Genomic DNA, 54,289 nt, shown 5'->3' with positions numbered 1-54,289 from the left:
GAATTCAGCGCATTCAGCGCCTTGGGCCGGTTCAGCGTGATGAGCCCGACCTTGCCGCGGGTCTCGGCGATGATGGTTTCATAGGCCATGGCTCGGTCTCCTCATTGCGGTGAGACCCGTCTAGCCTACTCCTGGCAGGAGCGGCAATAGAACGTGGAGCGGCCGCCTTGAACGATCCGTTCGATATGCCCGTTACAGCCCGGTTTGGAGCAAGGCTCCCCCTCGCGGTCATAAACGGCGAAAGAGTGCTGGAAATAGCCCAGCGAGCCGTCAGTCTGCACATAGTCCTTCAGCGACGAGCCTCCGGCAGCGATCGCGTCAGCGATAACCGAACGCACCGCCCCGGCCAGCTTCTCGCTTTGCTCTCGAGCTGTTCTGCCGGGACCGGAAATTGTACCAGCCGCGCGCGTTGGCAAAAGGCCAGCCCGCCACAGTGCTTCCGAGACGTAGATATTGCCGAGGCCCGCAATCAGCCTCTGATCGAGCAGCGCCGCCTTGAGCGGCGTCTTCCGGCCCTCGAAGAGGGAGGCAAGCAGCGGGCCGTCCAGTGCATTGCCGGTTGGTTCGACGCCGAGATCCTTCAGCATGGGATGCTCGCCGGCCGCGCCTTCGCCGAACAGCATGAAGCCAAAGCGACGCGGATCGTTGAAGACGACACACGCCTCGCCTCCGAGCGCCGTCTCGAGATGGAATACGACATGGTCATGGGCCGCGGCTTTCGAACGCTCATGATGAAAGTCGCCCGGCACAGCGGCGCCATTGGCCTGTTCGATACGAAAGGAACCGGACATGCCGAGATGGCAGATCAGCAATGGCCCTTCTTCCATGTGCATGGTCAGATATTTGGCACGTCGACCAAGCGCAGTGATACGTCTGCCCTCGAGTCGTTCAACGAAGCGCTCTGGGAAAGGAAAGCGCAGATCAGGGCGGCGTGCCTCCACGGTGACGATGCGGGCACCTTCCATGACCGGTTGCAGTCCGCGGCGGACGGTTTCGACTTCTGGCAATTCAGGCATGGCCACCAAGCTCAGTGAAGAACGACGTGCCATGGCGCCCAGGCGGCAGGCCGAGATGCTCGGCCACGGTTTCGCCGATGTCGGCGAAAGTTGGCCTGAGTCCGATGTCGCCACCTCTGAGGCCCGGGGCAATGCCGATCACTGGAATTCGCTCGCGCGTATGGTCCGTGCCCCGCCAGGTCGGGTCGTTGCCGTGGTCTGCGGTCAAGATGAAGAGATCGCCAGTCCGCAGTTTTGCCAGGGCTTCGGGGATGCGCTTGTCGAACGCTTCGAGCGCCTCTGCATAGCCGGCAACGTCGCGGCGATGACCGAAATCGGTATCGAAGTCGACAAAATTGGCGAAGACGAAATCACCGTCGCGTGCGTCGTCCATCGCGGTGAGCGCCTTGTCGAACATCGCCATGTTGCCCGGCGCTTTCCGCACCTCCGAAATGCCGCGATGGGCAAAGATGTCACCGATCTTGCCCACGGCGATGACGCGGCTGCCGCGCGCCGTCAGCCGGTCGAGAAGTGTCGGCTCGGGCGGGGGGACAGAAAAGTCGCGGCGGTTGGGTGTGCGGATGAACGTTGCCGCGGTTTCACCGATGAAGGGACGGGCAATGACACGGCCGATGTTCAACGGATCGACAAGTCGCCGCACGATCTTGCAGAAATCATAGAGCCGTTCGAGGCCAAAATGGTCCTCATGCGCGGCGATCTGCAGCACCGAATCCACCGACGTATAACAGATCGGCATGCCCGTGCGGATGTGTTCCTCACCGAATTCTTCGATCACGCCGGTACCCGATGCATGCCGATTGGCGAGGATACCGGGCACGTTGCCTTCACGGATCATCGCTTCGGTGAGCGAGGCGGGAAAGGCCGGGATGGTGTCCGGAAAATAGCCCCAGTCGAAACGAACCGGCAGCGCGGCGATCTCCCAGTGACCGGAGGGTGTGTCCTTGCCGCTGGAAACCTCTTGTGCTGCGCCGTGGAAAGTACCCTGTCTGGCAGGGGCGTCGGGAAACACAAAACCTGTTGCCGTCCTGGCGGCGCGAGCGAGACCGAGTGCCGCCATGTTGGGCACGGCGAGCGGTCCGTTGCGGAGACCTTCACGGTCGGCCTTTCCCGCGACGCACGCTTCGGCGATGTGGCCGAACGTGTCGGAGCCCTCATCGCCGTATTTTCCGGCGTCGGCTGCGCCGCCGATACCGAAGGAATCCAGAACGAAGATGAAAGCGCGCGCCATTCGAGCCTTTCGGTTTGTTTGTCGGCCAAGACATAGGATCGCGCAACGGCGTTGGCAATTCGGAAACCAAACGGCAACGGCTTCCGTTGATAATGGAGGGAAGCGACTTTTCGGCAAAGCCGCGTCCGAATTGTGCAAGGGGATCAATCCTGGGCTGATGCTGAGTCGTTTTCGCCTCCTGCGCTGTTGGAAGGTTCTGGCCGCCGCGGCTTTGCTGGCCACCGCCATTTCGCCTGCGCGAGCCGATTGGCGCGACGACATCGGCACATTCAGGATCGGGATCGTCGCGGAACCAGGCGCTGGCAACACGGTGCCTGGTCTTTCAGCCTTGACGCGGGCCTATTCCATGGCGCTCGGCATGAAGGTCGAGTTCCTGGTCGCGCCGGACTATGCAACGCTGATCGAAGCGCAGGCAGCCGGCCGCGTCGAATATGCAATCTATTCTGCCATGGCCTATGCGGCGGCGTCCGAGCGCTGTGGCTGCGTCGAGCCGCTTGTCGCGCCGACAGATGACGACGGGGCGACCGGTATCCGCTCGATCCTGATAACCCGGGACGGCAAGGTCTCGTCACCACAGGCCATGGCCGCGCATCGTATCGCGGTGGGACCAGCAGAAAGCATTGCGGGCTGGCTGCTGCCTCTGGCGGAACTGGCGCCTGCCCAGATTTCTTTTTCGCAAGAGAGCCCGTTTCTGGAGCATGCGCCCTCGGCCTCTGCTGCCGAGGCGATGCTGGTCGAGAACAAGGCCGATGCCATCTTCGGTTGGGCGCCGTCCGGCTCCGACAATGATGCGGCGACAGGTGGCACGACCGCAAGACTGAAGGAGGCGGGTCTGCCGGCAGGTTCGTTACAGGTGATCTGGCAGTCGGGCCTGCTGCGTTATGGACCGCATGCCGTGTTGAAAAACCTCGATCCGGAGGCCAAGCGGCGTCTTTTGGTCTTCTTGACCAATCTCAAGGGACAGACGCCGGAAACATACCGCCTGCTGGAGCCCAGACATTCCGGAGGCTTCGCTGCAGTCAGTCACCGCGACTACGCAGTCGCTGAAACGATCCTGCGCGAGGTTGTCCAGCCGGAATCCAAACCCGATCGAGCGAGCGACGAACCTGCCCGTTAGCAGTCCGTGCAAGTGAGTTTCGATACCGTGCGTGGCCGCAGCAGATAGCTCTCGCCCATCGTGATGCTCTTGAAGGTATTGAGCAGTCCAAGCTGCTCGCCCCCTGCGGCCCAGACGATCAGCGGTTTGTAGTCGAGGTTGCTGTCCACCTTGACGAGAAATGTGTCCTTGATAGCCAGCGCGGAAGGAATGGCGACTTCTGTTCCTACCGTAAGACCCTGGCTGAAAGTATCAGCGTCCAGTTTGCGTGACCAGGCAACCTTTGCCTTCGGCATCGGATCGGTGGTCAACTGCAGGCCGGTGATCGTAATGGTTGGTTTGGACCGGGCGTAGGGCAGGAGCGTCGTCTTTCCGATATCCATCACACTTTGGATATCGCTCTTGGTGATGGAGCTCCCGGGGTTCTGCGCGATCAGGTCAGCCACCATGCTGCCGAGGCGACTTACTTTCTTGTTGGTTTCAATCGCTTGCGAAGCCTCCAGGGTCAGGAAGTACATCATGAGCAGGACAGGAGCCAGGAAAGCGAATTCGACCGCTGCTACGCCGCGATTGTCCTTGCCGAGCCTTCTAGCGATCGCCTTGAGCCTAGCAACCGTCGGCCATTTCGGCATTTGAAGCTGCATTTCGGTTCCTTCGCGAGGGTACGATACCCCGGTCACTTGCCAAAGGGTTCGTTCGACCAGGTATTGGTTGCAAAATGCAGGGTGGAGCCGTCCCTCAGGTTGGCCATCGATTTTTTCAGCAGGTCGGTGAACACCGGCCATTTGTAGAAGACGCGCAGCATGTTGATCGATTGTTCGCCGCCAGGCTCGGCGACGAATTGTTTGGAATCCACATTGGTCCCGTCCATGAGGACGATGTCGCCATTGACGATCTGATAGGAATGATCCGCTGCATCCTGGTATGAGGAGTAGTTGCGCAGATCGATCTTCAGGCGGTTGGTGCAGTCGTTGACCGTCAGGACGTTGAGCCGGTCGCAAATCTTCGTCTTCAGGGAGTCGACGGTAACGACATTGGCCTTCAGCTGGCCGGTCCGCAGCTGACGAGCGAGGTCGTCGGTGGCATTTGTCAGCACTTCCTGGCCGGCGAAGGAAAGGCAGCTCTCGAGGATCGCGAAGACAAGCAGCGAGAATGGGATGGCGAGAGCTGCGAATTCGATGGCTGTGCTGCCACGACGGTCGCGTGCGAAATGGGCAAGAAAGCCAAGACGCCGCGCTGCGCGCGCCTTATCGCGTTTGTCTTCCTGCCCCATACGCCTGGAACCCTCAAGCCGAACCCGCCGGAAGCCTAGACCAAACCTGTTGAAGGCCCGTTTTGTTGATTCCTAAACTAACGGATGAAGTCTTTACCTGAGCTTAACCAGAGAGAGGACCGGACGCTTTCGAAGCCGCCTATTGGCCGGCGTTCATTTCCGTCTCGGAAACCTTCTCGGCCTCGGTCTTTGTCGCGCTCTCGCAATAAGGCGTGCACGACATGGTCTGGACCTGCGAGCGTCGATAGATGCGGACCGAGCTGACGGCCTGGCGAACGACTGTGACCTGTTCGTCCAGGATGGGGCTGCCCTGATTGTCGAGAGCCACGATGTTGGTGACGCCGAAACCCTTGCCGGTCAGCACGATCGTGGAGGCGTCCTGCACGGCAGCATCGGCGATGGCCGAATTGCCGATGACCACGGTGTCGGCGGCTCGTGGCAATTTCACGATCCTGGCCTGGTTCATGGTAACTTCGATACCGACCTCGGCCTTGGAAGGCGAAGCAATCGCGGCGGCGATGGCCACGGCCACGATCAGCGGTTTCGACAGGGACATCTCGGTCTCCGGCACGGCAAAAGTCGAAAGGGAAGATGAACGAGATTGGTGAACCAAGGGTTAAATGCCCCTGGCTGATGGCCGCGAAATGGTGTGACGGGCCTGGCTGACGGGCAGTATACACGGCTTTTGTGTGGTTCGGCTCATCTATCCTTAACGGAGTTGGATTAGAGTTTTTGCCATCGCTGTTCTTTTTCATGTCAGGCCATGCTTGTAGCGCTGATCTTTGTCGTCTTTCCGTTCTGCATGCTGTTCGCGGCAGTTTCAGACATGCTGTCGATGACGATCGCCAATCGTGTGTCGGTGGTTCTGACCTTGACCTTCATGGCGGTTGCACCATTCACCGGCATGGATTGGGCGGCCTATGGTCTGCATCTGGCGACCGGCATGTTGGTCCTGTGCTTCACGTTCGGCCTGTTCGCCATGGGTGGCATGGGTGGCGGCGATGCCAAGCTTCTGGCTGCGACTTCTATCTGGATGGGCTTCAACATGAACCTTCTCCAGTATCTGGTGTTTGCATCCCTTATCGGTGGCGCATTGACGCTTGCCATTCTCGTCTACCGAAAATCGCCATTGGCATCCCTGACTGGTCACAGCACTTTCCTTCGCCATTTCGCTGACGAAAAGGTGGGCGTGCCTTACGGGATTGCGCTGGGCCTGGGCGGTTTGCTTGCTTTTCCGGAATCGCCGCTGGTGCTGTGGGCCCTGGCGAAGCTCTCGGCCTAGTTGCAGATTTCGTCGGTAACGGAAGTTGTTGGTTGTACTGTCCTTGCAGGTGTCTGCGCGACCGTTGGAAACCTATTCCTCTAGATCGTCGAATTAGAACTCCATTAACCATAATTTGACGATTTTGGACGCACAGTCCGACCTGGCTAAGGTGGTTTGTCAGGGTGGATTGGGGCGATGCCGGCATCCCGGTTGATTATTTTGAGTGTGGCGGTGGCCGCTGCGGGCGGCGCCGGCTATGTCGCCAAGAACATGGCCGTGCCGCCGGCACCTCAGATCGTCGAGGCAGGTCCCCAGCAGCCGACGATCGCGCTGGAGGACGTTCTGGTGCTGAGCGCCGACGTCGCAATGGGAAGCCCGCTGGAATCCAGCATCAAATGGGAATCCTGGCCGGCTGACGGTGTGAATCCCAACTTCATCACCCGTGCCAGCGATCCCGAGGCTGCCGAAAAGCTCAAGAGCTCCGTCGCCCGCGTTGCCATGTACAGTGGTGAACCCGTCCGCCGCTCCAAGCTCATTGGCGAAGGGCAGAGTTTCATGTCCTCCATCCTGCCATCGGGCACCCGGGCCGTTGCGACGGCGATTGCCGCGGACACGTCTGCCGGTGGCTTTATCCTGCCAAATGATTTCGTCGACGTCATCATGACGCGCAAGGCCGATCCTGCGAACAGCGGCGGCGGTTTCACGACGGAAACCATTCTGAAGAACATCCGCGTCCTGGCGATCGACCAGACCATCCAGGAAGACGAGGAAGGCAAGAAGACCCGTGTTGGCCAGACGGCGACGCTGGAGCTCACGCCCCAGCAGGCCGAGATCATCACCGTGGCGCAACAGATGGCCGATCGGCTGACATTGGCGCTGCGCTCGATCAAGGACACCCAGGAGAAGAACGTGGGCGAAGCCGACTACCTCGTTTCGGGCAACGGACGGCGCGGCACGGTGCGCCTGATCAAATCCGGAGAAGTTTCCGAAGTGGGGGCAAGGAAATGAAGGTCATGTCCCGGTTTGCCACCACCCTTGCCGTGGGTCTCCTGTTGTTCGGGACTGGTGTAGTGAGCACCATTGACGCGCAGGCCGCGGGCGGCAAGGCGCGTGTGGGCAATACGGCTGCCGGCCAGCGCATCAAGCTCGGCCTCAACAAATCAATCGTCATCGATCTGCCGAACGACGCCTACGATATCCTCGTCGCCAATCCGACGGTGGCTGACGCCGTGACGCGCACCTCGCGCCGCATCTATCTGTTCGGCAAGGCGGTTGGCGAGACCAACATCTTTGTCTTTGGTCCCAATGGCGAGCAGATCGTCAGCCTTGATCTCGCCGTCGAGCGCGATGTCGCCGGACTTGAGGAATACCTCAAGCGCTTTATTCCGAATTCGGACATCAAGGTCGAACTTCTCAACGACAACGTCGTCCTGACAGGTACGGTCGACACGCCGCTCGACTCCAAGCGTGCCGTTGATCTCGCCACCATCTTCGTGACGGGCGGTGAAGCGACCACCGGCCAATATTCGCAAACGGCTGTGGGCGGCTCTCGCGATGGCGGGGTGGACATCAACAACCCCGACCAGACCCGCCAGAAGAGCCAGATCGTCAACCTGCTCCAGATCATGGGCGACGACCAGGTGACGCTGAAGGTGACGGTGGCGGAGGTAAGCCGGTCCGTCATGAAGCAGCTCGGCGTCAATATGGTGGGTAACGGCGGCTCGAATGGCATTACCTGGAGCTCGCTGGGGCAGAACTATCCGGGCCTAGGCAAGCCGCTGTCGGGCTCGGGGTTCAACATAGAGTCATCGTCTCTCAAGGCATATGTAAACGCTATGGAACAGGCCGGGGTCATGAAAACTCTGGCCGAACCGACGCTCACAGCTGTTTCGGGTGAAAAGGCGACGTTCCGGGTCGGCGGAGAATACAATCTTCTCAATAGTGCCGACAGCGAAAAGCAGGACGACGGCACCATCAAGAGAATCTACGGCTTCAGGTCAGTTGAGTACGGCATCGGGCTCGAATTTCAGCCGGTCGTTCTTTCGGCAGGTCGCATCAGCTTGAAGGTCAGAACTTCCGTGTCCGAGCCGACGACGGAAGCTTCCGTCTCACTCAACGACTCCAACATGATCTCGATCCGCAAGCGGTTGGCAGACACTACCGTTGAACTCCCTTCCGGCGGGTCGATGATGATTGCGGGTCTGGTCCGCGACGACGTCCGCCAGGCCATCAACGGCCTCCCGGGTCTCTCGAAGATCCCTGTACTTGGTGCGTTGTTCCGCAGCCGAGATTTCGTTCGCAACGAAAGTGAACTGGTTGTCATCATCACGCCCTATCTCGCCCGGCCGGTCGCACGCAACGACCTCGCCAAGCCCGACGACAACTTCAACGCTGCCAGCGATGGCGCGGGGATGTTCCTAGGCCGGGTCAATCGTGTCTACGGCACCATGCAGACCGACAAGCCCGCCGGCCGGTATCACGGCGTCGTCGGCTTCATCTACAAGTAAGCGGGGAGTGAACATGTCTTACTCGGCAAGCAACTTGGTCCCGCCGACGATGCGCGAGGGTCGAGCCACAAGAATGGTTGCTCCTGCGGTTCTAATAGCTGTTGCGCTGCTCGGCGGTTGCGCCAATCGCGACAGCGTCACGGTGGGCGCCATCCCGGACGACTACCGCACCAATCACCCGATCATGATTTCGCAGCAGGACCAGACGCTGGATATCCCGGTCGGGGCGAGCGACCGTGGCATGACGAGAGCACAAAGCCAGTCGCTGCTTGGTTTTCTTGAAGGGTATGACCGCGCCGCCGCCTCAGTGTTGACCATTTCAGTGCCTTCGGGCTCGGCCAATGAGATTGCCGCTCAATCCACGGCTCGTGGCCTCGCAAAGGTCGCTTCTGCCAACGGCATTCGCCGCGACCGCATTGCATTCATCTCCTATGATGCCGGCGCGGGGAACATAGCAGCACCGGTGCGTGTCACCTATTCGGCCATGCGCGCCCATACCGATAAGTGCGGTCGCTGGTCGGCGGACATCGGCGATACAACCGAGAACAAGCACTACACCAACTTCGGCTGTTCATATCAGAACAACCTTGCTGCCCAGATCGCCAATCCGAACGATCTGCTGGGACCGCGGCAGCAGACGCCGGTCGATGCGACGCGGCGCGGGGTGGTCATCGACGGGTACCGGAAGGCGCCGTTCTACACGCCGACGCCACGCACCGAAGTCAACTACTGAGGTCGAGGATCGCAAGGGGCAAAACATGACCAATCTCGCCTACGATCCTTCGGCGGAAGACGGCGATGTCTCGCACCAGGACATCGCTGCAATGCAGTCTTTGCGGCCTGTTCCGCGTATTTCCATCCAGGCTTTCTGCGAGACCGAAGGTGTTGCCAACCCGATCGAACGCGCGGGCATGGACCGGCGCATGGCCAAGGCCCATCTGAAAGTTCACATGGGCGGAATTCCGACGGCGGTCGACTTCTATCATTCCGCCCCCACTCCCAATCTGATCGTGCTGGAGACGCGGGCCGAGCCGAAGGAGATGCTCGAGCAGCTCGGCCAGCTTGCCGAGTACTGTGACCCATCGTCTAAGGTGGTGGTGATCGGACACTACAACGATGTCGGTCTCTACCGGGAACTGATCCGCTCCGGCATTTCGGAATATGTGGTCGCCCCCGTTTCGATGGCCGATATCGTCGCCGTCGTCACCTCGATTTTTGTCGATCCGGAAGCGGAACCGATCGGTCGCTCGGTGGCTTTCGTGGGTGCAAAGGGCGGCGTCGGCTCCTCGACGATCGCGCACAATGTCGCCTGGGCCGTATCCTCGTTGTTCAAGTCGGAAGTCGTCGTGGCGGACCTGGATCTTGCCTTCGGTACCGCGAACATCAATTTCGACCAGGACCCCGCGCAAGGGATCGCCGAGGCGGTTTTTTCGCCGGAGCGGATCGACGAGGTCTATCTCGATCGCCTGCTGGCGCAATGTGCCGAACATCTCTCCCTCCTGGCGGCGCCTTCCACGCTTGACCGCGTCTATGACTTCGAACCGGAAGCTTTCAGCCAGATCATCGACACGGCGCAGCGCACCGCACCTCTGCTGGTCCTCGACGTGCCCCATATCTGGAGCGGCTGGAGCAAGAACACGCTGATCAAGGCGGACGAGATCGTCATCACGGCAACGCCGGAACTGGCCAATCTGCGCAACGCCAAGAACCTGGTGGACATGCTGAAGCGGCTGAGGCCGAATGACCCGGCGCCCAAGCTGATCCTGAACCAGGCCGGAGTTCCAAAGCGTCCCGAGATCTCGGCCAACGACTTCGCCGAGCCCCTGGGCATCATGCCCATGGCCGTCATTCCTTTCGAGCCTTTGTTGTTCGGCAATGCCGCCAACAACGGCCGTATGCTGGGCGAAATGGATGCCAAGAACCCGGTCGTGGCCACGATCAAGGAGATCGCCCATGTGCTGACGGGCCGTAGCGAACTCAAGGCGAAGAAAAAAGCCGGGCTCGGCAATATTCTCGGCAAGCTCAGGCGCAACAAGAAGTAACCGCCTCGGGCGGGATGGGTAGCAGATCATGTTTGGCAAGAGAGGCCGTGACGATGGCAGTCGGGCGACGCCGGAATTCCGGCAGCTCGCACCCGCGCCTTTGGAGGTTGCGGTAGCACCTCGTCCATCTGCGCCGATCGCGCCGCAACAAACGTCGCCGGCCGCGGCGCCGGCGCGACGGGCGATCGAGGCCCCAAGCATGGCCGTGGAAGCCAAGCGGGCGCCTCGGGAGCGCGGCGAGGGTTATTACGACACCAAGAGCCAGGTCTTTTCGGCTCTCATCGACACGATCGATCTGTCGCAGCTCGCCAAGCTCGATCCGGAAAGCGCGCGTGAGGAAATCCGCGACATCGTCAACGACATCATCGCGATCAAGAACTTCGCGATGTCGATTGCCGAGCAGGAAGATCTGCTTGAGGACATCTGCAACGACGTCCTGGGCTACGGCCCGCTCGAACCGCTGCTGGCACGCGACGATATTGCCGACATCATGGTGAACGGCTCCCGCAACGTCTACATCGAAGTCAACGGGCGAGTGGAAACGACCGGTATCCGTTTCCGCGACAACCAGCAGCTCCTGAATATCTGCCAGCGCATCGTTTCCCAGGTTGGTCGCCGCGTGGATGAATCCTCGCCGATCTGCGACGCTCGTCTTCCCGACGGATCACGCGTCAACGTCATTGCGCCGCCTCTTGCCATCGACGGCACCGCGCTCACCATCCGAAAATTCAAGAAGGACAAACTCACCCTCGACCAACTCGTTCGTTTCGGTGCGATTTCGCCCGAGGGCGCGGAAGTCCTCAAGATCATCGGTCGCGTTCGTTGCAACGTCGTCATTTCCGGCTCGACCGGTTCCGGCAAGACGACGCTGCTCAATTGCCTGACCAACTATGTCGACCGCGAAGAACGGGTGATCACCTGCGAGGATTCGGCCGAGCTGCAGCTTCAGCAGCCGCATGTGGTGCGCCTGGAAACCCGCCCGCCCAATCTCGAGGGCGAGGGCGAGGTCACCATGCGCGATCTGGTCAAGAACTGCCTGCGCATGCGGCCGGACCGCATCATCGTCGGCGAGGTGCGCGGACCGGAGGTCTTTGATCTCCTTCAGGCTATGAACACCGGTCACGACGGCTCGATGGGAACGATCCACTCCAACAGTCCGCGCGAATGCCTGAACCGCATGGAATCCATGATCGCGATGGGCGGCTACTCGCTGCCGCAGAGGACGGTGCGCGAAATCATCGTCGGTTCCGTCGATGTCATCATCCAGGCCGCGCGCCTGCGCGACGGGTCGCGACGGATCACCCACATCACCGAAGTGATCGGCATGGAAGGCGACGTGATCATCACGCAGGATCTCGTCCTCTACAATATCAAGGGCGAGGATATGAACGGCAGGCTTATCGGCGAGCACGTATCGACCGGCATCGGCCGTCCGCATTTCTGGGAGCGTGCGCGCTACTACGGGGAGGAGCAGCACCTGGCGAGTGCGCTCGAGGCAATGGAGAAGAGGGCCGAGTAAGGATCCCAGAGGCGCGAGGAATCTTGCCGATGTTCGGTATCGACAGCACCATTCTGATCTTCGTCCTTCTCGCCGGCACGAGCGCCGGCGCGATTGCATACGCTTTGATGTTCAACAGCATGAGTGCGGCAAAACAGGCCGGCAAGCGTCTGGAAACCATCAAGGCCGCGGAGAGCGACCGCGCAGTCGTGAAAGCGGCTCGCGAAAAGATGAACGAGGCCGCCAAACGTCGCAAATCGCTGCAGGACACGCTGAAGGATCTCGACGAGAAGCAGAAGACCAGTACGCGCACCATCAAGAACCCGCCACTGCGGATCCAGATCCGTCAGGCCGGTCTCACCATGACAATGGAGCGCTTCTACATCTATTCCGTTGTCAGCGGCATTGCGCTTTGCTTCCTGACCTTCATAGCCGGCGCGCCGCTGTTCGCAGTACCAGCCGCCCTGCTGGTCGGGGCCCTCGGCTTGCCGCGCTGGTTCATCTCCTTTTGCCGCAAGCGCCGTGTCAAAGCCTTCCTCAACGAATTCCCCAATGCGCTGGATGTGATCGTTCGCGCCGTGAAATCAGGCCTGCCGCTCAACGACGGCATTCGGCTGATCGCCAATGAAGCCGCGGAGCCGGTGAAGAGCGAGTTCCGGCGGATCGTCGATGCCCAGCAGGTGGGCATGTCCATTCCGGAAGCGGCATTGCGCATGCCTGAGACAATGCCATGCGCCGAAGCCGGCTTCTTCGGCATCGTTATTCAGATTCAGGCGCAGGCCGGCGGCAACCTTTCGGAGGCGCTCGGCAATCTGTCGCGCGTGCTGCGCGACCGCAAGAAGATGAAGGCCAAGATTCAGGCGCTGTCGATGGAAGCCAAAGCCTCTGCGGCGATCATCGGCGCATTGCCCTTCATCGTCGCGTTTCTCGTCTATCTGACAAGTCCGAACTATCTGATGCCGCTGTTCACGACCAGCACGGGCAACATGATCCTGGGTGTCGCGGGCTTCTGGATGTTGATCGGCATCTTCGTGATGCGGCGGATGATGAATATCGAAGTGTAGGACGATGACCGGTCAGACAATCAGCACCCTTACCGATCCGGCCTTTCTGATCGCCATTCTGGTGGCGATTGCCGTTTTCGCCACGGTTTTCACGCTTTTGCCTGCTTTCGCTCGCGATCCTCTCAAGGTGCGAATGAAGTCGGTGGCACTGGAGCGCGACGAGCTGCGCGCCAAACAGCGCGCAAGGCTTGCCGCGGAAGCCGATCGCCGCCGCAAGGGCCTGCGCGAGGAACAGTCGATCGGCATGCGCAACATTGTCGAGCGGCTGGATCTGAAGCGTGCCCTGGCGGATGAGAAGACGCTGCAGAAACTGAAGATGGCCGGTTTCCGCGGCCAGAATCCGCTCACCAAGTTTCTGTTCTTTCGCCTTGTGCTTCCATTCCTGGGGCTGGCATTGGCGGTCTTCTACGTCTTTGTGCTTGGCTCTCTCGGGGAACAGCCGTTTTTCGTGAAGTTGTTCGTTTGTATCCTTGGGGGCTATGCCGGTTTCTACCTGCCGGTTCTCTATGTTTCCAACCGTGCCACCAAACGCAAGCAATCCATCCAGAAGGCCTGGCCGGATGCGCTCGACCTGATGCTGATCTGCGTGGAATCGGGCATGTCCGTGGAAGCCGCGATGCATAAGGTTGCGGACGAAATCGGCGCGCAATCCGCTGAACTGGCCGAAGAGTTCGTGCTGACCAACGCCGAGCTCTCCTATCTGCAGGAGCGGCGCCAGGCCTATGAGAATCTCGCCGGCCGTACTGGGCTGGATTCCGTGAAGGCGGTCTCCCAGGCACTCATTCAGGCGGAGCGCTATGGTACGCCCGTGGCGCACGCGCTGCGCGTGTTGGCGGCGGAAAGTCGTGACATGCGCATGAACGAGGCGGAGAAGAAAGCGGCTGCTCTTCCTCCGAAGCTGACCGTGCCGATGATCCTGTTCTTTCTGCCGGTCCTCTTCGCCATCATTCTCGGCCCTGCCGGTATCACTGTCAGCGAGCGCGGCATATTCGGCGAGAAAAGCCGGTCGTCTTCACAGCAATAGCACCGCGATCAGGAAATCGCTCCAAACGGAAAAACCGCGCGGCAAGGGCGCGGTTTTCCAATGCATATTGAAGTCTCGTGGCCGATCAGTTGACGGCGGCCGCGGGCTGCTTCTTGCCCTTGTCTTGCGCCTTGAGCTGGCTCCAGGCATTTTGCTGGGACAGCATCTGGCGCAGATAGGCGACATTTGCCTGTGCCTGTTCGGAGGACAATTCCTGGGAGGCGATCTTCTCCGCCTCGTCGAAACGGCCCTGGAGACCAACGGCTAGCGCCAGGTTCTGTCGCACGCGGCTATCGGCATTCGGCTGTGAGCTGGCTGAGCGCAGATAGGTTTCCGCCGTGCGCAGATCGCCTTCCAGCAGATAGGACATGCCGAGGTTGGACAGGATCGACGGTTCGTTCGGCTTCAGGTCCTGAGCTTTGCGGTAGAGCTGCCGGGCTTCGTCGCGTTGGCCGAGTTGGTCGAGGATGGCTCCTTCGGCGGAAACGAGTTTCCAGTCTGGATATTCCGGCGTCTGGGCGCGTCGAACGGCGTCGAGCGCCGGCTCGAACTGGCCGTTTGCCGCGAGCGCCTTGCCATAGGCGGCGAGCACGTCGCGCTCTTTTGGATAGGCGATGGCGAGTTTGCGCATCACCGCCAAGGACTGATCGGCATCGCCGTTCATCTGCAGCACGATGGCGTATTTCAGAGCGATGTTCTTGTCGTTGGGGTTGCGCGCATAGGATGCGCCCAGCCGGCCGGTGGCATCGCGCAGTTCGCTGGAGGACATCAGTTCCACCGGCTTGCCGCTGCCACGCCCGATCGAGCCGGTCGACATGCGGTCGATGGTGCCGCAGCCGGCGACACCCGCCGCAAGCACGGCCAGCAACGCCGCGGTCATCAACCGCTTGCCTGTCCTGCGGGCGGGGAGGGTGATGGGCATGGGGCGGGCTCCATTCTTCCGGGGGCCGTGCACCGGCCGTCTTCCCTAGCCGAGAAATATTCTGTTAACCCTAACGGATGGTTAAGAGCGCCGAGTCGCAGGCGCCCCCGGAGCTTGAAAATGCCTGTCGAACTCGTCGCAAAGAAACCGCGCAAGGCGCTGCCTGTGCACCTCGTTCGCAAGGATGGGCTGGATGCCGCCCTGCTGTCGCCCGAGGCGCTTGCCTGGGCCAGGGCCAACGGCTTCTCGGGCGAAGCGGGACGCACGCTCGTGCTGCCCGGCAAGGACGGCGCAATCGGCGGCGCACTGTTCGGCGCGGGCGAGGGCGCGTTGCAGGCCGGTTCTCTCGCCAGGGTGCTGCCCGCCGGCGACTGGCATTTCGCGGAAATGCCTGCTGATCCGGAACTTTCCGCACTGGCGCTGGTGCTTGGCGGCTACGTCTTCACCCGTTACGGCAAGAAGCCTGGCAAGGCGCTGCGTTTCGCGTTGCCGGCTGACACAGACGCAGATCGTGTCAGCCGCATTGCCGAAGGCGTCTTTCTGACCCGCGACCTTGTCAACACACCGACCAGCGACATGGGGCCGGAAGCGCTTGAGAAGGCGGTGCGCGTCCTGGCGAAAAGCCACAAGGCGGATATCTCCGTCATAGCGGGGGACGACCTCATCAGGAAGAACTTCCCGATGATCCATGCCGTCGGTCGCGCCTCGGCGGAAGCGCCGCGCCTCATCGATTTGACCTGGGGGCCGAAGGGAGCGCCGAAAGTGACGCTGGTCGGCAAAGGCGTCTGCTTCGACACTGGCGGGCTCGACATCAAGCCGTCGGCCTCGATGCTTCTGATGAAGAAGGATATGGGCGGCGCGGCCAATGTGCTCGGCCTCGCTTCGATGATCATGGCCGCGGGTCTGAAGGTCAGGCTGCGTGTCCTGATCCCGGCAGTGGAGAATTCCATCTCCGCCAATGCCTTCCGACCAGGTGACGTGTTGACCAGTCGCAAGGGCATCACGGTCGAGATCGGCAACACCGATGCCGAAGGCCGCCTGGTGCTGGCGGATGCGCTGGCACTGGCGGATGACGAGCAGCCACAGCTGCTGGTGGACATGGCGACGCTGACAGGGGCGGCCCGTGTCGCGCTGGGGCCGGACCTGCCGCCATTCTATACCGACGACGACGCTCTCGCTGCCGAACTCGCGGCTGCCGCGGTTGCGGTGGAGGATCCGCTATGGCGTATGCCGCTTTGGAAACCCTATGACGCCAAGCTGTCATCCAAGATCGCCGACATGAACAACGTCACTGCGGACAGCTTCGCAGGTTCGATCACGGCGGCTCTCTTCCTCAAGCGCTTCGTCGAGAAGAGCCCGAGCTGGGCGCATTTCGACATCTTCGCCTGGAATCCTGCCGAGCGACCCTATGGTCCGGCCGGTGGCGAGGCGCAGGCCATTCGCGCGCTGGAACGGGTTATCTCCGGCCGCTTCGGCTGAGCTTGGGACTGAAACGGACACGAAACGATTTTCCGTCATGCTGGACGGATGTCGATTGCTCTGCGCCCGAGCCAGGCCCTGCGACTGTGGCAGCAAGTCATGCTCTCGCAGGTGCGCGGCGACGCCCCCGATCTCACGGCGCGACAGCTCGCCATCCTGCTCACCATCTATCTGGATCCGCCGCCGCACACGGTTCGGGGCCTCGCCATCCGGCTCGATGTCACCAAGCCTGTCATCACTCGCGCGTTGGACACGATGGGCGCACTCAAGCTGGTGTCGCGTCACCGCGACGAACTCGACAAGCGCAATGTGCTGGTCAAACGCACGGTCGAAGGTGCGCTCTATGTCGAGCGCCTTGGCGATGATATCATTGCCAAGGCACACAATCTGCCGATCTGATTTCCGAACAGCCGAGTTGATGCTTTGACCGCCCACGACGCCCGCCTGCATGCCTTTCGCACCGATCTTGCCGATATCCGCCTGAAAGGTGAGGTGGCAGCTGAACGTTTCGTCAGCGGCCGGCCAGCCCGGATAGCGACGTCAGTCGCTGATCTGCGCCGTGCGCCACGCGTCGATTCAGGCATCGATACGCAGTTTTTGTCCGGTGACGACGTCCTGGTGTTCGATGATGCCGACGGTTGGGCCTGGGTTCAAGGTGAGCGTGACGGATATGTCGGCTATGTTCTGGCCGAGGAGTTGAAACCGCGCGAGGCAGCCGCGACCCATATCGTCTCCGCCCCGCGTACCTTCGTCTACCCGGGACCGGATCTGCGCTTTCCGCGCAGCGGACACTTGTCGATGGGCTCGACCATAGCGGTCGTCGGCACTGCCGAGACGCGTGGCACGCACTACGCAGTGCTGCCGTCCGGTGAGACGATCATCGCCGGCCATCTGCGGCCGATCGGTGACCATGCGGCGGACTATGTCTCGATTGCCGAAACGTTCCTCGGCACACCTTATCTGTGGGGGGGAGCTTCCGGTTTCGGCATCGACTGTTCCGGCCTGGTGCAGCTTTCAATGCGCATGGCTGGCCGCGACGTGCTCCGTGACACCGACATGCAGGTCGCTTCGCTGGGCGAGCTTCTCGATACAGGAGCCGATTATTCGGGGTTGCGGCGCGGCGACCTGGTGTTCTGGAAAGGCCATGTCGCGATCATGACCGACAGCGAGATGATGATCCATGCCAACGGTCACACCATGACCGTGGCGTTGGAGGGATTGAAGGATGCGGTTGCCCGCATCGGTTATCTCTATGGGGGGCCGACGGCTTTTCGCCGGCCCTAGATCAATCCCCGCAAAAGTGGGCGGCAGTGCTGCGTCCAGGACTACGCCAAAAAGCCGAAGCGGCGCGCGCCTCAGGATTCACTGGACCATTTCACAGGCATCCATCGGGATCTGCGGCGGGCAACACGTTCATCGCGCGTTTCTGCATCATATACCGTTGGGATTGGTTCCTTGCGGAACTGCTCGCGTCCGTCCAGTGCGTTGACGATGACGATTGCCCGCTGCCCTACACTGTCCGTGGTTGCTGCCGCGACATAAACACCGCAGTCGCGGCAGACCAGATATTCGGCGGTTCTCAAACCGAAGGCATAACGCGAGAGCAGCGCTTCGCTCTGCACGTGGATGGTCAGCATGCCATTGGGGTCGGCTGCCGCCAGCGAATTGTGCCTGCGGCAGAAAGAGCATTGGCAGGCTCGGATTTCGATGTCCCAGGGGGCGATTGCGGTCTCGAAAGACAGCACGACATTGCCGCAATGGCATCCGCCTCTGTAAACGGCCATAACCACCTCCCTTTCGCGGAAGGATAGCCCCTCGACCTTTGTTTCGGAACGTCGGTTTCGGAGCCTAAACGCCATGACCGGCTTCGAAACGAAGGGAAAGCCTGCGATGCCTCGAATTACTTGCCGCTGCGCCGCAGGTGCTCATCCAGCCTGGGCATGATCTCCACGAAATTGCAGGGCATGTGGCGGTAGTCGAACTGGGCCTTCAGGATACCGTCCCAGGCGTCCTTGCATGCGCCGGGCGATCCCGGCAGCACGAAGACGAAGGTCGCGTTGACGACGCCGCCGGTTGCCCGGCTCTGGATGGTCGAGGTGCCGATCTTGTCGTAGGAGATGCGGTGGAAAACCTCCGAGAAGCCGTCCATGCGCTTCTCGAAGATCGGTTCCAGGGCTTCCGGGGTCACGTCACGGCCGGTGAAGCCGGTGCCGCCGGTAGTGATGATGGCATCGACGCCTTCATCCTTGGACCAGGCCAGGACCCTGTCGCGGATCTTGTCGCTATCGTCCGGGACGATAGCGCGAGCGGCCAGTATATGTCCGGCAGCCTCTATGCGGTCGGCCAGCGTCTGGCCGGATCTGTCATCGGCAAGGCCGCGCGTGTCGGAAACGGTCAGTACCGCGAAACGGACGGGAATGAAGGGACGGCCGGCGTCAGGCATACTGGTCTTCCAACGCCTCGGATGGCAGGGAGCGTGTCGCCGCGACGAACCAGTCTGGATGACGCGAGCGGATCGTTGCAGCCGCGCGTTTGGCGACGTTGCCGGTTTCGAACAAGCCGAAACAGGTGGCTCCCGAACCCGATATGCGGGCAAAGGCGGCGTCCGCCTGCAGCAGTGCAGCCCTGGCCTTGCCGATCAGCGGGGCGATCGTCTCGGCGGCGGCTTCGAGGTCGTTGCGTGTCGCCTCGAGCCAACTGCGCAGGCTGTGGAAGTCAATGGTCTTCGGCAGTGGCGGCAGAGCTTCGTTGTCGCGGTGGACGAGGGCTCTGAAGACATCGGGGGTAGCGACCGCCACGCCCGGATTGACCATGACCAGGCCGAGGGCAGGGAATTTCGAAACGGTCGAAATCGTCTCGCCCGCGTCATAGGCGAGGAGCGGCTGTGCCTTGAGGCACATTGGCAGGTCGGCTCCAAGCGAAAAGCCGATCCGAGCCAGCTGTATCTCGTCGATGTCGAGGTTCCAGCTCGAGACAAGCGCGCGCAGCGCCGCTGCCGCATCGCTTGATCCGCCACCGAGACCGGAGGCTACCGGCAGGTTCTTTTCGAGCGAAATGGCTACCGCAGGAGCATTCTCCGGACCGACATGCCGGCGGAGCGCATCGCGCGCCCTGAGGATCAGATTGGTTTCGTCCGCCGGAACCAGACCGGCGAAACGGCCCGAAACGCTGAAACGGTCCTCATCTGCCCTTTGCGCTTCGATCCGGTCTCCGAAGCGGGTGAACACTGCGAGGCTTTCGATGGTGTGATAGCCGTCGGGGCGCCGACCGGTGACATGGAGCGCAAGATTGACCTTCGCGGGCGCCAGACGGGCGTCCATGGCATGGTCTGCGGATACAAATGCCGTGGTGCTCAATCCTTGGCCAGCCGATATTCGCCGGTCTTGGGGTCTTTCACCAGCGTTCCCATCGTACCGTTGGCTCGCTGTTGTTCGGTACGCCGCACCTTGGCGGTGACCCGTTCAGCTTCCTTGATGAAGGAGCGGTACCCGACATAGGCAACGACGCCGATGACGATGAAGAAGATGATCTGCGGCATATCGAAACTCCTTCCTCAAGGGTCCTCGGTGACGGACGTACGGGTCAGGCAAGCAGTCATCGTAGACCGTTCCCGTGGCTTTTCAAAGGCCGAAACGGCTCCATAGCGCGCGTTCTTCGGCCGCATCGAAAAGTGCGTCGACGCCTGCGGCAGCCAGGGCCGGGGCGGTGAAGCCGCCTGACGAGCCGAACAGTCCGAAACGGCCGAACAGCCCCCTGGGCTGGCTGACGAGTTTCAGTTGTGTTTTCGGGCCGAAGCGCTCCTTTAGGGTGCTCCGCATATCGCCGAGCCCATCGACGAGGCCCAATTCCAGCCCCTTTTTGCCGGTCCAGAACAGGCCGGTGAACAGGTCCGGGTCGTCCTTCAATTTGGCACCGCGGCGTTCCTTGACCAGATCGATGAACGTCTCGTGCAACTCCAGCATCAGTGTTTTCAGCCGCTCGACGTCCTCTTTCTTCTCGGGCTGGAATGGGTCCATCGAGGATTTGTTTTTGCCGGCGGTGTGTACGCGGCGTTCGACGCCGATCTTCTTGATCAGGTCGGTGAAGCCGAAAGTGCCGGAGATGACGCCGATCGAACCGACGATCGAAGACGGGTCGGCGATGATCTCATCGGCTGCGACAGCGATCATGTAGCCGCCGGAAGCAGCCACATCCTCGACGAAGACGAAGACTTTTTTGTTCTTTTCTGCTGCCAGATCGCGGATGCGCTTGTAGATCAGCCGCGACTGCACGGGGGAGCCGCCTGGTGAGTTGATCGAGATCGCAACGGCCGGTCCAGGAAAGGAAAACGCCTTTTCGATCAAGCCGACCGTGGAAGCCAGCGACAGGTTCTGCCGGAACTGGCTGCCGCCGGCCATGATCGTGCCATGCAGCCGGATGACGGGTACGACGACATCGGTGGAACGCCAGGATTTCGGCAGGATACGGTTGAAAAGGCGACGCACGGGATGCGGTTCTCCAGTTTGGCCGATGGCATGTAGGCATTTGCCGCTGGACGGCAATGGTCAGGGAAGATCAATCTCCGAAAAGCGGGGCCGTTCCATTGCTGATGGCATCAGCCAACGGCAAGAGACCTTTGGTCGTGGCATCGTGCAGCACGAGTGGCGGCCTGAGCGCCAGCTTGCCCCGCGCGCCGAGCAAGCCACGGACAACGATGCGGATCGCCGCCTGGTCGGCGTGTGGATGCACCGGCACGATCTCCGCATTGCCGAAACGGCCGGCCAACGCGTCGAGAATGGCCGCCAGGGATTCCGGTCGCGCAATGATCGCAATGCCGCCACGCGGCTTGACCACGGCTGCAGCGCTGCGCACCCAGGCCTCGAAAAGCCCATCCGCCATGACATGCGCCTCGCGCCGCAACGCGTCGGGTGTCGCGCGGTCCTCGCCGGCATTGAAAGGCGGGTTCATGATGACGAAGTCGAAGCTGTTGTCAGTAAGCCCAGCCACGCCCCGTGCCTTTCCGGTCAGCGTGACGTCGGCACGCAGCACGGTCACCCGGTCGCTGAGATGCTGGTTGGCCGGATGCGCCAGCGACGCCTCGGCAAAGGTCGCCATTTCGGGAGAACGCTCCACAAGTGTCGCCCTTGCCTTCTCGCAGCGCGAAACGACGGCGAGCCCTGCAGCACCTGCGCCGGCCCCGAAATCGGCCACCAGTCCGGTAAAATCCGTCGGTACGGCGGCGGCCAGCGTCATTGCGTCCATGCCGGCACGGTGACCGCCAGCGGCCGGCTGTACCAGCCAGAAACGGCCACGATGGAAGGCGTCCACCGTGTGCCTTGGCGCGCCGGCCGGTTCGGCCACGGTCATGTCCGGCGGATTTCGTTGGCGATGCCGGCGTCGGTGAGGATACGGCGGGCTTCGTCGATACGGTCGTCTTCGACGAGGATCCGGCGCGGCAGGATGCCGATCGAGCCGTCCAGCACGCTCATGTTCTGGTCGGCGGTGAGGAAACCTATGTCGGCATCGCGCATCAGCGATTCGACAAAGGAAATGACAACGGCGTCGTTGGTGCGGATGAGCTCGATCATGGCGGCAAACTCGCAGCTTGTTTCAGCGATGTAAACGCTTCGCTCCGGAACCCTCTTGCGCAATCCGCGCCAATTCGCCACTTGCCGTATGCGCTCTGGCCGCTAGAGTCCTATCAAGGCAGCGCGCGGTGGCGTGGCGGACGGGAGTTTTGGCGTGGGTGTTGTTCTCAACCTCGAAGACGGAAAGCGGGAAGCAGCGTCGATCAAGGATCTGATCGACCTGACGGCGTCTGACATGGGGCGCGTCAACGAGCTGATCCTGTCCAAGGCCGGTTCCGACGTGCAGATGATCCCCGAGGTTGCCAATCACCTGATCTCGTCGGGTGGCAAGCGGCTGCGTCCGATGCTGACGCTCGCCGCTGCACAGATGTTCGGATATTCCGGCGACGGCCACGTCAAGCTCGCGACCAGCGTCGAATTCATGCACACCGCCACCCTGCTTCACGATGACGTGGTCGACGAAAGCGGCATGCGGCGTGGCAAGAAGACGGCGCGCATGATCTGGGGCAACCAGGCAAGCGTGCTGGTTGGCGATTTTCTGCTCGGTCAGGCTTTCCGCATGATGGTCGATGTCGGTTCGCTCGATGCGCTCGACATCCTGTCCTCGGCCGCCTCGATCATCGCGGAGGGCGAAGTCATGCAGCTCGCCGCCGCCAAGAACCTCGACACCACGGAAGATGAGCATTTCGCGGTTATCAAGGCCAAGACTGCCGCGTTGTTTTCGGCCGCCGCCGAAGTCGGCCCCGTCATCGCTGATGCCTCGCGCACCGATCGTGCCGCGCTGCGCTCCTATGGCATGAATCTCGGTCTCGCTTTCCAGCTCATCGACGATGCGCTGGACTACGGCGGCTCCTCCAAGGATCTCGGCAAGAATGTCGGCGACGACTTCCGCGAGGGCAAGGTCACGCTGCCGGTGATCCTTGCTTATCGTCGCGGCACCGCCGCCGAGCGCACCTTCTGGAAGCGGGCTATCGAGGAGAACGTGGCAGACGATGCCGGTCTCGAAAAAGCGATCGGCCTGATGACGAAGCATGCCGCCATCTCCGACACGATCGGCCGAGCCCGTCACTTCGGCGAGATCGCCCGTGACGCGCTGGCGCCGCTTGAGGGAACGCCTCAGAAGGCGGCGCTGATCGACGTCATCGATTTCTGCATCAGCCGCGTGAATTGAGGCGAGGTCATCTAAGGCGTTACTTTTGGCAGCAAGTCGCTGGCGCGGCGTTCCTGCCCGGCAGAGCCGCCCACATCGGAAGCCATGCTTTGTTAAGACGATGTCCGCATTGTGACCGCCAGCCGGATTGATGCGCGACCCCAAAAAGGCCATGCTTTGCCGGAATGAAGGATTCTTGGCGATCCCCGCTTGAGCAGGGGAGGAGCCCGCCAGAAAGGGATACGATGCGGCAAAGACGTGCTCGCTGGCTTTCGAGCCTGGCTATTCTCGCTGGCCTTGCGGCCCAGACGCAGTCCGGTTTGGCTGCGCAGCCATCGGCACCTGTCGAAATCAATTCGTTCTCCGGCGCCTATCTGTCGGCGAGGGTCGCTGAAAACGACAACGATCTCGACAACGCAATCAACTATTACAAGCAGGCACTGGCCTTCGCGCCTGAGGATACACAGCTTCAGCAGAGCCTGATGCTTTCGCTGATCGCACAGGGCCGCTTCGAGGAATCACTGCCCTACGCCGACAAATTGAAGGAGGTGCCGGATATCGAGCGCTTCTCGCGTCTGGCGCTGGCCGTAGACAGTTTCAAGAAGAAGGATTTCACCAAGGCACAGTATTGGCTGAAGTTGTCGCTCGGTGCGGATCTCGACAAGCTGATCAGCGGTGTCATGACCGGCTGGGCCATGCAGGGTGCCGGCCAGGGCACTGACGCGATGGACTATGTCGGCAAGCTGGAAGGTCCGGAGTGGTTCGACCTGTTCAAGGCCTATCATCGCGCGCTGATTGCCGATGCTGCCGGAAAGACCGACAAGGCCGACGCGGCCTATGCCGAGGCGATCGGCAACACGTCTGCCGGAGGGGCTGCGCCAGAGACCTGGATGCGTGCAGCGCAGGCCTATGCGATCTTCCTGGCCCGCAAGGGCGACAAGGACAAGGCGCTTTCGGTGCTGAAGCAGGCGGAAGAATTCGGCCCCGGCAAGATCGAGATCGTCGCGCTGCGCGACAGGATAGGCAAGGGCGAGAAGCCGGATCCGCTTGTCGTGAACCCTTCGGAAGGAGCGTCCGAGATACTGCTCAATCTTGCCACCGCGCTCAACCGGGGTGGTGGTGAGCCGTTCGTGCGGCTCTATCTCGAATATGCATTGGCGCTGAAGCCGGACAGCGACGTTGTTCTGGTACAGCTTGCCGCCGTTGCCGAGCAGCTCAAGGATGGTGACCGTGCCATCGATTTCTACCGCCGCATTCCGGCGTCCTCGCCGCTGAAGGAAGTCTCGGAACTGCAGACCGGCCTGAACCTCGCGGATCTCGGCCGCAACGACGAAGCGATCAAGCAGCTTAAGGTCCTTGTCGAGGCGAATCCTCAAGACATGCGCGGTTATCTGGCTCTTGGCGGCGTCTACGCCTCCAAGCAGGATTTCCGCTCCGCAGCCGAACTCTTCGACAAGGCGGTCGCGGTGCTGAAGACGCCGACCAAAGCTGACTGGAACATCTTCTATCAGCGCGGCATTGCCTATGAGCGCATCAAGGAATGGCCGAAGGCCGAGCCGAATTTCCGCAAGGCGCTTGAACTCTACCCGAACCAGCCGCAGGTGCTGAACTATCTCGGTTATTCCTGGGTGGACATGGGCACCAACCTCAAGGAAGCGCTGGATATGATCAAGAAGGCCGCCGAGCTGCGGCCGAGCGACGGCTACATCATCGATTCGCTGGGCTGGGCCTATTACAAGCTTGGCCGCTACGACGACGCCGTGCGCGAAATGGAGCGTGCCGTGCAGCTGAAACCGGAAGATCCGGTGCTGAACGACCATCTGGGCGATGTCTACTGGCGGGTCGGCCGCAAGCTGGAAGCGACTTTCCAATGGCGCCATGCCCGCGACCTGAAGCCTGAGCCGGATGTGCTGGCTTCCGTCGAGCAGAAGCTGCTCAAGGGGCTGCCTCCGCTCGAGAACAAGACCGCCCAGGAAGCGCCCAAACCCAAGCCGACTGCCCCGAAGGGGTGAACTGGTTCGCGTCGTGAATTGGAAGGCCTCACGGCGGCCTTCCGGCGGGGTTTTGCCTTTCAGATTGCCGCATTGCGTTGACTTCTCTCCGCACTGCCAGCCATGATCGTGCTGGTTCAGCCTGGGGGTCGCGCGATGCTGCGGATTTGCCTGTCTGTTGCTGTCTTGCTGCCTTCTCTGGCCATGGCCGACGAGATCAGGATCGATGGCCGCTGGAACACGGGCAACGGTCCAATAACCATCAGCCGGCTCGAGACGGGCGAATACGCGATCGTTTTTGACGATTATGCAGGCAAGACCGTTGGCAAGCTGGCCGACAATGTTCTCAGCGGTGCCTGGCAGGATGTCGCGAAGGTCACGCCTTGCCCGACCGAGCAGAACGGGTCGACCTATTGGGGGACGTTCAGCATCAGTTTTTATGGTCCGCCGGCAATCAAGAAACCCGCATTTCAGGGAATACTCGCCTTTTGCGACAACCAGAACGAGGGCACGAATTTCTCGGGTGAATTGGCGGACTGACAGGTCGCCAACTTTCCTGATCGTCTCATTGCCTTGACGCCCTTGCCCCTCGGCTCTAGGGAGTGGCGCATCCCGCAGCTCCCTATCGAGGCCGCCGTGACCGCCGAACTGCCCGCCAATATGGACCCCAAGCGCTCGTTCCAGGGCCTTATCCTGACGCTGCACAACTACTGGGCTGCGCACGGCTGCGTCATCCTGCAGCCATACGACATGGAAGTGGGTGCCGGTACGTTCCATCCGGCGACGACGCTGCGCGCTCTCGGCCCTCGTCGCTGGAATGCCGCCTATGTGCAGCCATCCCGGCGTCCGAAGGACGGCCGCTACGGCGAGAACCCGAACCGGCTGCAGCACTATTATCAATACCAGGTCATCCTGAAGCCGAATCCGTCGAATCTGCAGGAGCTGTATCTCGGTTCGCTCAAGGCAATTGGCGTCGATCCGCTTCTGCATGACATTCGTTTCGTCGAGGACGACTGGGAAAGCCCGACGCTGGGCGCCTGGGGGCTCGGGTGGGAATGCTGGTGCGACGGCATGGAAGTGTCGCAGTTCACTTATTTCCAGCAGGTCTGCGGCATCGAATGCGCTCCCGTTGCCGGCGAACTGACCTACGGGCTGGAACGGCTCGCCATGTATGTGCAGGGCGTCGACAACGTCTACGACCTGAATTTCAACGGCATGGAGGGGCCGGACCGCGTTTCTTATGGCGAGGTATTCCTGCAGGCAGAGCAGGAGTATTCGCGGCACAATTTCGAGCATGCCAATACGGCCATGCTGCTGCGTCATTTCGAGGATGCGGAAGCCGAATGCAAGGCGCTCCTGGATGCCGGCGCGCCGAGTGCGAACGCCAATGTGGCCATGCACAGAATGGTGTTCCCGGCCTATGACCAGTGCATCAAGGCCAGCCATGTCTTCAATCTGCTCGACGCGCGCGGCGTGATCTCGGTCACCGAACGCCAGAGCTACATCCTGCGTGTGCGCAATCTGGCCAAGGCATGCGGTGAGGCGTTCCTGCTGACAGAGGCTGGCGGACTGGCTGCCTGAGCCCGGAGCGTTTCCGTCTTATCACGGAAGCGCGGAACGCTCCGTCTCGTACGCAATTCCGGACGGAAAGCCGCTACGCACTTTTCCTGGAATTGTTCTACCCCACGTCGGCCAATTCGGCGTCGATGATCGCGGCAAGGAGGGACTGGCGATCGGGTCCAGCGATCGTCCTCAAGGCTTGCCGCACACCCGGCATCCGGAACTCGGCCGGCGCTTCGACCTGATTGACGAAGCAGGCGCTGAGCGCGATGACCTGGAGCAATGTCGATGCCGTTTTCATGGTTTCGGCCAATGATTTCCCGTCTGAGCGTCGTCCGCTTCAGCGCTGTGTTTCAGTGATGTCGTTGTGCCCTTAGGACGGGTGAGGTGGTCGCTTCCCGACACACCTGTCGAAATTTTCATTCGTCCGTTGTCTTGCACGAAGGGTGACAGGGCGCGGACGACTTGCTATTGCCGCCGCAGCTTTCCCGTTTGAGACCGACCATGCCCGATCTGCTTCTTGAACTACGTTCCGAGGAAATCCCTGCTCGCATGCAGAGGAAGGCCGCCGGTGATCTGAAGAAGATGCTGACCGACGGTCTGGTCGAGGCAGGTCTCACCTATGAGGCGGCGCGCGAATATTGGACGCCGCGTCGCCTCACGCTCGACATTCGCGGTCTAACCGCACGCTCCAAGGATGTGCGCGAAGAGATCAAGGGGCCGTCGACCAAGGCACCGGAACAGGCGATCCAGGGCTTCCTGCGCAAGGCGGGCCTCGCCTCGATCGCTGACGCTCACGTCCATGCCGATCCGAAGAAGGGCGATTTCTACGTCGCCCATATCTCCAGGCCCGGCCGCGCCGCCGAAGAGGTCATCGCCGAGCTGGTGCCTGCGATCATCCGCAGCTTTCCATGGCCGAAGTCGATGCGCTGGGGCGCTGCCTCGGCCAAGCCTGGCGCGCTGCGCTGGGTACGCCCGCTGCAGTCCATCGTCTGCACCTTCGGACCGGAAACCGAAGAGCCGGTGGTCGTCGATTTCGAAATCGACGGCATCCGCGCCGGCAACGTCACCTATGGTCACCGCTTCCATGCGCCAGGGGCCATCACGGTCAAGCGCTTCGACGATTATGCCGCCAAGCTTGAGGCCGCCAAGGTCGTCATCGATCCCGAGCGGCGCAAGGAGATCATCCTGGCCGATGCCCGCAATCTGACCTTCGCCAATGGGCTGGACCTGGTCGAGGACGAGGGGCTGCTCGAGGAAGTTTCCGGCCTGGTCGAGTGGCCGGTCGTGCTGATGGGCGAATTCGAAAAGGCTTTCCTGGCAATCCCGCCGGAAGTGATCCGCCTCACCATCCGCGCCAACCAGAAGTGTTTCGTCACGCGCCCGCAAGGCGAGGCGGAAGACCTTTCCAACCGCTTCATCCTCACCGCCAACATCGAGGCCAAGGATGGCGGTGCCGAGATCGCGCATGGAAACGGCAAGGTCGTGCGTGCCCGCCTGTCGGACGCGCTCTATTTCTGGAACACCGACCAGGGCGACCTGCCGGACCTCGGCGCTTTGCAGGGCTCGGCGGCGAAGTTCGATCTCGATCTGGCCAAGCCGCTCGACCAGCGCATGGCACGGCTCGACCATCTCAACGTCACCTTCCATGCCAAGCTGGGCACGCAAGGTGCGCGGGTCGAGCGCATCCGCAGGCTCGCCCGCGAAGTCGCACCGATGGTTGGCGCAGACCCGGTGCTGGCGGAACGCGCGGCTGTTCTGGCCAAGGCCGATCTGCAGACCGAAGTGGTAGGCGAGTTCCCGGAGCTGCAGGGTGCAATAGGGCGCAAATATGCCCTTCTCCAGGGTGAAAACGCTTCCGTTGCGGCGGCGGTCGAGGAACATTACAAGCCGCAGGGCCCGTCCGACCGCGTTCCGACAGACCCGGTTTCGGTCGCCGTGGCGTTGGCCGACAAGCTCGACACGCTGGTCGGGTTCTGGGTTATCGACGAGAAACCGACCGGTTCGAAGGATCCCTACGCCTTGCGTCGCGCGGCACTGGGCGTGATCAGGATCTTGATCGAGAACGGCGTGCGGTTGGGTCTGCGCAAAACCTTTGCCGAAGCCAACCGGGCCAGAACAGCGGTGTCGGATCAGGCCGGTGACTGGGCTGCTGACCTTCTTTCCTTCTTCCACGACCGCCTGAAGGTCTATCTGCGTGATCAGGGTGCGCGGCATGATCTGATCGATGCCGTCATCACGCCGGATGCCGATGATCTGTTGACGGTCGTTCGTCGTGTCGAGGCGCTCGGTACATTGCTCGACACCGAGGATGGCAAAAATCTGCTGGCCGGCACCAAGCGCGCCGCCAACATCCTCGCGGCCGAGGAAAAGAAGGGCACCGCGGTGGCCGCCGCCGCCGACCCGGTTCTGCTCCGCGAAGATGCGGAGAAAAAGCTGTTCGCTGCGATCGCTCAGGCGGAAGACCAGGCAGGCGAAGCCATTGGCCGGGAAGATTTTTCCGGCGCCATGGTAGCGCTCAGCGCGCTGCGCGAGCCAGTCGACATGTTCTTCGACAAGGTTCTCGTGAACGACGATGACACCGCCGTGCGTGCAAACCGCCTGGCACTGCTTTCGCGCATCCGCAGCGCCACCGATCGCGTCGCCGATTTCTCGAAGATCGCCGGCTGACAGCCGGATTTGGAGTGCTTTGCGGCGCTCCTGCGAGCTAATTCAGCGACTTGTGAAATAGCCGGACGAGCCGGCTTACAGTCATATGGCGATGATGTCGGCGTGGGACAAATCGAGTGTTAACTCGAACCCACGGAGGCTTTCATGACATTCGTTACCGAACCCGAAATGATTGAAGACACCCTGGCCTCTGACGAGGCGCTGCTCGAAGCTACCCCTGAATACGAACTCGAAGCTCATGACGACGACGAGGTCGTGCTTTCGGACGATGAGGACGAGCAGGACGACGACGGCGAGGAAGCCGAAGACGCTTCCGACGATGAAGACGAGTCCGAGGATGGCGACGAAGCTGCCGAGGACGAGGATGAGTCGGAAGATGGCGAAGAGGTTGCCGAGGAAGACGGCGAGGAAGACGAGGCCAAGGCCGCAGCCTGATCCAGGTTGTGAACAGCCGGACGGCTTCACGTCGTCAAATGCTGTGATGACCGAACTCGTCGAGCGGGCAGGGTGGCCGTTGCCGTCTTGCCCGCCTGGACGACGCGTCTGGAGCGTTTCCGTTTTTCACGGAAACGCGGAAACGCTCTGACTTTTGTTATTACGCAATTCCGGACGCAAAACCGCCACGCACTTTTCCTGGAATTGCTCCTAGAGCGTTTCCGTTTTTCACGGAAACGCGGAAATGCTCTAACTCTTGTTTTCACGCAATTCCGGACGGAAAACCGCTAAGCACTTTTCCTGGAATCGCTCCTAGCGTGTCACCTTGGGCTTGTGCTCTCCCGCCAGACCGTCCCTGCCGGTTTTTGCGGATACCGCCGTTGCCGGGAGTTTGCCGTTTGCCATTGCCGGCTTGGCGACGTGACGCGGCAATGCAGCTCCCACCACACCATCGCGGATCACCATGGTCGCGCCTGCCGGTCCACTCCGCTCCGGAATGGCTGAAACCTTCTCCTGCGTGACCGGCATCTCGCCTTCACCGGCCTGTACCACTGATCTGCCCACCGTTGGATCGGCGGCGGGGGCAATCACCGAAGGTGTTGCCGCTGGCGCGGCGTCGCTGAAATAGACCAGCGACGATGCCTGCGCGGTGCCTGCGATCCACAGGCCGAAAAATGCGACCGCCATGCCACGCATGAAGATATACCCTTGCCCGAGTTCCCATCCGGCACCCTAGGGCAATCCTGTTGATATCGGCTTACGCTGGTCACGTGCATTTTAGCGATAGGCGCGGGAGGCTTGCCCATAACCACGCCGCGTATTACGCAGCCGCTCAGAAAAGGTTGTGCCGTGGCTGACATCATATCCGCATCCGAAGCTCTGGAACCGGCGCTAGCTCTGCTCGAGGCGGGCGAGGTTGTGGCCATTCCGACCGAGACCGTCTACGGCCTCGCCGGCGACGCAACCAACGGCCAGGCGGTTGCCCGCATCTTCGAAGCCAAGGGCCGGCCGCGTTTCAATCCGCTGATTGCCCATGTTGCGGACATGGCGATGGCCGAGCGTATCGCGATTTTCGATCCGCTGTCGCGCAGACTGGCCGAAGCGTTCTGGCCGGGGCCGCTGACCCTGGTGTTGCCGTTGCGCCAGGAGGCCGGCATCCATCCGCTGGTGAGCGCAGGGCTGGATACGGTTGCGCTGCGTATGCCAAAGGGCTTCGGCGGAGAGCTTATCCGTCGTCTCGGCCGTCCACTCGCGGCGCCATCGGCCAATTCGTCAGGCCGGATCAGCGCCACGACCGCGCGTGCGGTGGCTGACGATCTGGGGCGTCGTATCAGGCTGGTCGTCGATGGCGGCGCGACGCAGGTCGGGCTGGAATCGACCATCGTCAAGCCGGAGCAGGGCGGCTTGCGTCTCCTGCGCCCAGGCGGCATCGCAGCCGCCGACATCGAGGCGGTTGCCGGTTCCGGATTGCTGCGCGGCGCCAGCGGCATCCAGGCTCCGGGCATGCTGGCCTCGCACTACGCGCCGGGCGCGGCAATGCGGCTCGATGCTGAAAAGGTGGAGCAGGGCGAAGCGCTGCTAGCGTTCGGTCCGACGCGCGCTGCCGGCTGGCAGGACGCCGTTGCCATCAAAAACCTGTCGGAGCGCGGCGACCTCACCGAGGCCGCTGCCAATCTGTTCGCTTTCATGCAGGACCTCGATCGCGCTGGCGCGGCGGTGATCGCCGTCGAGCCGGTGCCTCGGGACGGACTCGGCGAGGCGATCAACGACCGGCTCGCCCGGGCTGCCGCGCCGCGTGACAAACCTCTCGCGGCGTCCTAGGTCTTGGGCATGACCGACACCGATCTTTCGTCCAGCCTGCTCCAGCGTTTCGCCGACATCGTCGGCGACAGATATGCGTTACGCGACCAGACGGATATTGCGCCTTATCTCATCGAACGGCGTGGGCTTTGGCACGGGCGGACGCCGCTGGTGCTGCGACCCGGCAGTGTCGAGGAAGTCAGCCGCATCATGCGCCTGGCCACCGAGACGCGCACGCCGGTCGTGCCGCAGAGCGGCAACACCGGGCTGGTGGGCGCGCAGGTGCCGGATGCGTCCGGACATCAGATCGTGCTTTCGCTCTCGCGGCTGAACCGCATCCGCGAGATCGACGTGCAGTCGAATACCGCAACCGTAGAGGCCGGTGTCATCCTGCAGACGTTGCAGGAGGCGGCGGATGCCGCCGGCCGCCTGTTCCCGCTGTCGCTGGCGGCGCAGGGTTCGTGCCAGATCGGCGGCAATCTCTCGTCCAATGCCGGCGGCACGGGCGTTCTCGCTTACGGCAACACACGCGAGCTTTGCCTGGGTGTCGAAGTGGTGCTGCCGACCGGAGAGGTTTTCGACGATCTGCGCAAACTGAAGAAAGACAACACCGGCTACGATCTGAAGAACCTGTTCGTCGGTGCCGAAGGCACGCTGGGTGTCATCACCGCCGCCGTCATGAAGCTGTTTCCCAAGCCGAAGGGGCGCGAGGTCGCATTTGTCGGGCTGTCGTCGCCACAAGCGGCGCTTGGCCTTTTCAATCTGGCTGAAGACCGCGCGGGGCCGGCGCTGACCGCTTTCGAGCTGATTGCCAAAACTCCTTATGACTTCACGCTGCGCCACGGCGCCGGTGTGATCCGTCCCCTGGCCGACGACTGGCCCTGGTATGTGCTGATGCAGGTCTCCTCCGGTCGTTCCGCCGAGGACGCCAGGGCTTTGATCGAGGACATCCTGTCGGAAGGACTGGAAAGTGGCCTTGCGGACGACGCGGTGATTGCCGCGAGCCTCGCCCAGGCCGATGCCTTCTGGAATTTCCGCGAGACGCTGCCGGAAACGCAGAAGGCGGAAGGCGCTTCGATCAAGCACGATATTTCCGTGCCGATCGCGACGGTCCCGACTTTCATCGAGCGCGCCGGCAAGGCGGTCGCCTCGGTCAGTGCCGGTGCCCGTGTCGTCTGCTTCGGCCATATGGGCGACGGCAATCTGCACTACAACATTTCCCGGCCCATCGACGGTGACGATAAGACCTTCCTCGATCTCTACCGGCCGATGAACAAGGCTGTGCACGATGTCGTGCGTTCGTTGAACGGCTCCATCTCGGCCGAACATGGCATCGGCCAGTTGAAGCGCGACGAACTGATCGCCACCGCGCCGCCGATGGCGATCGAGCTGATGCGCCGGGTGAAGGCGGGCTTCGATCCCGCCGGCATCATGAATCCTGGTAAGGTTATCTGATGGTTTCGAATGCTGCTTTTGGTGGGATTCCGATAACCATCTGGAAGATCAGCAAAATTTAACCGACTTTTTTAAGCGGGCCGGTAAGGAGCCGCCGCTAGTCTCTCCCCATAACGAGGCGGGAAAACCCGCACGGAGATGACCGGGATACCCGGCTCTCAGGAGAGACAGGAAGGCATCCATGAACACCGGACTGAAACCAGTCTGGGCTGGGCGTAACATGCGCCTCGACCCGTTTCGCCTGCCGCAGGTGGTGAGCTACGCCGCCCGCGACGACGCCGGCGACATCACACTCACCATCGACCGGCGCGGCGCCGTCATGCGGCGCAAGCTGCAGATGAGCGGCATGCCCGTCGTGATCGCCCTGCCGGCCCGAGCGTTTCGTGGCGTTGCCGCGCGCGCCATGGAAGACGAGGACGGCAATGTCACCGTGACGCTGGAACTGCTGCACACGGATTCGATGCTGTCGGTGCCGCTGCTGGTTGCCGACGATCTCGACGACATCGCCGCCGACTGGCGCGCCTGGGCGGAAGCCTTCGGCCTGCCGATGCTGCTGATCGAAGCGGACGGTGTCGCCCGCACGCTGGAGGAGTCGCTCGGTGCCGCGATCAAGACGCAGCCGCCGCGTGCCCGCCGCAAGGGGCGCATCTCTACCACGCGCCGCCCACGCTTCCTGGCCCGCCGCCGCACCGGCAATCTCGGTCTCAGGCTGGTCATTGGCGGCGAAGAGATCATCGCCCGCGAATAGAGTGGCGTCTGCAGTGCATTCTTGAAGCGAGGGTCAGCGGCTCGAAGTTGCTGACCCTTTTGTATTTGCAGCGGAACACCACCGGATTGCTAGAGCAGCGGCTTTACCGCCACCCAGACAGCTCCGCCGATCAGGCCGGCGAAGATCAGCCAGCCGACCTGGTTGTTCGACCGGAACAGCTTGAGGCACTGCTCCGGATTGTCGATGTCGAGCGTCACGATCTGCCTCGTCATGTGCGCACCGGCGGCGATCAGCCCCGCCAGCGCCACGACCGGTACCTGTGCCGAGGCAAAGGCGACGGCGAAACACATCAGCGCGCCGGCATAGAGCCCGGCCAGCCAGGACTTGGTGTGTTCGCCGAACAGGCGGGCAGTGGAGCGCACGCCGACGATGGCGTCGTCTTCCTTGTCCTGATGGGCATAGATCGTGTCGTAGCCGATCACCCAGAGGATCGAACCGATGTAGAGCAGGAAGGCAGGGGCATCGAGATCGGCGAACTCGCTTGCCCAGCCCATCAGGGCCCCCCATGAGAAGGCAAGGCCGAGCCCGAATTGCGGCCAGTTGGTGAAGCGCTTCAGGAACGGATAGATCGCAACGACCGCCAGCGAACAGACGCCGAGCAGGATGGCGAAACCATTGAACTGGACCAGCACCACCAGCCCGACCAGCGCCTGCAGGATCAGGAAGGTCCAGGCCTGCTTGCGGCTGACCTTGCCGGACGGCAGCGGGCGCGAACGGGTGCGCTCCACCTGATTGTCGATGTCCTGGTCGACAAGGTCGTTGTAGGTGCAGCCGGCGCCGCGCATGGCAATGGCGCCGAGCAGGAACAGGATCAGCGTCGAAGGCAGGGGCAGCAGCGAAAGCAGGCTGTCTTCCGGCCGCGCATAGGCACTGGCCGCAAGTGCGGCCGACCACCAGCAGGGCCACAGCAGCAACTGCCAGCCGATCGGCCGGTCCCAGCGCGCAAGCTGTGCATAGGGCCACAGCCAGCGCGGCAGCACGCGATAGACCCAGTGCCCGCTTGGCGCGTCGGCGACACGTCCCTGGGCCGATTTCGACTGTATGGTTTCCATCGCCGTGGAGTGGCAGGCTGTGGGGCGGGCGTCAAGCAGACATGGTGTCTCGCAGCCTTGTATCGGGCTGCCTGCCTAGAGCGTTTCCGTTTTTCACGGAAACGCGGAAACGCTCTAAGTTTTTGTTTTCGTCGCATTTTTGTAACGCCAAGTGATTCCAGTTGGCTACAAAATGCTCTAGGCCTGTGGCGCGAACGGCAGATACCAGAACAATGCGATCTCGCGGGTGTCGGGATGGAGCCCCCGATAGAAAAACCGGTCGATCCCGCCAAGCTCGAAGCCCTGCCGCTCATAGAAACGGCAGGCGGTGAGGTTGTTGTTCTGGGTTTCGAGTGAGAGCCCGGGCAAGCCCAGCTCCTGTGCCCAGCTCCTGGCGTGCTCGAACAGGCGGTGGCCGATGCCGCCGGTGCGGTGCGGGCGATCGACCCCGAAATTGTCGAGCAGGCCGTAGCCGTTCCAGTTGCGGGTGACAGAAAGCCGTCCGATCGGCGCCCCATCCAGCAGGGCGACGAACAGCACACTGTCGTCATCCCATTCGCCGTCGTCTTCGTCGGCCTTGTTGTAGCTCTTCACATACGGCTCGGTGGCAATCCGCCGCCATTCGGAGACAGGTCTACCAAAGGCAGGTTCGAGATAGGCATCGACCTCGAAGCTGAAGTCAGCCTTGCCCGCGGTGGCAAAAAGGAGGGGATCGGCGCGTTCGATTGAGACGGGCATGACAAATCCTGTTGTCTGTTGCGCGCAGATAGGCAGCCAGCCGCCCGTCGGCAATGCCGTAGCGGTTGATATGGATGATCGCGCCTTGACCTGCCGCGTCATCGCCAATAGCCAGAGCTGGCTACACGGATGGGCGAGGTTGCCGACATGAACGTTCTTCTCCTCGGTTCCGGCGGACGCGAACACGCGCTGGCCTGGAAGCTCGCCGCCTCGCCGCTACTTACCAGGCTTTACGCCGCGCCCGGCAATCCCGGCATCGCCGAACAGGCGGAGCTCGTTGCGCTCGACATTGGCAATCATGCCGCCGTGGCTGCATTCTGCCGCGACATGAAGATCGACCTCGTCGTCGTCGGTCCGGAAGCACCGCTGGTTGCCGGCATCGCCGATGATCTGCGCGCCACTGGCATCCGCGTCTTCGGACCCTCCAAGGCGGCAGCGCGTCTGGAGGGGTCGAAAGGCTTCACCAAGGATCTCTGCGCCCGCTTCAACATCCCGACCGCTGCCTATGGCCGTTTCGACAATCTCGCCGATGCGCGCGCCTATGTCGAAAAAGTCGGGGCGCCGATCGTCGTCAAGGCCGACGGGCTTGCCGCCGGCAAGGGGGTTACAGTCGCCATGACCTTGTCCGAGGCGATGGAGGCGCTGAACGCGTGTTTCGACGGTTCGTTCGGCAGTGCGGGAGCCGAAGTCGTGGTCGAAGAATTCATGACCGGCGAAGAGGCGAGTTTCTTCTGCCTCTGCGACGGCACGACGGCGTTGCCCTTCGGCACGGCGCAGGATCACAAGCGTGTCGGCGACGGTGATGTCGGCCCCAACACCGGTGGCATGGGTGCCTACTCCCCGGCACCGGTGATGACGGCTGACATGATCGAGCGCACCATGCGCGAAATCATCGAGCCAACCATGCGCGGCATGGCGGAACTTGGTTCGCCTTTTGCTGGTGTGCTGTTTGCCGGGTTGATGATCACCGACCAGGGACCGCGGTTGATTGAATACAACACCCGCTTCGGCGATCCCGAATGCCAGGTGCTGATGATGCGGTTGAAGGACGATCTGCTCGTGTTGCTCAACGCCGCCGCTGATGGCCAGCTTGGCCATATGTCGGTACGCTGGAGGGATGAGGCGGCACTTACGGTGGTGATGGCAGCGTCTGGCTATCCCGGCACGCCCGAAAAGGGGTCGGTGATCCGCGGCATCGATGTGGCCCGGGCCGAGGGCGCGGAGGTCTTCCATGCCGGCACCGCGGTCAATGCAGGTGCCTTGGTTGCCAATGGCGGTCGCGTGCTCAATGTCTCGGCCATCGGCCGCAGCGTCGGAGAAGCGCAGAAGCGCGCCTATGCCGCCGTGGACCGCATCGACTGGCCGCAGGGCTTCTGCCGCCGCGACATCGGATGGCGCGCGGTCGAACGCGAAGAGGGGCGATGAGCGTCACCATCTACCACAACCCCGCCTGCGGTACCTCGCGCAACGCGCTGGCCATGATCCGTGCTTCCGGCGAGGAACCCCAGATCATCGAATATCTGAAGACGCCGCCGTCGCGTGCGAGGCTGGTCGAACTGCTGCGCCTGATGGGCATGAAGCCAAAGCAGCTGCTGCGTCAGAAGGATACGCCCTATGCGGAGTTGCGGCTCTATGATCCGCGCTTCAGCGACGAAGAGATCCTCAACTTCATGATGGAATACCCGATCCTCATCAATCGGCCGATCGTCGTGACCGAAAAGGGTGTCGTTCTGGCCCGGCCTTCGGAGCGAGTGCTGGAAGTGCTCGCCAATCCTGACATCGGTGATTTCGTCAAGGAAGATGGCGAGGTCGTGCACACCTCGATCCACCGTTAGCCGGCCTGTTGTTTCGGAAGTTCAGCGATCCGCCGGCGTGGTGGCCGCTTTGGCAGGCTTGATGGATCCTGTCGCGATCGGATCGATGCCAGCCGGCGGCATGCCCTGCGAGACCAGCACAGCCTGCGTCCTTTGCCGCACAGCCGCGACATAGCCGGCTATGCCGCGCATCTGTTTTGCCACCAGCAGGGGCGGGCGGCGGAATGCGTTGCGCAAGGCAATCCAGCGCGCCGTCAGCGCAGCACCCAGTTCGTCCAGCGTCGGCGGTGCCGCCACCGCCGCATAGGCGACGCGTTCACCGCGCATGCCAGCCTCCCGGGATAACGGCACCGGCACGCTTGCGAGGTAGTCGACCGGCACATCGATGAGCGCACCGAACGGCCATTGGTCGCGCAATTCGGCTGCGTCCATCGGTGCGACATTGATGTCGATGTCATTGGGCGTCCCGGCGGCCCGATACGGACATGAGAGCCGGCCGCAATTGGCCTGCGCGGCGAATTGCCAGAGTGCATAGCCGTTCCAGTGGCCTTTCGGGAAACTGGCGCCGACTTCCGGCTTGTAGCGTGCGTACCAGAGCGGCAGCCGCGACAGTAGGCGATAGCGATAGCGGTTGGCGGCAATGTGGCTTGCCGTGACCTCGTTGGTGTAGAGGATCGGGAAGCGGCCGACACGTCTGTGCACCTGCCGCACGAACTCTTCCGCGTCTTCCAGCGACATCCATTTTTCGGGGTCGTTGTCCTCGATGTCGAGGGCAAGCAGGTCGTCAGGACCGGGCTCGGCGAAATCAATGAAATTGTCGGCCTGCTCGACCGGATTGCCCGGACGGGCGAGGTGATAGGCGCCCCATTCCAGCCCCAGCGCCTTCGCGACGACCTTGCGTGTCTGGAACAGCTCGCGTGCCACGGCATGCCGGCGCCAGAGCGCCTTGCACAGCCGCTGCTCGGTCTCCGTGCCGGTGCAGGAATAGGGCGGCGGCATGCCGTCCGAGGCTTTGTTGATGAAGCCGACGATCCGCTTGTCCGAGGCAAGCGCGTTCCAGTCGATGGGATTGTATTCGTAGGCGTCGATGACGAGTGCGCGGTCTTCTTTTTTCCAGGGCTCGGAAAAGTCCGACGCCGTGGCCGCGCCCGTCGCCGCCGCCAGGCCTGCTGCCAGCGTTGCCATGCGGAAGAACTGTCGCGTGCGGCCGTTCAAGGGCGTACCCCGCTCTCTGACGGTCGATCCTGAACGGCCATGGTTAATGAAAGGTTCTCCTGCCGTTTATTGGCTAAGGAGATATCCTCAGGAATGCGCGGATTTCGTCGGCCAGGTCGTCCGCGACCTTGGCCATCGAGCCGAGATGTGGTGAGCGCACCATCAGGACGTCGAGCTTCAGATTTGCACATGCGACCTCGACCGGCTCGATGCCTTCCGGTTTTGTCCGGTCGAGCAGGCGCTTCGGAAAAAGCCCGAGCCCCAGTCCTTGCCGCACCAGTCCCATCTGCAGGCCGGCATCCTCGATCTCTGCGGCGACAAGCAAGGCACGACCTTGTTCGGCAAGGCGGCCAGCAAGGCGCCGACGCGCGTCACAGGGTTCCGGGCTCAACACCCAGCTGCTCTGTTGCGGGTCTCCCCTTGCGATCAATGCGGGCGAGGCGATGGTCACCAGTTCCTCCTCGCCGATGGGGTCGGCGTCGTAGAACCGGGACCTGTCCGAGAGCAGAATTGCCGCGTCGAGAAGGCCGAGGCGATGCTGTTCGGCGAGATCGGCACTCCAGCCCGATTTGAGGCGCAGCGACACATGTGGAAAGCGGGCGATGACGGCCGCGATGTGCTCTGCCAGGCTGTGATGGGCGAGGCCATTGACGAGACCGAGGCGGAACACACCTTCCGGCTCTGGCGTAGTGGCGATGGCTTTCAGCCTGGTGAAACCGTCCAGGATCTCATGGCTTCGCGCCAGAACATCCACGCCTGTCGGCGTCAGCTTTGGTGGTTTTTGCCTGCGGTCGAGAAGCTGGACTCCAAGCGCCTGCTCCAGTCGCTGGATCTGGCGGCTGACAGCGGGCTGCGTCAGCGGCAGTCTTTGCGCCACCTTCTGGATCGAGCCTTCCTCGGCAAACAGGACGAAGGTACGGAGCTCTTCAATCATGCAAAACAGACATAGTTATTTTGCATAATATGAATTTGAACGTCGAATAGTGCAAGGCCATTTTGGCGGTGTCAAAAACGGAGATACCGCTGATGAAAGCGATCGTATTGCAGCAGAAGCCAGGCGTCGAAAACCTCCGTGTCGTTGATCGACCGCAGCCGGTACCGCGCCGCCAGGAAATCCTGATCAGGGTCCGAGCCACAGCCCTCAACTATCGTGATGTCGAGATCGTCAACGGCAGTTATCACACCGCCTTTGCCTTGCCGCTCGTGCCGCTGTCGGATGGTGTGGGTGAGGTGGTTGCGATCGGCGAGGAGGTGACGCGTTTCGGTATAGGGGATCGTGTCTGCTCGACCTTCTGGCAGCGCTGGGCTGGCGGCTCGTTCCGCATGGCAGAACCAGCCTATCAGCGCGGCGGCCCGATCGACGGCCTGCTTGCGGATTTTGCAGTGCTCGACGAACAGGCCGCGGTGCTGGCGCCGAAGAACCTCAGCGATGTCGAAGCCGCGACCTTGCCATGTGCTGCAGTAACTGCATGGCACGCGTTGGTTACTCTGGGGGCGGTGAAGGCTGGTGACACTGTTCTGGTTCAGGGCACGGGCGGCGTTGCGCTTTTTGCCCTGCTTTTCGCGAAGGCGAACGGGGCACGGGTCATCGTCACGTCCAGCAGTGAAGAGAAACTGCGTCGCGCCCAGGCGATGGGCGCCTTCGCCGGCGTCAACTACAGCCAGAACCCGCAATGGGCCGACGCTGTTCTCGATCTGACGGACGGGCGCGGTGTCGATCATGTCATCGAAGTGGGAGGGCCGCGGAGCTTCGAGCAGTCACTGAAGGCATCGGCACGTTGCGGACAGATCAATGTCATCGGCTACCTTGGCGGCAAGGATGGCACGATCAACCCGCTCGATATCTTCAGGAAGCAGGTCCAGGTTCGCGGCATCCCGGTTGGTTCCCGCGAATCCTTCGAGACGATGGTCCGCGCGATCGAGGCGCTTGACCTGAAACCGGTGATCGACCGGACGTTCAACTGGACTGAAGTCGCGGCTGCGGTTCGCCACCTGGAGAGCGGGTCGCATTTCGGTAAGGTCGCCTTGGTGCACGAATAGGGCTGGCGGCTTGCCAGGCAGGGAATTATCGGCTCTGCCGGAGGCTTCCCGTGATTTTGGCTTTCGGCTCCGCTCCGGTTGAAACCCTCACAAATCCACGTGACAAAGTTTGACGTTTACGTAAAAGTATATCTGCCGGCGGCATTGCACCATAGCACTGTTGCATTGCAACGTGGGCACGCGGCAGGATCGCGTGGCAGCAAAGGAGGAGACGGCATGTATCGGGCACCGGTTGCGGATATCGCCTTCACGTTGAAACATGTCGCAGGGTTGAAGCCGGCTCTCGATGCCGGATCCTTCGGCGAGCTCGGCGAGGATCTGGTCGACGCGGTGCTGGAAGAGGCGGGGCGTTTCGCCACGGAAGAGGTGGCGCCACTGTACAAGATCGGTGACGAGACCGGGGCGGTATTGAAGGACGCCGCCGTGACTACGCCCGCCGGCTGGAAGGACCTCTACCGTCGCTGGATTGACGGTGGATGGAACGGCCTCTCTGCCCCCGAGGAGTTCGGGGGGCAGGCACTGCCAAACATGCTGGGTGTCGCGGCACTCGAGATGTGGAACTCGGCCGCCATGGCTTTCGGCATCGGTCCGACGCTCACCATGGGCGCGGTCGAGGCGCTGCACAAGCACGCCTCGGACGAACTCAAGGCAAGATACCTCGCCAAACTGGTATCGGGCGAATGGATGGGCACGATGAACCTGACGGAGCCGCAGGCGGGGTCGGACCTCGCAGCGTTGCGCTCTCGGGCAGAGCCTGCCGGTGACGGCACCTATCGCATCTTCGGCCAGAAGATCTTCATCACCTATGGCGAGCACGATTTCACCGACAACATCGTGCATCTGGTGCTGGCGCGACTGCCTGACGCGCCCGCCGGCACGCGCGGTATATCGCTGTTCCTGGTGCCGAAATTCCTGGTCAACGAGGACGGTTCGGTTGGCGCCCGCAACGATGTGTTCTGCTCCGGCATCGAACACAAGCTTGGCATTCACGCCTCGCCGACATGCACGATGATCTATGGCGACGGTTTCGGAGGTGTGACGCCCGGCGCCATCGGCTGGCTGATCGGCGAGGAGAACAAGGGCCTCGCCTGCATGTTCACCATGATGAACAACGCCCGCCTCGCTGTCGGCATGCAGGGTGTGGCCGTGGCCGAGGCCGCCTACCAGAAGGCGCTTGCCTATGCCAACGAGCGCAGGCAAGGCAAGGCGGCCAGCTATGCCGGCAACGGCATGGCGCCGATCATCCATCACGCCGACGTACAGCGCAATCTGCTTACCATGAAGGCGTTGACCGAGATCGCGCGTTCGATCAGCTATTGCTGCGCGCACGCACTCGACATGGCGCACCTTTCCGAAAGCGAAGCGGCCGGGCATTGGCGCGACCGTGCCAATCTGCTCACGCCGCTGGCCAAGGCTTTCTCGACGGATGCCGGCGTCGATGTCGCGTCGCTCGGCGTGCAGATCCATGGCGGCATGGGCTTCATCGAGGAAACGGGAGCTGCCGCCTACTATCGCGATGCGCGCATCGCGCCGATCTATGAAGGCACCAACGGCATTCAGGCGATCGACCTGGTGACGCGCAAACTGCCATTGGGCGGCGGCCGGCATGTGCACGGCTATATCGATGAACTGAGGGCGGTGGCCGCTGATGCGCGTGCGTCGAACCGCCCCGGTTTCGGTCGTACGGCAGACCTGCTCGACCGCGCGCTGGCCGATCTCGCGGAAGCGACCGACTTCCTGCAGGCATGCCTTGCCGATGGTCGTCAGGAAGCCGCCCTTGCCGGAGCTACGCCATATCTCAGGCTGATTTCGCTGGCTGCGGGCGGCGCCTATCTGGCACGTGGCGCACTCGTTTCCGAGCAGCGGCTGCCGCTCTGTCGTTTCTATGCCGAGAACATGCTGGGGGAGACCTCGGCACTCAAGGAGCGGGTGCTCGGTGGCTCCGAAAGCCTGGCGGAAGCCGGCAAGGCACTGATCTCGGCCTGACCATTCACAACGAAGGAAGACAATCGTGACGGATCACATCATAGTCGGGCGCCACGGCGCGGTTCAGGTCATCCGCATGAACCGGGCCGACAAGAAGAACGCGCTGACCCGCGCCATGTATGCGGCGATGGCGGCGGCTCTGGTCGAGTCGGATGCCGATCCGCAGGTGCGCGCCACCGTCTTCTTCGGCCTGCCGGGTGCATTTTCGTCCGGCAACGACCTTGCCGATTTCCTCACCATCGCCACCGGCGGCGAAGGTGGCCGCGAGGTATGGGACTTCCTGCTGGCGCTGGCGCGATCGCAAAAGCCGCTGCTGTCTGGCGTCGACGGTATTGCCGTCGGCATCGGTACCACGCTCAACCTGCACTGCGATGTGACCTTCGCCACGCCACGCACCATTTTCCGCACCCCTTTCGTCGATCTCGGCCTGGTGCCGGAAGCGGCGTCGAGCCTGCTCGTGCCCCGCATCATCGGACGTCAGGATGCATTCGCGCTGCTCGGATTGGGCGAAGGCTTCTCGGCGGAGCGCGCCAAGGCGGCCGGCCTGATCTACGCGATCGTCAATGAGGATACGCTGGAGGCGGCAGTGCTTGCCAAGGCCGAGGAAATAGCGGCCAAGCCGCCGCAGGCGCTGAAAATCGCTCGCGACCTGATGCTCGGTTCGCGCGAGGAGGTCGTCGCGCGCATCGAGGAGGAGGGGCGGCATTTCGGCGAGCGTCTCCAGTCCGACGAAGCCCGCGCCGCTTTCATGGCCTTCATGAACCGCAAGAAGGCGGGTTAGCCGAGCAGACGGCCAAAATTGTGGACCTGACGATCAGCCCGAAAACCGAATTCGATTTTCGGGCTGAATTGTCCGCTTACCGGTAGGGCGAAATGCACTGCTGGCGTGGCCCGTAATTGGGCTGGAAGGTGTTGTCCGAGACCCGATAGGAGCGGTAGCGATCGTAGCACCAGCGCACATGCGCGTTGCTCAGCCGCGCCGGATAGGCCGGGCGATAGACAGGGCGCCCCTGATTGGCGATCGCGCCGCCGATGATGGCCCCGGCGATGAAGGCGGCCGGCGGGAACCACATGCCATTGTGGCGTTTCCAGCCCGGCCGGGCCTGACGATAGCCGCGATGGCCGTTGTAATAATAACGGTCGCCGTCGCGATAGAAGCCGCGGCGGTTCTGCACCTGCAGGATGTCGGTGCTCGTTTCGACGGTAGGCCTTTGCATTGGAGCTGCCTGGCCGGGTGTCGCCGAAGTGGCAAAGGCGGTGAACACGGTCGCAGCCGCGCAAAGGGTGGAAATCAGCTTTTTCATCACATTCCTCGTTCGGTTAGAAACTTCGGATGCGAGGAACTTCGCAGCCGAGGTGTGAACCGAACCTGAACGCCTGCATTAAATATTTGTAATGTCAGGATAAATGCCTTCGTACTTGGCCGTCTAGCGATGCTCGGCGGCAATACGGACACCGAGCCCGATCAGCAACGTTCCGGTCACGCCTTCGATCGTGCGTCGCACCTTCGGCCGTCTCAGGAAGTCGCCCGCCTTGGCGATGAGCGCCGCGTAGAATGCGAGCCAGGCGAAGGTCAGCACCGAAAAGACGACGCCCAGGAAAAGGAAGGCCGAGAAAGTGGCGCTGCCGGCGGGAACGAACTGCGGCAACAGGCTGGCGAAGAACACCGCCATCTTGGGATTGCCGAGATCGCTGATGATGCCTTGCCGGAAGGCGGAAACAGCGGACAGCCGGGTCTGAGCTTGCGGCATGGCATCGCCATGGCCGCTAGTCGTCGGCCAGAACGCCTCGCGTAGCGCCTGGATTCCGAGAAAGACCAGATAGGCCGCGCCGGCATATTTGACTGCCAGGAAGACCGGTTCCGAGGCTGTCACCAAGGTAACGACGCCGGCACTGGTTGCGAGTGCCCAGATCGCTTGTCCGCAAGCGATGCCCAGAGCTGTCATCAGCCCGGCGGCACGGCCGCCGAGCAAACTGTTGCGGATCGTGATCGCGGTATCCGGTCCGGGCGTGGCGATGACGATGAACGACACGCCCAGGAATGCCAGGAACAAGGTCATTGCCGGTCTTTCCCTTGAGATGTGACCGGCAAATCCTACACGATCCGTGCTGCGCGAACAGCGTCTACTCGATCCGCTCCGCCGGCATGTCGGCGCCGTTCTGATGCAAGGTCAGTCGCTTGGCCTTGCCGTCGTCGCCGACTTCGAAACCTATCTGGGCGTCCACGACCTTGTAGAAGAACTCGCGCTCGCTTTCGGGAAAGATTTCGATCTCGGGCTGACCCGTTGCCCGTGCCATCAGCCGGTCTCCCGCACGCCTGATCGTCAGGATGAAATTCGGTGCCAATTGATATCGTCCGACGTAACGATCGTAGAGGGCGGTATCGATGGTCACAGCCACCCTTGCCTTGGGTGCTTCCGTGAGTTTGGCGGTAGGGTCGAGCAGATGCCGGCCGATGTCGTCGACGCCGATTTCCGTAGACGTGTTGGACAAGGCAATGACGCCGACTTTCGCCTTGACCAGGAAGCCCATGAAGGAGCGGTGGCCGCCTGTGCCGCCATTGTGCCAGATCATCTCGTCGTCACCGACCCTGGTGATCATCCAGCCGAGGCCCATTTGGGGCGCACCGTCGCCGCCAAGGTCGCGTCGTGTCGTTTCGCTGAGCGCGAAAGCGGTTTGCAGCGGTGTTTCCCGCTTGCCCATCGCGGCTTCAAGGAAGATCAGCATGTCGTTTGTGCTGGAGCGCAAGGCGCCGGCCCCACCCAGCGTCGGCAACCGCCAGGCTGGCACGGCGTGCAGGGATTGGTCGTGGCCGGGTGTGAACCGCGCCTCCAGGGCTGGTGAAAGCGTGATCCCGGTGCTGTCCATGCCGAGCGGCTTGATGATGCGACGGGTGATCAGCCCTTCGTAGTCGGTGCCGGTGCGTGCGGCCAGCGCGTGGCCGAGCAGGCCGAAGCCGAGATTTGAGTATTCAAACTCGCTGCCGATATCGCGCGGCAGCTTGTATCCGGACAGGAAGCTGTAGAGCTGCTCGACCGTATAGTCCGCATAGGGATCGTCCTGGTCCTTGGGCGCGAGATTGTCGGGCAGGCGCGGCAGGCCGGACATGTGAACGGCCAGCTCCCTGAGGGTGATGGTCTTGCCGTCGCGCTCCGGCACCGTCACGTTGGTCGGCAGGTATTTGGCCACCGGGTCGTCTAGCGAGACCTCGCCTTTCTCAACCATGTCGGCCAGGGCCAGCGCGGTGAAGACCTTGGTGATGGAGCCGATCTCGAAGACCGTGTCGCCATCCACCTTGCGGGCGTCATCCGCGCCGAAGCGACCATGGGCGATTGTCCGGCGGCCGTTGGCGTCGATGACGATGCCGAGGCTCTGTTTTTCGACATCGATGCGCTGTTCAAGCATGCGGCGGATTTCGGGGTCTGGCGGAATGGGGGACTTCTCTTGTGCCTTGGCTCCAAATTGTGTGGTGATCACGAGCAGTCCTCCTAAAGCAATTCCAGCAAAAGTGCGCAGCGGTTTTGCGTCCGGAATTGCATAGGGACAAAAGGGGAGAGTGTTTCCGCGTTTCCGTGAAAAACGGAAACGCTCTGGCAGCAAACGCAGCATTCGTTTCTCCTGACACCCCAGTCCGAGCGGATGTGGTGGTGGACGGCTGCGTGTGCAATGGGCGGCAAATGATTATGGATAAAGGCGATTCTTATCCCAACCACCTTCGGCGTTGCGGCTGAACACGATGCGATCGTGCAGCCGGAACGGGCGATCGTGCCAGAACTCGATCGTCTGCGGCAGGATGCGGAAACCTGACCAGTGCTTGGGGCGTGGGATATCGCCGATGGCATAGCGGGCCGTGTATTCCGCGACCGCCTTCTCCAGTGCGAAACGGCTCTCCAGCGGACGTGATTGCTTCGAGGCCCAGGCGCCGATCCGGCTGCCGCGCGGGCGCGACGCATAATAGGCATCCGCTTCCGCGTCCGAGACGATCTCGACCGGGCCGCGCACCCGCACCTGACGGCGCAGCGACTTCCAGTGGAAGCACATCGCCGCCTTCATGCTGCCCAGGATTTCGCGTCCCTTGGCGCTTTCGAAATTGGTGTAGAAGACAAATCCATGTTCGTCGAAGCCCTTGAGCAGCACCATGCGCACGTCCGGCATGCCATCGGCGTCGACGGTCGCAAGCGCCACGCCGTTGGGGTCGTTGGGTTCGGATTTCGAGGCATCGTCCAGCCAGGCGGCGAACAGCCGGAAAGGCTCCGCGCTCTCCGTAAAGTCACCTGTTGTTAAGACTGTCTCGTTCATAGTTTTTCCGATGTGAACTGGCCGAGGATTTGCCGATTGTCGCGCATCGCGCACATTTTTGACAGCCGGCCAGTGGGCACTTTCCTTTCGTCCTGTCTGAGGGCGGCGGCACCTTGTGCGTTGCTTGTCCTTGCCGGTTGCGGCACCGGTGGCTTCAGCCTGGAGAAGGCCGAGGTCGACCGCTCCATCGTTACCGGCTCGATCTCGACGGGCGCGAGCAACGCCACCGACACCGGCATGGCGTCGGACGAAGCAACGATCCGCAACGCGGCCTCTTCCGCCGATCTGCAGGGACCGGCGAATCAGGCTGTTCCCTGGGCCAATTCCGCAACCGGTTCCCGCGGCACCATCACCGCGCTGGCCGAGACCGGCGATGCCACCAAGGGCCGCTGCCGCCAGTTCGACGTCTCGCGCGAAAGCTATGACGGCGTCACCATGTATAAGGGGGCGATTTGCATGACGCCTGTCGGTACCTGGCAGACACAGGATTTCAGGGCGCTCTGATTTTCCCCGCTGCCACTGGAATTTCTTCCTATCAAGGCGCATATAGAACACAACTCTGAATTCACCCGTTCAATGAGCAGGATTGATGCGCGACCCCTATGAGGTGCTGGGAGTTGCCAGGAACGCCTCGTCCAAGGACATCAAATCGGCGTTTCGGAAACTCGCCAAGAAGCACCACCCGGACCAGAACCCGAACGACCCCAAGGCCAAGGACCGCTTTTCTGCGGCCAACCAGGCCTATGAGATTCTCGGCGACGAGAAGGCTCGTGCGGCTTTCGATCGCGGCGAGATCGACGCCGATGGCAAGCCGCGCTTCCAGGGCTTCGAGAATGCCGCCGGTGGCGATCCCTTCGCCGGTTTCCGGCGTCAGCAGGGGCCGGGTGCATCGCATTTTGAATTTCGCTCCGGCGGCGGTAGTCCCTTCGGCGAGGGGGCAGGTGATATTTTCAGCCAGATTTTTGGCGACGCCTTCAGCCAGCAGCGCGCCGCTGGCGCAAATGCCGCCGGTGGCGGCGAGCGCCGCAGGCAGACACCGGCTGGCGGCGACATCAACGTGGCGCTGGATGTCACGATCGAGGAAGCGGCGAGTGCCGAGAAGGTGACTGCGATCTTCCCGGACGGCCGCAAGGTCGCCGTGAAACTGCCAGTCTATGTCGAAGACGGCCAGACCATTCGCCTGAAGGGACAGGGCGAGCAGGGTTACGGCCAGCCGGGCGATGCGCTGGTCAAGATCAGGTTCCGCCGCCATCCGCGTTACCGCATCGAGGGTCGCGACCTGCATGTCGACCTGCCGGTATCGTTGCACGACGCGGTCACGGGCGCCAAGGTAGCGGTCGAGACCCCGACCGGGCGTATCGCGCTTGCCGTGCCGGCCTGGTCGAGCTCCGACAAGGTGCTGCGCGTCAAGGGACGCGGACTGCCCGAAAAGGCGGGCGGTCACGCCGATCTTTATGCCCATGTCCGCATCATGCTGCCGGAAGGCGGTGATCCGGAACTGGAAGCGCTGGTCAAGAAACAAGGCTGAGCTGCACGCGTTGGAGTTTCTGGTCCAAAAGATTGGATCAGCCAATCCATTGCAGCGAAGAGGACCGTGAGTAGCAATGCCGCTGACATTCACAGCAGCGGCACCTCTTCATGTCCACGGAAGTCATTGTTCGCCCCATCCTTCGCCAGGATTTCGATCGTTGGTTGCCGCTCTGGGAAGGCTACAACGCCTTCTACGGTCGTTCCGGGCCGACAGCGCTTGCGGAAGCGATCACGCAAATGACCTGGTCGAGGTTTTTCGATGCCTATGAGCCGGTGCATGCGCTGGTCGCGGAAAGCGGCGACCGCTTGCTGGGGCTGACGCACTATCTTTTCCATCGCTCGACCACCGCCATCGAGCCGAACTGCTACCTGCAGGACCTGTTCACGTCGCAGCACGCGCGCGGCAAGGGGATCGGCAAGGCACTGATCGAAGGGGTCTACGACCGTGCTCGCGAGGCGGGCTCCAGTCGGGTGTATTGGCAGACCCACGAAACCAATCACAAGGCGATGCGGCTTTACGACCATGTCGCCGAGCGCTCCGGCTTCGTGGTCTACCGTAGGCTTTTCTGATCCGGCAGCTTTGCCTGTCGGCTAAACGCGGCCGGCCAGCACCGCCGGGCCGTGTCATCATCGCTTGAAGGCTTCAAGCGCCTGTGCGATAGGGCAGTTCAAAGCGGATCAGTATGCGGAGAGCGCTCATATGGTGGGTGGACAGGGCCTGATGGCCGGCAAGCGCGGCCTTATCCTCGGCGTCGCCAACAACCGTTCGATTGCCTATGGCATTGCCAAGGCCTGTGTGGATCATGGCGCGGACATCGCGCTGACCTATCAGGGCGAGGCATTCAAGAAGCGTGTCGAGCCTCTGGCCGAGGAACTCGGCGCTCATGTCGTTGGCCATTGCGACGTCACCGATTCGGAAAGCCTGGACATGGTGTTCGAGAATGTCGCCAAGCTCTGGGACCGGCTTGATTTCGTGGTTCACGCCATCGCCTTCTCCGACAAGGAGGAACTGACCGGACGATATGTCGAGACCACGCGCGACAATTTCCTGCGCACGATGGACATATCGGTGTTCTCTTTCACCACCATTGCCAAACGTGCCGAGCCGCTGATGACCAATGGCGGTTCGATGCTGACGCTGACCTACTACGGCGCCGAGAAGGTGATGCCGCACTACAACGTCATGGGTGTCGCCAAGGCGGCGCTGGAGGCGTCCGTACGTTATCTGGCCGTCGACCTCGGCGCCAAGGGCATCCGTGTCAACGCCATTTCGGCTGGTCCGATCAAGACGCTCGCAGCCTCTGGCATCGGCGACTTCCGCTACATCCTGAAGTGGAACGAGTATAATGCGCCGCTGAAGCGCACGGTCTCGCCCGAGGAGGTCGGCGATTCCGGCCTCTATTTCCTGTCGGACCTGTCGCGCGGCGTCACCGGCGAAATCCATCACGTCGATTCAGGCTATCATGTCGTCGGCATGAAGGCCGTCGACGCGCCGGATATCTCCGTTGTGAAGGACTGAGACTTCCGCCCGGCATTCCAGCATCGTACCGGAGATCGTTCGCGCGCCATGTCTGCGCTTATCTATGTCGTGCGCCACGGCCAGACCGACTGGAATGCCGAGCATCGCTTGCAGGGTCAGGCCGATACCGATCTGAACGACCTCGGCCGCCGGCAGGCATCGGGCAATGGGCGTAAGCTCGCGGATCTGATCGGTGACGCGAAGGCCGATTTCGATTACGTCTCCAGCCCGATGCTGCGCACGCGCGAGACGATGGAGTTGTTGCGCGCCGCCATGGGGCAGGACCCGACTGGCTACCGGACCGACGAGCGGCTCGTCGAGCTCAATTTCGGTGATTGGCAGGGCTTTACCTATCCCGAACTCGAAACCCGTTATCCGGGCGCGAGCCGAGCCCGTGGCGAGGACAAATGGGATTTCACGCCGCCAGGCTCGGGCGCGGAGAGCTATCAGAAGCTGCTGTCGCGCATCCAGCCGGTATTCCAGGCAATGGAACGTGACACTGTCTGCGTCACGCATGGCGGTGTGATACGTTGCCTGTTTCGGATGATCGCCGGGGCTTCGAAAGATGAAGCAGCCTCGCTGGAAGTTCCGCAAGACCAGGTTCTGCGGGTGCAAGGCCGTCGTCTGGAATGGCTCTGAAATCATTCCAGATGACGAACGCGGCGGTTTTGCATCTGGAAGTGCGTAAAAACGAAGAGTTAGAGCATAGTGCAGTTCGATCGTTCCGTATTGGACATGAGCACTTCTCCTCATTCCTGCTTCAAATAGCGGCTGGCACCGTAAGAAGATGAGAATTACCTCCATCACCAACTGGGCCTACGGCATCACCGTGGTCCTGACCGCGCTTTCGGGCGGGGCCTTCATGATGTCTTCTCACAGCGCCCTCCAGGAGCGCGCTGCGGTCGAAGAACATCTGGCGCTCGATACGCTCGCCGAGGATCTCGCGCTCGGCGCCGAGCTTGGAAGTGACGAGGCGCGACTCTACGTGATGCGTGGCGACCAGCGCTACCTCGAGGCGTTCCGCACGCAGGAGAACTCGGAACGGAGCGCGGAGACAACGGCAAGCAAGCTGGCTGCCAGGGGATTGGCGCCGGGCGAGGCGGAGGCACTGAAGGCGGTTGTCCGGGATGTGGATGCACTGGACAAGATCGAAGCGGCCGCGATCGAGGCCTTTCGGCGTGGAGACAAGATCGCTGCCCAGGAGGGCTTGTTCGGGGCGGAGTACGAGCGGGTCCAGAGCGCGCTTGTCCAGACAGTCGCGCATTTTCGGGACCTGACTGCGGCACGTACGGGAGCGCAGCTCGAAGCGGCGCGGGACCGCAGCAACTGGTGGAGCCTGGTCGCCAAGATCATGCTCGCGGTCACCGGCGCGCTGTTCGTCGCCGTTCTTTACTTCGTCTTGAGGCGACGGGTCGTGAAGCCGCTGATGCAGATGACCGGGATCGTCAGCAGGCTCGCCAAACAGGATTACACGGTCGAGGTGCCGGTTGGTCGACGCGCCGACGAGATCGGCGAGATGAACGAGGCGATCGGGATATTCCGTACCAATTTGATCGAGCGCGAGCGGCTGGATGCCGAACGACGGGCAGACCAGCGTACGAAGGACATGATCCTGCAAATGATGCACCGGGTACAGGCATGCCAGAACCAGGCGGAGCTTGCCGAGGTCGTGGTTCGCTTCATTCCCGAGATATTTCCCGACCTCGCCGGAGGCCTGTACATCCTCAACGACAGCAGGACTGCCCTGACGCGGGCCGGCGTATGGCTCGAACCCCAACGTTCGCAGGCGGCATTTCTCGCTTCCGCCTGTTGGGGGCTTCGTCGCGGCCGCTCTCACGAAAGCGGGACGAACGGCTCCGACGTTCCATGCCGACACCTCGAAGCGTCGGGCCCAACCGCGCTCTGCATGCCGCTGACGGCCCAGGGTGATATGATCGGTCTTCTCTATACGGAAGAGCGTGGAGAGAGGGCGCTCGGGCCCGGTGGCGCCAGGCTCTACCTCGAATTGATAGCGGAGAATGTCGGCCTGGCGATCGCAAACCTGCAATTGCGGGAAAAACTGATCGAGCTTGCCGTGCGCGATCCCCTTACCGGCCTCTTCAATCGTCGCTTCCTGGATGAAACACTGCTGCAGCACAAGCAGGACCGCAGCGGCGAACAGCTCGCCTGCCTGATGGTCGATATCGACCATTTCAAGCGCTTCAACGACGAGTTCGGGCACGACGCGGGAGATCTGGTCATGCAGTATGTCGGGCAGACTTTGCGAGAGACCGTAGGCCCAACCGGTAGTGCCTACCGTTTCGGCGGCGAGGAATTCACCGTGCTCCTGCCCGGGCTTGATGAACAGGAAGCTGCAGAGCTTGCGGATGCGTTGCGGATGAAAATCGGTGACACCACGCTCTCCCATTCCGGTCGGGTTCTCGGCACGGTGTCGACATCCATCGGTGTTGCGGCAGCTCCGCAGAATGGCTCGATCGAAACGCTTGTCACACGTGCTGATGCGGCCCTGCTCAAGGCAAAAGCCGCCGGTCGCAACAGGACGGTGGTGGCAAGCCAGATCAAAAGCTCGGCTCCGCAGTGACGCGGGCACCGCGAGCAGCACTTCAACCGAAGGTGTCAGTCACACGGTGCGATTGATGACCTGATGTCGACTGGTGTTGGCTTGCCTTGCCTTACTGAGGCAGTTCCATGTCGGTGATGACATTCTCGCCATTGCTGACGTCATAGGCAATGACGACGTCTGTGCCGGGCTTCAACGCTTCCAGATCCATTTCAGCATTCAGCTTGTAGGCCTTGCCGTCATCCAGCGTCAGCGTCAGGGTCTCCCTGTCGACCTTCTTGATCTTGCCTTCCGCCTGGCCCGCGAAAGCGGCAGTCACGACGAGCACGGTGGCGGCAATAGCGCCGAGCAGGGTACGCATTGATGGTCCTCATTGTTTGTTGTTGTACGCCGTTCCCATGCGGCGACCGTGTGCGGCGACGGAAACAAACAGAAACCAGTCGAATGTGTCAAACCTAAGTCACCTGCCGTGGACAACGTGGCTGCGACCTTTTGTTCGGGCAGCCCTTTCGTCAGTTCGCCACACGTTGCAGGACGGCAACGTGCATGGTCGAGCGCAGTGAAAATCCGATGGATTCATAGAGCGCGATCGCGGCTGTGTTCGTTGCATAGGCATGCAGAAAAGGCTCTTCGCCGCGTTCGACGATCCGGCCCGCCACGAACATCGACAGTCGTTTGGCGAGGCCACGGCCACGGGCTTCCGGATGCGAGCAGACGCCGCTGATCTCGCAGAAGCCTTGCGGTCTCATGCGTTCGCCAGCCATGGCGAGCAAGCGGCCATCTTCCTTCACTCCCCAGAACGCACCGAGCTCGAGAGCACGCACTGTGAAGGGGCCTGGCTTCGTGAGTTCCGCCAGCGCCAGCATTGCCGGGATGTCGGTTTCGCCGAGAAGCTCGATACGGTCGTCCTGTTCGATCGTCGATGGCTGGCTGGCAGTCATCTGCACAGCCGCGGCGGCGGATACTGCCGCCATGCCGGGCGGCACGATTACCGGGTCGGCCTGGAGAAAAAGCAGGCTCCTTCCGTCGGAAGACAGATCGAAAAGTGCCCGCTGGCTGGAAGGAGTATCGTTCAGCGTGGCTGCAAAGGCTGAGACCGTCGGCTGGTAGCGTTTCGCCAGTGCACCGCCCTCGGAAAGGTGAGCGTGGCGTGAGGTGAGTGCGCTCCAGATGGGGCGGTCAAGCGGGGTCATGAAGCTGCCTTGCGATACGGTGGTGCAACGGGGTGGTCTCGAGATCGTGTTCGATCGCGGTCAGTTGCTCGAGCAGGGGGCCGGTCAGGTCGCTGCAGATCTCCGCAACTGCGGCATCGATGCGAGGCCAGAGGTCGCGTTTCGAGGTTTCGACGAGCTGGCGCCCCTTGTCTGTCAGGCTGAGGAATCGGCGCCGCTGGTCTTCCGGCGATTGCCTGACATCGAGCAGTCCGGTTTCGCTCAAATGCGTCATGATGCGTGTGGCGCCGGGCTGCGTGATGCCGATCGCTTCAGCCAGATCGCCGACCGTCAGCGGACCAAGGCGGTCGATGGCCGCAAGCGCCGGAAACTGGCTGGCCTGCACCGGCAAGTCGAGATCGTCCAGCACACGCTGCACCTCAGACTGAAAACGTTCGCCGATCCGCCTGAGGCGGCTGCCAAGTGTGAGATAGCCCATTTCGCGAACGACATCGTCAACCATCGCAAAGTCTCATCCTGATTTGCATAAGTAGTTATATAAGTAGTTATATTAATTTGTCCAGCCAGTGCTGGCG

The 54,289-nt window shown here is 62.0% G+C and carries 59 protein-coding genes (1 of these 59 only partly in view); 32 read left to right on the top strand and 27 right to left on the bottom strand.

From position 1 onward, the window contains the following. The 3 genes in view from ACFWYE_RS16640 to ACFWYE_RS16630 are tightly spaced (at most 36 nt apart) and all read right to left on the bottom strand, a layout consistent with a single transcriptional unit that may run on beyond the window. Positions 1-89, bottom strand: partial view of an enoyl-CoA hydratase gene (locus ACFWYE_RS16640; RefSeq protein ID WP_379112845.1) — the 5' end (the start) only. It extends 685 nt beyond the left edge of the window; only the first 89 of its 774 coding nucleotides appear in the window; the start codon lies at positions 87-89; its stop codon lies off the left edge, out of view. A 36-nt stretch (positions 90-125) separates the two neighbouring features. Further along, on the bottom strand, positions 126-1,016 hold the full coding sequence (mutM, locus tag ACFWYE_RS16635) for a bifunctional DNA-formamidopyrimidine glycosylase/DNA-(apurinic or apyrimidinic site) lyase (RefSeq protein WP_379112842.1): 891 nt from the start codon (positions 1,014-1,016) through the stop codon (positions 126-128). After that, positions 1,009-2,244 (bottom strand): phosphopentomutase, encoded by a 1,236-nt coding sequence (locus ACFWYE_RS16630; protein ID WP_379112839.1) that lies wholly within the window; start codon positions 2,242-2,244, stop codon positions 1,009-1,011. Before ACFWYE_RS16630 ends, mutM begins: the two co-directional genes overlap by 8 nt. A 157-nt stretch (positions 2,245-2,401) precedes the next feature. Between ACFWYE_RS16630 and ACFWYE_RS16625 the strand changes: the two genes are divergently transcribed. After that, on the top strand, positions 2,402-3,361 hold the full coding sequence (locus ACFWYE_RS16625; RefSeq protein ID WP_379112836.1) for a phosphate/phosphite/phosphonate ABC transporter substrate-binding protein: 960 nt from the start codon (positions 2,402-2,404) through the stop codon (positions 3,359-3,361). On the opposite strand, the gene ACFWYE_RS16620 is transcribed toward ACFWYE_RS16625, so the two are convergent. The 3 genes from ACFWYE_RS16620 to ACFWYE_RS16610 all read right to left on the bottom strand — a co-directional run bounded on the left by ACFWYE_RS16620 (position 3,358) and on the right by ACFWYE_RS16610 (position 5,169). After that, the gene (locus ACFWYE_RS16620) at positions 3,358-3,984 is read right to left on the bottom strand and encodes a TadE/TadG family type IV pilus assembly protein (RefSeq protein WP_379061664.1); all 627 of its coding nucleotides are present in this window, start codon (positions 3,982-3,984) and stop codon (positions 3,358-3,360) included. The genes ACFWYE_RS16625 and ACFWYE_RS16620 overlap by 4 nt on opposite strands. 32 nt (positions 3,985-4,016) lie before the next feature. Next, the gene (locus tag ACFWYE_RS16615) at positions 4,017-4,613 is read right to left on the bottom strand and encodes a TadE/TadG family type IV pilus assembly protein (RefSeq protein ID WP_379112833.1); all 597 of its coding nucleotides are present in this window, start codon (positions 4,611-4,613) and stop codon (positions 4,017-4,019) included. Positions 4,614-4,752: 139 nt separating this feature from the next. Then, positions 4,753-5,169 (bottom strand): pilus assembly protein N-terminal domain-containing protein, encoded by a 417-nt coding sequence (locus ACFWYE_RS16610; RefSeq protein WP_379061659.1) that lies wholly within the window; start codon positions 5,167-5,169, stop codon positions 4,753-4,755. A 207-nt stretch (positions 5,170-5,376) separates the two neighbouring features. Here ACFWYE_RS16610 and ACFWYE_RS16605 point away from each other — a divergent pair, with 207 nt between their 5' ends. The 8 genes from ACFWYE_RS16605 to ACFWYE_RS16570 all read left to right on the top strand — a co-directional run bounded on the left by ACFWYE_RS16605 (position 5,377) and on the right by ACFWYE_RS16570 (position 14,012). Next, positions 5,377-5,895 (top strand): prepilin peptidase, encoded by a 519-nt coding sequence (locus ACFWYE_RS16605; protein WP_379112830.1) that lies wholly within the window; start codon positions 5,377-5,379, stop codon positions 5,893-5,895. A 177-nt stretch (positions 5,896-6,072) separates the two neighbouring features. Further along, positions 6,073-6,885 (top strand): Flp pilus assembly protein CpaB, encoded by an 813-nt coding sequence (gene cpaB, locus ACFWYE_RS16600; RefSeq protein WP_379112828.1) that lies wholly within the window; start codon positions 6,073-6,075, stop codon positions 6,883-6,885. 5 nt (positions 6,886-6,890) lie between these two features. Further along, positions 6,891-8,384, top strand: a complete 1,494-nt coding sequence (locus ACFWYE_RS16595; protein WP_379112825.1) for a type II and III secretion system protein family protein — start codon at positions 6,891-6,893, stop codon at positions 8,382-8,384. A 13-nt stretch (positions 8,385-8,397) separates the two neighbouring features. Continuing rightward, positions 8,398-9,117, top strand: coding sequence for a CpaD family pilus assembly protein (locus ACFWYE_RS16590; RefSeq protein WP_379112822.1), 720 nt, complete (start codon positions 8,398-8,400; stop codon positions 9,115-9,117). A 25-nt stretch (positions 9,118-9,142) separates the two neighbouring features. Beyond that, the gene (locus ACFWYE_RS16585) at positions 9,143-10,426 is read left to right on the top strand and encodes a CpaE family protein (protein ID WP_129410678.1); all 1,284 of its coding nucleotides are present in this window, start codon (positions 9,143-9,145) and stop codon (positions 10,424-10,426) included. 28 nt (positions 10,427-10,454) lie between these two features. Continuing rightward, entirely contained in the window at positions 10,455-11,945 is a 1,491-nt protein-coding gene (locus tag ACFWYE_RS16580; RefSeq protein WP_379112819.1) for a CpaF family protein, read from the top strand. 29 nt (positions 11,946-11,974) lie between these two features. After that, positions 11,975-12,988, top strand: coding sequence for a type II secretion system F family protein (locus ACFWYE_RS16575; RefSeq protein ID WP_379112817.1), 1,014 nt, complete (start codon positions 11,975-11,977; stop codon positions 12,986-12,988). A gap of 4 nt (positions 12,989-12,992) precedes the next feature. Continuing rightward, positions 12,993-14,012 (top strand): type II secretion system F family protein, encoded by a 1,020-nt coding sequence (locus ACFWYE_RS16570; RefSeq protein WP_379061642.1) that lies wholly within the window; start codon positions 12,993-12,995, stop codon positions 14,010-14,012. Between the two features lie 85 nt (positions 14,013-14,097). Here ACFWYE_RS16570 and ACFWYE_RS16565 read toward each other — a convergent pair whose 3' ends face one another. Next, the gene (locus ACFWYE_RS16565; RefSeq protein ID WP_379112814.1) at positions 14,098-14,934 is read right to left on the bottom strand and encodes a tetratricopeptide repeat protein; all 837 of its coding nucleotides are present in this window, start codon (positions 14,932-14,934) and stop codon (positions 14,098-14,100) included. Between the two features lie 120 nt (positions 14,935-15,054). Here ACFWYE_RS16565 and ACFWYE_RS16560 point away from each other — a divergent pair, with 120 nt between their 5' ends. Genes ACFWYE_RS16560 through ACFWYE_RS16550 form a run of 3 tightly spaced genes read left to right on the top strand, consistent with a single transcriptional unit; the run spans position 15,055 to position 17,697 of the window. Beyond that, a complete protein-coding gene (locus ACFWYE_RS16560) occupies positions 15,055-16,413 on the top strand; it encodes a leucyl aminopeptidase family protein (protein WP_379112812.1) in 1,359 nt (452 codons plus the stop codon). A gap of 48 nt (positions 16,414-16,461) precedes the next feature. Then, positions 16,462-16,812, top strand: coding sequence for a MarR family transcriptional regulator (locus tag ACFWYE_RS16555; protein WP_379061636.1), 351 nt, complete (start codon positions 16,462-16,464; stop codon positions 16,810-16,812). A 24-nt stretch (positions 16,813-16,836) separates the two neighbouring features. Next, positions 16,837-17,697, top strand: coding sequence for a C40 family peptidase (locus ACFWYE_RS16550; protein WP_379112809.1), 861 nt, complete (start codon positions 16,837-16,839; stop codon positions 17,695-17,697). Positions 17,698-17,768: 71 nt separating this feature from the next. Here ACFWYE_RS16550 and ACFWYE_RS16545 read toward each other — a convergent pair whose 3' ends face one another. From ACFWYE_RS16545 to ACFWYE_RS16515, 7 genes are all read right to left on the bottom strand, one after another. Beyond that, positions 17,769-18,197 carry a GFA family protein gene (locus tag ACFWYE_RS16545; RefSeq protein WP_379112807.1) on the bottom strand — a complete coding sequence of 143 codons (429 nt, stop codon included), beginning with the start codon at positions 18,195-18,197 and terminating at the stop codon, positions 17,769-17,771. Positions 18,198-18,313: 116 nt separating this feature from the next. Beyond that, positions 18,314-18,856 (bottom strand): molybdenum cofactor biosynthesis protein B, encoded by a 543-nt coding sequence (gene moaB / locus ACFWYE_RS16540; protein WP_379061630.1) that lies wholly within the window; start codon positions 18,854-18,856, stop codon positions 18,314-18,316. After that, positions 18,849-19,733 (bottom strand): 4-(cytidine 5'-diphospho)-2-C-methyl-D-erythritol kinase, encoded by an 885-nt coding sequence (locus ACFWYE_RS16535; protein WP_379112804.1) that lies wholly within the window; start codon positions 19,731-19,733, stop codon positions 18,849-18,851. The genes moaB and ACFWYE_RS16535 overlap by 8 nt, the downstream gene beginning before the upstream one ends. Before the next feature lie 32 nt (positions 19,734-19,765). Beyond that, positions 19,766-19,951, bottom strand: coding sequence for a hypothetical protein (locus tag ACFWYE_RS16530; protein WP_054309072.1), 186 nt, complete (start codon positions 19,949-19,951; stop codon positions 19,766-19,768). A gap of 82 nt (positions 19,952-20,033) precedes the next feature. After that, on the bottom strand, positions 20,034-20,897 hold the full coding sequence (locus ACFWYE_RS16525) for a S49 family peptidase (RefSeq protein ID WP_379112801.1): 864 nt from the start codon (positions 20,895-20,897) through the stop codon (positions 20,034-20,036). Positions 20,898-20,967: 70 nt separating this feature from the next. After that, the gene (locus ACFWYE_RS16520; protein WP_379112798.1) at positions 20,968-21,759 is read right to left on the bottom strand and encodes a tRNA1(Val) (adenine(37)-N6)-methyltransferase; all 792 of its coding nucleotides are present in this window, start codon (positions 21,757-21,759) and stop codon (positions 20,968-20,970) included. Next, entirely contained in the window at positions 21,756-21,980 is a 225-nt protein-coding gene (locus ACFWYE_RS16515; RefSeq protein ID WP_379061618.1) for a DUF2007 domain-containing protein, read from the bottom strand. Before ACFWYE_RS16515 ends, ACFWYE_RS16520 begins: the two co-directional genes overlap by 4 nt. A 154-nt stretch (positions 21,981-22,134) precedes the next feature. Between ACFWYE_RS16515 and ACFWYE_RS16510 the strand changes: the two genes are divergently transcribed. The 4 genes from ACFWYE_RS16510 (at position 22,135) to ACFWYE_RS16495 (ending at position 26,702) form a co-directional block, all read left to right on the top strand. Next, positions 22,135-23,151: a polyprenyl synthetase family protein gene (locus tag ACFWYE_RS16510; protein WP_379112796.1), complete on the top strand. Its 1,017-nt coding sequence runs from the start codon at positions 22,135-22,137 to the stop codon at positions 23,149-23,151. A gap of 224 nt (positions 23,152-23,375) precedes the next feature. After that, the gene (locus ACFWYE_RS16505; RefSeq protein ID WP_379061613.1) at positions 23,376-25,142 is read left to right on the top strand and encodes a tetratricopeptide repeat protein; all 1,767 of its coding nucleotides are present in this window, start codon (positions 23,376-23,378) and stop codon (positions 25,140-25,142) included. 102 nt (positions 25,143-25,244) lie between these two features. Next, complete coding sequence (locus tag ACFWYE_RS16500) at positions 25,245-25,661, top strand: hypothetical protein (RefSeq protein WP_379112793.1); 417 nt, start codon at positions 25,245-25,247, stop codon at positions 25,659-25,661. 96 nt (positions 25,662-25,757) lie between these two features. Continuing rightward, positions 25,758-26,702: a glycine--tRNA ligase subunit alpha gene (locus ACFWYE_RS16495; RefSeq protein ID WP_379061609.1), complete on the top strand. Its 945-nt coding sequence runs from the start codon at positions 25,758-25,760 to the stop codon at positions 26,700-26,702. Between the two features lie 97 nt (positions 26,703-26,799). On the opposite strand, the gene ACFWYE_RS16490 is transcribed toward ACFWYE_RS16495, so the two are convergent. Next, positions 26,800-26,994: a hypothetical protein gene (locus ACFWYE_RS16490; protein ID WP_379061607.1), complete on the bottom strand. Its 195-nt coding sequence runs from the start codon at positions 26,992-26,994 to the stop codon at positions 26,800-26,802. Positions 26,995-27,185: 191 nt separating this feature from the next. Between ACFWYE_RS16490 and glyS the strand changes: the two genes are divergently transcribed. Together glyS and ACFWYE_RS16480 are read left to right on the top strand one after the other, a co-directional pair. Continuing rightward, entirely contained in the window at positions 27,186-29,351 is a 2,166-nt protein-coding gene (glyS, locus tag ACFWYE_RS16485; protein ID WP_379112790.1) for a glycine--tRNA ligase subunit beta, read from the top strand. Positions 29,352-29,495: 144 nt separating this feature from the next. Further along, positions 29,496-29,786: a hypothetical protein gene (locus ACFWYE_RS16480; protein ID WP_379061603.1), complete on the top strand. Its 291-nt coding sequence runs from the start codon at positions 29,496-29,498 to the stop codon at positions 29,784-29,786. A 312-nt stretch (positions 29,787-30,098) separates the two neighbouring features. Here ACFWYE_RS16480 and ACFWYE_RS16475 read toward each other — a convergent pair whose 3' ends face one another. After that, on the bottom strand, positions 30,099-30,482 hold the full coding sequence (locus ACFWYE_RS16475; protein WP_379112787.1) for a hypothetical protein: 384 nt from the start codon (positions 30,480-30,482) through the stop codon (positions 30,099-30,101). A 153-nt stretch (positions 30,483-30,635) separates the two neighbouring features. On the opposite strand from ACFWYE_RS16475, the gene ACFWYE_RS16470 reads away from it, so the two are divergent. The 3 genes from ACFWYE_RS16470 to ACFWYE_RS16460 all read left to right on the top strand — a co-directional run bounded on the left by ACFWYE_RS16470 (position 30,636) and on the right by ACFWYE_RS16460 (position 33,789). Beyond that, a complete protein-coding gene (locus ACFWYE_RS16470) occupies positions 30,636-31,607 on the top strand; it encodes an L-threonylcarbamoyladenylate synthase (protein WP_379112784.1) in 972 nt (323 codons plus the stop codon). A gap of 9 nt (positions 31,608-31,616) precedes the next feature. Beyond that, a complete protein-coding gene (locus ACFWYE_RS16465) occupies positions 31,617-33,041 on the top strand; it encodes an FAD-binding oxidoreductase (protein WP_379112780.1) in 1,425 nt (474 codons plus the stop codon). A 181-nt stretch (positions 33,042-33,222) separates the two neighbouring features. Continuing rightward, entirely contained in the window at positions 33,223-33,789 is a 567-nt protein-coding gene (locus ACFWYE_RS16460; RefSeq protein ID WP_379061594.1) for a DUF6101 family protein, read from the top strand. 89 nt (positions 33,790-33,878) lie between these two features. Here ACFWYE_RS16460 and ubiA read toward each other — a convergent pair whose 3' ends face one another. Together ubiA and ACFWYE_RS16450 are read right to left on the bottom strand one after the other, a co-directional pair. Then, positions 33,879-34,862: a 4-hydroxybenzoate octaprenyltransferase gene (gene ubiA / locus ACFWYE_RS16455; protein WP_379112777.1), complete on the bottom strand. Its 984-nt coding sequence runs from the start codon at positions 34,860-34,862 to the stop codon at positions 33,879-33,881. A gap of 177 nt (positions 34,863-35,039) precedes the next feature. After that, a complete protein-coding gene (locus ACFWYE_RS16450) occupies positions 35,040-35,765 on the bottom strand; it encodes a GNAT family N-acetyltransferase (RefSeq protein WP_379112774.1) in 726 nt (241 codons plus the stop codon). On the opposite strand from ACFWYE_RS16450, the gene purD reads away from it, so the two are divergent. Both purD and arsC read left to right on the top strand, forming a co-directional pair. Beyond that, positions 35,727-37,004 (top strand): phosphoribosylamine--glycine ligase, encoded by a 1,278-nt coding sequence (gene purD / locus ACFWYE_RS16445; RefSeq protein WP_379112771.1) that lies wholly within the window; start codon positions 35,727-35,729, stop codon positions 37,002-37,004. The genes ACFWYE_RS16450 and purD overlap by 39 nt on opposite strands. Further along, the gene (arsC, locus tag ACFWYE_RS16440) at positions 37,001-37,414 is read left to right on the top strand and encodes an arsenate reductase (glutaredoxin) (protein WP_379112769.1); all 414 of its coding nucleotides are present in this window, start codon (positions 37,001-37,003) and stop codon (positions 37,412-37,414) included. The genes purD and arsC overlap by 4 nt, the downstream gene beginning before the upstream one ends. Positions 37,415-37,435: 21 nt before the next feature. On the opposite strand, the gene ACFWYE_RS16435 is transcribed toward arsC, so the two are convergent. Both ACFWYE_RS16435 and ACFWYE_RS16430 read right to left on the bottom strand, forming a co-directional pair. Continuing rightward, a complete protein-coding gene (locus tag ACFWYE_RS16435; protein ID WP_379113133.1) occupies positions 37,436-38,578 on the bottom strand; it encodes a glycoside hydrolase family 25 protein in 1,143 nt (380 codons plus the stop codon). Between the two features lie 103 nt (positions 38,579-38,681). Further along, positions 38,682-39,542, bottom strand: coding sequence for a LysR family transcriptional regulator (locus ACFWYE_RS16430; RefSeq protein WP_379061584.1), 861 nt, complete (start codon positions 39,540-39,542; stop codon positions 38,682-38,684). 92 nt (positions 39,543-39,634) lie between these two features. On the opposite strand from ACFWYE_RS16430, the gene ACFWYE_RS16425 reads away from it, so the two are divergent. From ACFWYE_RS16425 to ACFWYE_RS16415, 3 genes are all read left to right on the top strand, one after another. After that, positions 39,635-40,648, top strand: coding sequence for an NAD(P)-dependent alcohol dehydrogenase (locus tag ACFWYE_RS16425; RefSeq protein WP_379112766.1), 1,014 nt, complete (start codon positions 39,635-39,637; stop codon positions 40,646-40,648). 216 nt (positions 40,649-40,864) lie between these two features. Next, positions 40,865-42,634, top strand: coding sequence for an acyl-CoA dehydrogenase (locus tag ACFWYE_RS16420; RefSeq protein ID WP_379112763.1), 1,770 nt, complete (start codon positions 40,865-40,867; stop codon positions 42,632-42,634). Positions 42,635-42,659: 25 nt separating this feature from the next. Beyond that, on the top strand, positions 42,660-43,415 hold the full coding sequence (locus tag ACFWYE_RS16415; protein WP_379112760.1) for a crotonase/enoyl-CoA hydratase family protein: 756 nt from the start codon (positions 42,660-42,662) through the stop codon (positions 43,413-43,415). Between the two features lie 76 nt (positions 43,416-43,491). On the opposite strand, the gene ACFWYE_RS16410 is transcribed toward ACFWYE_RS16415, so the two are convergent. The 4 genes from ACFWYE_RS16410 to pdxH all read right to left on the bottom strand — a co-directional run bounded on the left by ACFWYE_RS16410 (position 43,492) and on the right by pdxH (position 46,933). Continuing rightward, complete coding sequence (locus ACFWYE_RS16410) at positions 43,492-43,938, bottom strand: BA14K family protein (RefSeq protein ID WP_379061577.1); 447 nt, start codon at positions 43,936-43,938, stop codon at positions 43,492-43,494. A gap of 123 nt (positions 43,939-44,061) precedes the next feature. After that, positions 44,062-44,694, bottom strand: coding sequence for a LysE family translocator (locus ACFWYE_RS16405; protein WP_379112757.1), 633 nt, complete (start codon positions 44,692-44,694; stop codon positions 44,062-44,064). Between the two features lie 64 nt (positions 44,695-44,758). Beyond that, positions 44,759-46,111, bottom strand: a complete 1,353-nt coding sequence (locus tag ACFWYE_RS16400) for a serine hydrolase (RefSeq protein WP_379112754.1) — start codon at positions 46,109-46,111, stop codon at positions 44,759-44,761. 204 nt (positions 46,112-46,315) lie between these two features. Next, on the bottom strand, positions 46,316-46,933 hold the full coding sequence (gene pdxH / locus ACFWYE_RS16395; RefSeq protein ID WP_379061571.1) for a pyridoxamine 5'-phosphate oxidase: 618 nt from the start codon (positions 46,931-46,933) through the stop codon (positions 46,316-46,318). Between the two features lie 120 nt (positions 46,934-47,053). Here pdxH and ACFWYE_RS16390 point away from each other — a divergent pair, with 120 nt between their 5' ends. The 6 genes from ACFWYE_RS16390 (at position 47,054) to ACFWYE_RS16365 (ending at position 52,563) form a co-directional block, all read left to right on the top strand. Further along, positions 47,054-47,437, top strand: a complete 384-nt coding sequence (locus tag ACFWYE_RS16390; RefSeq protein WP_379061569.1) for an RT0821/Lpp0805 family surface protein — start codon at positions 47,054-47,056, stop codon at positions 47,435-47,437. Positions 47,438-47,522: 85 nt separating this feature from the next. After that, the gene (locus ACFWYE_RS16385) at positions 47,523-48,461 is read left to right on the top strand and encodes a DnaJ C-terminal domain-containing protein (protein WP_379061567.1); all 939 of its coding nucleotides are present in this window, start codon (positions 47,523-47,525) and stop codon (positions 48,459-48,461) included. 110 nt (positions 48,462-48,571) lie between these two features. Further along, positions 48,572-49,033 (top strand): GNAT family N-acetyltransferase, encoded by a 462-nt coding sequence (locus ACFWYE_RS16380; protein WP_379061565.1) that lies wholly within the window; start codon positions 48,572-48,574, stop codon positions 49,031-49,033. Between the two features lie 130 nt (positions 49,034-49,163). Continuing rightward, positions 49,164-49,982: an enoyl-ACP reductase FabI gene (fabI, locus tag ACFWYE_RS16375; RefSeq protein WP_379061563.1), complete on the top strand. Its 819-nt coding sequence runs from the start codon at positions 49,164-49,166 to the stop codon at positions 49,980-49,982. Between the two features lie 48 nt (positions 49,983-50,030). Beyond that, entirely contained in the window at positions 50,031-50,621 is a 591-nt protein-coding gene (locus tag ACFWYE_RS16370; RefSeq protein ID WP_379061561.1) for a histidine phosphatase family protein, read from the top strand. A 148-nt stretch (positions 50,622-50,769) separates the two neighbouring features. Next, positions 50,770-52,563: a diguanylate cyclase gene (locus tag ACFWYE_RS16365; RefSeq protein ID WP_379061559.1), complete on the top strand. Its 1,794-nt coding sequence runs from the start codon at positions 50,770-50,772 to the stop codon at positions 52,561-52,563. Between the two features lie 91 nt (positions 52,564-52,654). Here ACFWYE_RS16365 and ACFWYE_RS16360 read toward each other — a convergent pair whose 3' ends face one another. From ACFWYE_RS16360 to ACFWYE_RS16350, 3 genes are all read right to left on the bottom strand, one after another. Next, positions 52,655-52,903, bottom strand: a complete 249-nt coding sequence (locus ACFWYE_RS16360) for a DUF1344 domain-containing protein (RefSeq protein WP_129410634.1) — start codon at positions 52,901-52,903, stop codon at positions 52,655-52,657. A 151-nt stretch (positions 52,904-53,054) separates the two neighbouring features. Beyond that, entirely contained in the window at positions 53,055-53,735 is a 681-nt protein-coding gene (locus ACFWYE_RS16355; RefSeq protein ID WP_379061557.1) for a GNAT family N-acetyltransferase, read from the bottom strand. Further along, positions 53,722-54,216: a MarR family winged helix-turn-helix transcriptional regulator gene (locus tag ACFWYE_RS16350; protein WP_379112751.1), complete on the bottom strand. Its 495-nt coding sequence runs from the start codon at positions 54,214-54,216 to the stop codon at positions 53,722-53,724. The genes ACFWYE_RS16355 and ACFWYE_RS16350 overlap by 14 nt, the downstream gene beginning before the upstream one ends. Between the last annotated feature and the right edge of the window lie 73 nt (positions 54,217-54,289).

The organism is Mesorhizobium sp. NPDC059025 (genome assembly GCF_042739655.1).
Classification (GTDB): Bacteria; Pseudomonadota; Alphaproteobacteria; order Rhizobiales; family Rhizobiaceae; genus Mesorhizobium.
The sequence above is the reverse complement of the archived record's forward strand: the minus strand, read 5'-3'. Positions and strand labels throughout refer to the sequence as shown.

What these genes read in the sequence shown, in the direction of transcription:
- ACFWYE_RS16545 (WP_379112807.1), bottom strand. Translation starts at nt 18,197, where the DNA reads ATGGCCGTTTACAGAGGCGGATGCCATTGCGGCAATGTCGTGCTGTCT.
- ACFWYE_RS16595 (WP_379112825.1), top strand. Translation starts at nt 6,891, where the DNA reads ATGTCCCGGTTTGCCACCACCCTTGCCGTGGGTCTCCTGTTGTTCGGG.
- ACFWYE_RS16520 (WP_379112798.1), bottom strand. Translation starts at nt 21,759, where the DNA reads ATGACCGTGGCCGAACCGGCCGGCGCGCCAAGGCACACGGTGGACGCC.
- ACFWYE_RS16605 (WP_379112830.1), top strand. Translation starts at nt 5,377, where the DNA reads ATGCTTGTAGCGCTGATCTTTGTCGTCTTTCCGTTCTGCATGCTGTTC.
- ACFWYE_RS16615 (WP_379112833.1), bottom strand. Translation starts at nt 4,613, where the DNA reads ATGGGGCAGGAAGACAAACGCGATAAGGCGCGCGCAGCGCGGCGTCTT.
- arsC (WP_379112769.1), top strand. Translation starts at nt 37,001, where the DNA reads ATGAGCGTCACCATCTACCACAACCCCGCCTGCGGTACCTCGCGCAAC.
- ACFWYE_RS16620 (WP_379061664.1), bottom strand. Translation starts at nt 3,984, where the DNA reads ATGCAGCTTCAAATGCCGAAATGGCCGACGGTTGCTAGGCTCAAGGCG.
- ACFWYE_RS16385 (WP_379061567.1), top strand. Translation starts at nt 47,523, where the DNA reads ATGCGCGACCCCTATGAGGTGCTGGGAGTTGCCAGGAACGCCTCGTCC.
- ACFWYE_RS16585 (WP_129410678.1), top strand. Translation starts at nt 9,143, where the DNA reads ATGACCAATCTCGCCTACGATCCTTCGGCGGAAGACGGCGATGTCTCG.
- ACFWYE_RS16430 (WP_379061584.1), bottom strand. Translation starts at nt 39,542, where the DNA reads ATGATTGAAGAGCTCCGTACCTTCGTCCTGTTTGCCGAGGAAGGCTCG.
- ACFWYE_RS16610 (WP_379061659.1), bottom strand. Translation starts at nt 5,169, where the DNA reads ATGTCCCTGTCGAAACCGCTGATCGTGGCCGTGGCCATCGCCGCCGCG.
- ACFWYE_RS16480 (WP_379061603.1), top strand. Translation starts at nt 29,496, where the DNA reads ATGACATTCGTTACCGAACCCGAAATGATTGAAGACACCCTGGCCTCT.
- ACFWYE_RS16625 (WP_379112836.1), top strand. Translation starts at nt 2,402, where the DNA reads ATGCTGAGTCGTTTTCGCCTCCTGCGCTGTTGGAAGGTTCTGGCCGCC.
- ACFWYE_RS16370 (WP_379061561.1), top strand. Translation starts at nt 50,031, where the DNA reads ATGTCTGCGCTTATCTATGTCGTGCGCCACGGCCAGACCGACTGGAAT.
- ACFWYE_RS16515 (WP_379061618.1), bottom strand. Translation starts at nt 21,980, where the DNA reads ATGATCGAGCTCATCCGCACCAACGACGCCGTTGTCATTTCCTTTGTC.
- ubiA (WP_379112777.1), bottom strand. Translation starts at nt 34,862, where the DNA reads ATGGAAACCATACAGTCGAAATCGGCCCAGGGACGTGTCGCCGACGCG.
- ACFWYE_RS16435 (WP_379113133.1), bottom strand. Translation starts at nt 38,578, where the DNA reads ATGGCAACGCTGGCAGCAGGCCTGGCGGCGGCGACGGGCGCGGCCACG.
- ACFWYE_RS16555 (WP_379061636.1), top strand. Translation starts at nt 16,462, where the DNA reads ATGTCGATTGCTCTGCGCCCGAGCCAGGCCCTGCGACTGTGGCAGCAA.
- cpaB (WP_379112828.1), top strand. Translation starts at nt 6,073, where the DNA reads ATGCCGGCATCCCGGTTGATTATTTTGAGTGTGGCGGTGGCCGCTGCG.
- pdxH (WP_379061571.1), bottom strand. Translation starts at nt 46,933, where the DNA reads ATGAACGAGACAGTCTTAACAACAGGTGACTTTACGGAGAGCGCGGAG.
- ACFWYE_RS16630 (WP_379112839.1), bottom strand. Translation starts at nt 2,244, where the DNA reads ATGGCGCGCGCTTTCATCTTCGTTCTGGATTCCTTCGGTATCGGCGGC.
- ACFWYE_RS16360 (WP_129410634.1), bottom strand. Translation starts at nt 52,903, where the DNA reads ATGCGTACCCTGCTCGGCGCTATTGCCGCCACCGTGCTCGTCGTGACT.
- ACFWYE_RS16405 (WP_379112757.1), bottom strand. Translation starts at nt 44,694, where the DNA reads ATGACCTTGTTCCTGGCATTCCTGGGCGTGTCGTTCATCGTCATCGCC.
- ACFWYE_RS16365 (WP_379061559.1), top strand. Translation starts at nt 50,770, where the DNA reads ATGAGAATTACCTCCATCACCAACTGGGCCTACGGCATCACCGTGGTC.
- ACFWYE_RS16460 (WP_379061594.1), top strand. Translation starts at nt 33,223, where the DNA reads ATGAACACCGGACTGAAACCAGTCTGGGCTGGGCGTAACATGCGCCTC.
- ACFWYE_RS16590 (WP_379112822.1), top strand. Translation starts at nt 8,398, where the DNA reads ATGTCTTACTCGGCAAGCAACTTGGTCCCGCCGACGATGCGCGAGGGT.
- ACFWYE_RS16475 (WP_379112787.1), bottom strand. Translation starts at nt 30,482, where the DNA reads ATGCGTGGCATGGCGGTCGCATTTTTCGGCCTGTGGATCGCAGGCACC.
- purD (WP_379112771.1), top strand. Translation starts at nt 35,727, where the DNA reads ATGAACGTTCTTCTCCTCGGTTCCGGCGGACGCGAACACGCGCTGGCC.
- ACFWYE_RS16500 (WP_379112793.1), top strand. Translation starts at nt 25,245, where the DNA reads ATGATCGTGCTGGTTCAGCCTGGGGGTCGCGCGATGCTGCGGATTTGC.
- ACFWYE_RS16570 (WP_379061642.1), top strand. Translation starts at nt 12,993, where the DNA reads ATGACCGGTCAGACAATCAGCACCCTTACCGATCCGGCCTTTCTGATC.
- fabI (WP_379061563.1), top strand. Translation starts at nt 49,164, where the DNA reads ATGGTGGGTGGACAGGGCCTGATGGCCGGCAAGCGCGGCCTTATCCTC.
- ACFWYE_RS16350 (WP_379112751.1), bottom strand. Translation starts at nt 54,216, where the DNA reads ATGGTTGACGATGTCGTTCGCGAAATGGGCTATCTCACACTTGGCAGC.
- moaB (WP_379061630.1), bottom strand. Translation starts at nt 18,856, where the DNA reads ATGCCTGACGCCGGCCGTCCCTTCATTCCCGTCCGTTTCGCGGTACTG.
- ACFWYE_RS16580 (WP_379112819.1), top strand. Translation starts at nt 10,455, where the DNA reads ATGTTTGGCAAGAGAGGCCGTGACGATGGCAGTCGGGCGACGCCGGAA.
- ACFWYE_RS16530 (WP_054309072.1), bottom strand. Translation starts at nt 19,951, where the DNA reads ATGCCGCAGATCATCTTCTTCATCGTCATCGGCGTCGTTGCCTATGTC.
- ACFWYE_RS16425 (WP_379112766.1), top strand. Translation starts at nt 39,635, where the DNA reads ATGAAAGCGATCGTATTGCAGCAGAAGCCAGGCGTCGAAAACCTCCGT.
- ACFWYE_RS16420 (WP_379112763.1), top strand. Translation starts at nt 40,865, where the DNA reads ATGTATCGGGCACCGGTTGCGGATATCGCCTTCACGTTGAAACATGTC.
- mutM (WP_379112842.1), bottom strand. Translation starts at nt 1,016, where the DNA reads ATGCCTGAATTGCCAGAAGTCGAAACCGTCCGCCGCGGACTGCAACCG.
- ACFWYE_RS16560 (WP_379112812.1), top strand. Translation starts at nt 15,055, where the DNA reads ATGCCTGTCGAACTCGTCGCAAAGAAACCGCGCAAGGCGCTGCCTGTG.
- ACFWYE_RS16355 (WP_379061557.1), bottom strand. Translation starts at nt 53,735, where the DNA reads ATGACCCCGCTTGACCGCCCCATCTGGAGCGCACTCACCTCACGCCAC.
- ACFWYE_RS16380 (WP_379061565.1), top strand. Translation starts at nt 48,572, where the DNA reads ATGTCCACGGAAGTCATTGTTCGCCCCATCCTTCGCCAGGATTTCGAT.
- ACFWYE_RS16575 (WP_379112817.1), top strand. Translation starts at nt 11,975, where the DNA reads ATGTTCGGTATCGACAGCACCATTCTGATCTTCGTCCTTCTCGCCGGC.
- ACFWYE_RS16535 (WP_379112804.1), bottom strand. Translation starts at nt 19,733, where the DNA reads ATGGACGCCCGTCTGGCGCCCGCGAAGGTCAATCTTGCGCTCCATGTC.
- ACFWYE_RS16565 (WP_379112814.1), bottom strand. Translation starts at nt 14,934, where the DNA reads ATGCCCATCACCCTCCCCGCCCGCAGGACAGGCAAGCGGTTGATGACC.
- ACFWYE_RS16505 (WP_379061613.1), top strand. Translation starts at nt 23,376, where the DNA reads ATGCGGCAAAGACGTGCTCGCTGGCTTTCGAGCCTGGCTATTCTCGCT.
- glyS (WP_379112790.1), top strand. Translation starts at nt 27,186, where the DNA reads ATGCCCGATCTGCTTCTTGAACTACGTTCCGAGGAAATCCCTGCTCGC.
- ACFWYE_RS16410 (WP_379061577.1), bottom strand. Translation starts at nt 43,938, where the DNA reads ATGAAAAAGCTGATTTCCACCCTTTGCGCGGCTGCGACCGTGTTCACC.
- ACFWYE_RS16465 (WP_379112780.1), top strand. Translation starts at nt 31,617, where the DNA reads ATGACCGACACCGATCTTTCGTCCAGCCTGCTCCAGCGTTTCGCCGAC.